Origin of the sequence: Flavobacterium sandaracinum, from assembly GCF_004349135.1 — a bacterium.
Classification (GTDB): domain Bacteria; phylum Bacteroidota; class Bacteroidia; order Flavobacteriales; family Flavobacteriaceae; genus Flavobacterium; species Flavobacterium sandaracinum.
The window spans coordinates 115344-173014 of record NZ_SMFN01000005.1 but is presented as its reverse complement, the minus strand read 5'-3'; the positions used below and the strand labels follow the sequence as shown (position 1 = coordinate 173014).

General features: G+C 34.8%; 52 protein-coding genes (2 of these 52 cut by a window edge). 25 read left to right on the top strand and 27 right to left on the bottom strand.

Features of this window, described 5'->3' with window-relative positions; genetic code table 11:
- The 4 genes from E0F91_RS06255 to E0F91_RS06240 all read right to left on the bottom strand — a co-directional run.
- Nucleotides 1-957, bottom strand: partial view of a DUF5123 domain-containing protein gene (locus tag E0F91_RS06255; RefSeq protein WP_132065463.1) — the 5' portion only. The gene continues 621 nt to the left of window position 1, outside the view; only the first 957 of its 1578 coding nucleotides appear in the window; it begins with the start codon at nucleotides 955-957; its stop codon lies beyond the left edge, outside the window.
- Nucleotides 958-987: 30 nt separating this feature from the next.
- Nucleotides 988-2790: a RagB/SusD family nutrient uptake outer membrane protein gene (locus E0F91_RS06250; protein ID WP_341825468.1), complete on the bottom strand. Its 1803-nt coding sequence runs from the start codon at nucleotides 2788-2790 to the stop codon at nucleotides 988-990.
- A 6-nt stretch (nucleotides 2791-2796) separates the two neighbouring features.
- A complete protein-coding gene (locus E0F91_RS06245; protein WP_243698849.1) occupies nucleotides 2797-5937 on the bottom strand; it encodes a SusC/RagA family TonB-linked outer membrane protein in 3141 nt (1046 codons plus the stop codon).
- Nucleotides 5938-6058: 121 nt separating this feature from the next.
- Nucleotides 6059-7498 (bottom strand): glycoside hydrolase family 28 protein, encoded by a 1440-nt coding sequence (locus tag E0F91_RS06240; RefSeq protein ID WP_132065461.1) that lies wholly within the window; start codon nucleotides 7496-7498, stop codon nucleotides 6059-6061.
- Between the two features lie 320 nt (nucleotides 7499-7818).
- Here E0F91_RS06240 and E0F91_RS06235 point away from each other — a divergent pair, with 320 nt between their 5' ends.
- Nucleotides 7819-8847 (top strand): LacI family DNA-binding transcriptional regulator, encoded by a 1029-nt coding sequence (locus E0F91_RS06235; RefSeq protein ID WP_132065460.1) that lies wholly within the window; start codon nucleotides 7819-7821, stop codon nucleotides 8845-8847.
- A gap of 60 nt (nucleotides 8848-8907) precedes the next feature.
- Here the strand turns inward: E0F91_RS06235 and E0F91_RS06230 are convergent, their stop codons facing one another.
- The 10 genes from E0F91_RS06230 to E0F91_RS06185 all read right to left on the bottom strand — a co-directional run bounded on the left by E0F91_RS06230 (nucleotide 8908) and on the right by E0F91_RS06185 (nucleotide 19715).
- Nucleotides 8908-10524, bottom strand: coding sequence for a UxaA family hydrolase (locus tag E0F91_RS06230; RefSeq protein ID WP_132065459.1), 1617 nt, complete (start codon nucleotides 10522-10524; stop codon nucleotides 8908-8910).
- A 32-nt stretch (nucleotides 10525-10556) separates the two neighbouring features.
- Nucleotides 10557-11996 carry a tagaturonate reductase gene (locus E0F91_RS06225; protein ID WP_132065458.1) on the bottom strand — a complete coding sequence of 480 codons (1440 nt, stop codon included), beginning with the start codon at nucleotides 11994-11996 and terminating at the stop codon, nucleotides 10557-10559.
- Nucleotides 11997-12205: 209 nt separating this feature from the next.
- Nucleotides 12206-13021: an SDR family oxidoreductase gene (locus tag E0F91_RS06220; protein ID WP_132065457.1), complete on the bottom strand. Its 816-nt coding sequence runs from the start codon at nucleotides 13019-13021 to the stop codon at nucleotides 12206-12208.
- Between the two features lie 12 nt (nucleotides 13022-13033).
- The gene (locus tag E0F91_RS06215; protein ID WP_132065456.1) at nucleotides 13034-13702 is read right to left on the bottom strand and encodes a bifunctional 4-hydroxy-2-oxoglutarate aldolase/2-dehydro-3-deoxy-phosphogluconate aldolase; all 669 of its coding nucleotides are present in this window, start codon (nucleotides 13700-13702) and stop codon (nucleotides 13034-13036) included.
- Between the two features lie 10 nt (nucleotides 13703-13712).
- Nucleotides 13713-14735: a sugar kinase gene (locus tag E0F91_RS06210; RefSeq protein WP_132065455.1), complete on the bottom strand. Its 1023-nt coding sequence runs from the start codon at nucleotides 14733-14735 to the stop codon at nucleotides 13713-13715.
- Between the two features lie 23 nt (nucleotides 14736-14758).
- Nucleotides 14759-15106, bottom strand: a complete 348-nt coding sequence (locus E0F91_RS06205; RefSeq protein WP_132065454.1) for a cupin domain-containing protein — start codon at nucleotides 15104-15106, stop codon at nucleotides 14759-14761.
- Between the two features lie 18 nt (nucleotides 15107-15124).
- The gene (gene uxaC, locus E0F91_RS06200) at nucleotides 15125-16525 is read right to left on the bottom strand and encodes a glucuronate isomerase (protein WP_132065453.1); all 1401 of its coding nucleotides are present in this window, start codon (nucleotides 16523-16525) and stop codon (nucleotides 15125-15127) included.
- 17 nt (nucleotides 16526-16542) lie between these two features.
- The gene (locus E0F91_RS06195; RefSeq protein WP_132065452.1) at nucleotides 16543-17328 is read right to left on the bottom strand and encodes a gluconate 5-dehydrogenase; all 786 of its coding nucleotides are present in this window, start codon (nucleotides 17326-17328) and stop codon (nucleotides 16543-16545) included.
- Between the two features lie 5 nt (nucleotides 17329-17333).
- On the bottom strand, nucleotides 17334-18170 hold the full coding sequence (gene kduI / locus E0F91_RS06190) for a 5-dehydro-4-deoxy-D-glucuronate isomerase (protein ID WP_132065451.1): 837 nt from the start codon (nucleotides 18168-18170) through the stop codon (nucleotides 17334-17336).
- Between the two features lie 99 nt (nucleotides 18171-18269).
- The gene (locus E0F91_RS06185) at nucleotides 18270-19715 is read right to left on the bottom strand and encodes an MFS transporter (RefSeq protein ID WP_132065450.1); all 1446 of its coding nucleotides are present in this window, start codon (nucleotides 19713-19715) and stop codon (nucleotides 18270-18272) included.
- 367 nt (nucleotides 19716-20082) lie between these two features.
- On the opposite strand from E0F91_RS06185, the gene E0F91_RS06180 reads away from it, so the two are divergent.
- Nucleotides 20083-21042: an alpha/beta hydrolase gene (locus E0F91_RS06180; RefSeq protein WP_132065449.1), complete on the top strand. Its 960-nt coding sequence runs from the start codon at nucleotides 20083-20085 to the stop codon at nucleotides 21040-21042.
- A 158-nt stretch (nucleotides 21043-21200) separates the two neighbouring features.
- On the top strand, nucleotides 21201-21359 hold the full coding sequence (locus E0F91_RS17695) for a hypothetical protein (protein WP_165930095.1): 159 nt from the start codon (nucleotides 21201-21203) through the stop codon (nucleotides 21357-21359).
- 766 nt (nucleotides 21360-22125) lie between these two features.
- On the opposite strand, the gene E0F91_RS06175 is transcribed toward E0F91_RS17695, so the two are convergent.
- A complete protein-coding gene (locus E0F91_RS06175; RefSeq protein ID WP_132065448.1) occupies nucleotides 22126-22602 on the bottom strand; it encodes a hypothetical protein in 477 nt (158 codons plus the stop codon).
- 261 nt (nucleotides 22603-22863) lie between these two features.
- On the opposite strand from E0F91_RS06175, the gene E0F91_RS06170 reads away from it, so the two are divergent.
- The 18 genes from E0F91_RS06170 to E0F91_RS06085 all read left to right on the top strand — a co-directional run bounded on the left by E0F91_RS06170 (nucleotide 22864) and on the right by E0F91_RS06085 (nucleotide 38845).
- The gene (locus E0F91_RS06170) at nucleotides 22864-23337 is read left to right on the top strand and encodes a rhodanese-like domain-containing protein (RefSeq protein WP_341825467.1); all 474 of its coding nucleotides are present in this window, start codon (nucleotides 22864-22866) and stop codon (nucleotides 23335-23337) included.
- Nucleotides 23327-23947: a TIGR04282 family arsenosugar biosynthesis glycosyltransferase gene (locus E0F91_RS06165; protein WP_132065446.1), complete on the top strand. Its 621-nt coding sequence runs from the start codon at nucleotides 23327-23329 to the stop codon at nucleotides 23945-23947. The genes E0F91_RS06170 and E0F91_RS06165 overlap by 11 nt, the downstream gene beginning before the upstream one ends.
- Before the next feature lie 61 nt (nucleotides 23948-24008).
- Complete coding sequence (locus E0F91_RS06160; RefSeq protein WP_132065445.1) at nucleotides 24009-24881, top strand: sterol desaturase family protein; 873 nt, start codon at nucleotides 24009-24011, stop codon at nucleotides 24879-24881.
- Nucleotides 24882-24944: 63 nt separating this feature from the next.
- Nucleotides 24945-25703 carry a DUF547 domain-containing protein gene (locus tag E0F91_RS06155; protein WP_132065444.1) on the top strand — a complete coding sequence of 253 codons (759 nt, stop codon included), beginning with the start codon at nucleotides 24945-24947 and terminating at the stop codon, nucleotides 25701-25703.
- The gene (locus E0F91_RS06150) at nucleotides 25696-26388 is read left to right on the top strand and encodes a TIGR04283 family arsenosugar biosynthesis glycosyltransferase (protein WP_132065443.1); all 693 of its coding nucleotides are present in this window, start codon (nucleotides 25696-25698) and stop codon (nucleotides 26386-26388) included. The genes E0F91_RS06155 and E0F91_RS06150 overlap by 8 nt, the downstream gene beginning before the upstream one ends.
- 62 nt (nucleotides 26389-26450) lie before the next feature.
- Nucleotides 26451-27206 carry a DUF6503 family protein gene (locus E0F91_RS06145; RefSeq protein ID WP_132065442.1) on the top strand — a complete coding sequence of 252 codons (756 nt, stop codon included), beginning with the start codon at nucleotides 26451-26453 and terminating at the stop codon, nucleotides 27204-27206.
- 90 nt (nucleotides 27207-27296) lie between these two features.
- Complete coding sequence (locus E0F91_RS06140; RefSeq protein WP_132065441.1) at nucleotides 27297-28592, top strand: NAD(P)/FAD-dependent oxidoreductase; 1296 nt, start codon at nucleotides 27297-27299, stop codon at nucleotides 28590-28592.
- Between the two features lies 1 nt (nucleotide 28593).
- On the top strand, nucleotides 28594-30186 hold the full coding sequence (locus E0F91_RS06135; RefSeq protein WP_132065440.1) for a 4Fe-4S binding protein: 1593 nt from the start codon (nucleotides 28594-28596) through the stop codon (nucleotides 30184-30186).
- A gap of 71 nt (nucleotides 30187-30257) precedes the next feature.
- On the top strand, nucleotides 30258-30950 hold the full coding sequence (locus E0F91_RS06130) for a glycosyltransferase family 2 protein (protein WP_132065439.1): 693 nt from the start codon (nucleotides 30258-30260) through the stop codon (nucleotides 30948-30950).
- Nucleotide 30951: 1 nt separating this feature from the next.
- Nucleotides 30952-32433, top strand: coding sequence for a cellulose synthase family protein (locus tag E0F91_RS06125; RefSeq protein ID WP_132065438.1), 1482 nt, complete (start codon nucleotides 30952-30954; stop codon nucleotides 32431-32433).
- Nucleotides 32430-33809 (top strand): MptA/MptB family glycosyltransferase, encoded by a 1380-nt coding sequence (locus E0F91_RS06120; protein WP_132065437.1) that lies wholly within the window; start codon nucleotides 32430-32432, stop codon nucleotides 33807-33809. Before E0F91_RS06125 ends, E0F91_RS06120 begins: the two co-directional genes overlap by 4 nt.
- Complete coding sequence (locus E0F91_RS06115) at nucleotides 33796-34377, top strand: sigma-70 family RNA polymerase sigma factor (protein ID WP_132065436.1); 582 nt, start codon at nucleotides 33796-33798, stop codon at nucleotides 34375-34377. Before E0F91_RS06120 ends, E0F91_RS06115 begins: the two co-directional genes overlap by 14 nt.
- 23 nt (nucleotides 34378-34400) lie before the next feature.
- The gene (locus E0F91_RS06110) at nucleotides 34401-34670 is read left to right on the top strand and encodes a hypothetical protein (protein WP_132065435.1); all 270 of its coding nucleotides are present in this window, start codon (nucleotides 34401-34403) and stop codon (nucleotides 34668-34670) included.
- Between the two features lie 74 nt (nucleotides 34671-34744).
- Nucleotides 34745-35599 carry a helix-turn-helix transcriptional regulator gene (locus tag E0F91_RS06105; protein WP_132065434.1) on the top strand — a complete coding sequence of 285 codons (855 nt, stop codon included), beginning with the start codon at nucleotides 34745-34747 and terminating at the stop codon, nucleotides 35597-35599.
- Nucleotides 35600-35688: 89 nt separating this feature from the next.
- A complete protein-coding gene (locus E0F91_RS06100; protein WP_132065433.1) occupies nucleotides 35689-36237 on the top strand; it encodes a carboxymuconolactone decarboxylase family protein in 549 nt (182 codons plus the stop codon).
- A gap of 127 nt (nucleotides 36238-36364) precedes the next feature.
- Nucleotides 36365-37045, top strand: coding sequence for a hypothetical protein (locus E0F91_RS06095; protein WP_132065432.1), 681 nt, complete (start codon nucleotides 36365-36367; stop codon nucleotides 37043-37045).
- Between the two features lie 67 nt (nucleotides 37046-37112).
- Nucleotides 37113-38141: a glycoside hydrolase family 113 gene (locus tag E0F91_RS06090; protein WP_132065431.1), complete on the top strand. Its 1029-nt coding sequence runs from the start codon at nucleotides 37113-37115 to the stop codon at nucleotides 38139-38141.
- A gap of 14 nt (nucleotides 38142-38155) precedes the next feature.
- Nucleotides 38156-38845 (top strand): haloacid dehalogenase type II, encoded by a 690-nt coding sequence (locus E0F91_RS06085; protein ID WP_132065430.1) that lies wholly within the window; start codon nucleotides 38156-38158, stop codon nucleotides 38843-38845.
- Nucleotides 38846-38925: 80 nt separating this feature from the next.
- Here E0F91_RS06085 and msrB read toward each other — a convergent pair whose 3' ends face one another.
- From msrB to E0F91_RS06045, 8 genes are all read right to left on the bottom strand, one after another.
- On the bottom strand, nucleotides 38926-39468 hold the full coding sequence (gene msrB / locus E0F91_RS06080; RefSeq protein WP_207919036.1) for a peptide-methionine (R)-S-oxide reductase MsrB: 543 nt from the start codon (nucleotides 39466-39468) through the stop codon (nucleotides 38926-38928).
- Nucleotides 39469-39473: 5 nt separating this feature from the next.
- Entirely contained in the window at nucleotides 39474-40106 is a 633-nt protein-coding gene (gene msrA, locus E0F91_RS06075; protein WP_132065429.1) for a peptide-methionine (S)-S-oxide reductase MsrA, read from the bottom strand.
- 137 nt (nucleotides 40107-40243) lie between these two features.
- On the bottom strand, nucleotides 40244-41206 hold the full coding sequence (locus tag E0F91_RS06070; protein WP_132065428.1) for a nucleoside hydrolase: 963 nt from the start codon (nucleotides 41204-41206) through the stop codon (nucleotides 40244-40246).
- A 245-nt stretch (nucleotides 41207-41451) separates the two neighbouring features.
- Complete coding sequence (locus E0F91_RS06065) at nucleotides 41452-42441, bottom strand: phosphotransferase (protein WP_132065427.1); 990 nt, start codon at nucleotides 42439-42441, stop codon at nucleotides 41452-41454.
- Nucleotides 42442-42611: 170 nt separating this feature from the next.
- Nucleotides 42612-45587, bottom strand: a complete 2976-nt coding sequence (locus E0F91_RS06060) for a TonB-dependent receptor domain-containing protein (RefSeq protein WP_132065426.1) — start codon at nucleotides 45585-45587, stop codon at nucleotides 42612-42614.
- A 42-nt stretch (nucleotides 45588-45629) separates the two neighbouring features.
- Complete coding sequence (locus E0F91_RS06055; RefSeq protein WP_132065425.1) at nucleotides 45630-46328, bottom strand: TIGR04282 family arsenosugar biosynthesis glycosyltransferase; 699 nt, start codon at nucleotides 46326-46328, stop codon at nucleotides 45630-45632.
- Nucleotides 46329-46549: 221 nt separating this feature from the next.
- Nucleotides 46550-47239 (bottom strand): SIMPL domain-containing protein, encoded by a 690-nt coding sequence (locus E0F91_RS06050; RefSeq protein ID WP_132065424.1) that lies wholly within the window; start codon nucleotides 47237-47239, stop codon nucleotides 46550-46552.
- 50 nt (nucleotides 47240-47289) lie between these two features.
- Nucleotides 47290-47928, bottom strand: a complete 639-nt coding sequence (locus E0F91_RS06045; RefSeq protein ID WP_132065423.1) for a rhomboid family intramembrane serine protease — start codon at nucleotides 47926-47928, stop codon at nucleotides 47290-47292.
- A gap of 115 nt (nucleotides 47929-48043) precedes the next feature.
- On the opposite strand from E0F91_RS06045, the gene E0F91_RS06040 reads away from it, so the two are divergent.
- Nucleotides 48044-48913, top strand: a complete 870-nt coding sequence (locus E0F91_RS06040) for a lysophospholipid acyltransferase family protein (RefSeq protein ID WP_132065422.1) — start codon at nucleotides 48044-48046, stop codon at nucleotides 48911-48913.
- A 101-nt stretch (nucleotides 48914-49014) separates the two neighbouring features.
- Here E0F91_RS06040 and E0F91_RS06035 read toward each other — a convergent pair whose 3' ends face one another.
- The 3 genes from E0F91_RS06035 to E0F91_RS06025 form a co-directional block, all read right to left on the bottom strand.
- Nucleotides 49015-50502, bottom strand: a complete 1488-nt coding sequence (locus tag E0F91_RS06035; protein ID WP_132065421.1) for an aminotransferase class V-fold PLP-dependent enzyme — start codon at nucleotides 50500-50502, stop codon at nucleotides 49015-49017.
- A gap of 232 nt (nucleotides 50503-50734) precedes the next feature.
- Nucleotides 50735-51511 carry a membrane metalloprotease gene (locus tag E0F91_RS06030; RefSeq protein WP_132065420.1) on the bottom strand — a complete coding sequence of 259 codons (777 nt, stop codon included), beginning with the start codon at nucleotides 51509-51511 and terminating at the stop codon, nucleotides 50735-50737.
- Nucleotides 51512-51598: 87 nt separating this feature from the next.
- Nucleotides 51599-52642: a hypothetical protein gene (locus tag E0F91_RS06025; RefSeq protein WP_132065419.1), complete on the bottom strand. Its 1044-nt coding sequence runs from the start codon at nucleotides 52640-52642 to the stop codon at nucleotides 51599-51601.
- A 258-nt stretch (nucleotides 52643-52900) separates the two neighbouring features.
- On the opposite strand from E0F91_RS06025, the gene E0F91_RS06020 reads away from it, so the two are divergent.
- The 3 genes from E0F91_RS06020 to E0F91_RS06010 all read left to right on the top strand — a co-directional run bounded on the left by E0F91_RS06020 (nucleotide 52901) and on the right by E0F91_RS06010 (nucleotide 56916).
- Nucleotides 52901-53416 carry an RNA polymerase sigma factor gene (locus E0F91_RS06020; protein ID WP_132065418.1) on the top strand — a complete coding sequence of 172 codons (516 nt, stop codon included), beginning with the start codon at nucleotides 52901-52903 and terminating at the stop codon, nucleotides 53414-53416.
- A 61-nt stretch (nucleotides 53417-53477) separates the two neighbouring features.
- The gene (locus E0F91_RS06015) at nucleotides 53478-54392 is read left to right on the top strand and encodes a FecR family protein (protein ID WP_132065417.1); all 915 of its coding nucleotides are present in this window, start codon (nucleotides 53478-53480) and stop codon (nucleotides 54390-54392) included.
- Nucleotides 54379-56916 (top strand): TonB-dependent receptor, encoded by a 2538-nt coding sequence (locus E0F91_RS06010; RefSeq protein WP_132065416.1) that lies wholly within the window; start codon nucleotides 54379-54381, stop codon nucleotides 56914-56916. Before E0F91_RS06015 ends, E0F91_RS06010 begins: the two co-directional genes overlap by 14 nt.
- Before the next feature lie 76 nt (nucleotides 56917-56992).
- Here the strand turns inward: E0F91_RS06010 and glmM are convergent, their stop codons facing one another.
- Nucleotides 56993-57671, bottom strand: the end of a protein-coding gene (glmM, locus tag E0F91_RS06005) for a phosphoglucosamine mutase (protein WP_132065415.1). It continues 710 nt past the right edge of the window; only the last 679 of its 1389 coding nucleotides appear in the window; its start codon lies off the right edge, out of view — the gene reads right to left on this strand; it ends in the stop codon at nucleotides 56993-56995.

Sequence of the window (57671 nt, the reverse complement as noted above, 5' to 3'; positions counted from 1 at the left end):
TAAATTTCCATAGGTTGAACCAGTGTTACCAATAGTCATTACAGCTGAATTAACACCTGTTATAGCTGTATCTCCATTTAAGTCTAAGTCAACTAAAGACACATCACCTGTTCCTGCACCAAGAGTGAATTTCAAATATACCTTTGGTTTGTCATAAGGATACAATCCTCTAATTGTGATTGATTTATTTAAAATTATTTCACCTACATACGCTTTATAATCTCCTGGAGACAAATACAATTCAGCACCTGCACTCGCTTCTGCAATTTTTGCTTTTAGGTCATCAGTTGGACTGATTAAAATACCATTTCCTATATCTACCAAAGTCTTAAAGCTTTTAAACCCTCTTTTTTTGGTCCCGTTAAATAAATCTACATTATAGGATGATTCGCCCACCAAACCTGTTACAGTTGCAACTCCAGCCACTTTTTCAGATGCTGAAATAACCTTGCGTATATTTCCCGGATTAACCACTAATTCAGTAACATTACTATTTGGTGCCCATCTAAAAGTGGCTTGCTTGGCTTGAATATCACCATCTTGAGAGGGTAAAAACAATTGTTCGGACAGTGTTGTAATTGTAACAATTGACCATTTTGAATCATCACGCCCTTCAGCGCTGATTGCTTTCACTCTTATTGAATAAACTGTTTCTCCCTCCAAGGCTACTTGAATAGGCAATTCAGTAGGTGCTACTTTAATTGTTTTAAATAGGGTTGCGAATGTAGCATCATCAGCACTAATTTCAACTTCATAAGAATCAATATTTTCCTTCACAGTCCAATTTAGCTCGACAGTAGTTTGATTTCTTACTCTAGCTGTAAGACTAATTGGCGCAAAAGCTCTACTCACTTCAAGTCCATCTATTAACTCCTCACCATATCCTGTGCAGCCTATCACTAGAGAAGATAACAGGAGCAAAGCAACTAAACCTTTTATTTTAAATGTATTTTTCATAATCACAATTGAGTTAAATTATTTAAATTTTTAGTAGCCATAGTCGTTAACTAATTTTCCATTACTACCATCGATAAAGACCTGCCAAATAGGCCAAAACTGTCTGTTATCTGGATTAACTCCTGCTTTATATAAAGAATTAACCTTTGTGTCCACCAGAGACTGCCATGCAAATGAAGAATAGTCAGGACCTGGATTTATATTTTCGCCTCTATTCAAACCATAAATACTAAGAGATATATTATCTGCTTTAAATTTGAAATAAAGAGTAGTTGGGACGTCAGCATACTCACCAGTTCTGTTTTGTAAATTAGACATTTTAGCTTTGGCCTTTTCTAAATTAGTTTTCAGTAAATTCCAACGAATTAGTGCTTGTTTTCGCTCCATTTCACCGGTAAATTCAAACTTATGTTCCTCTACGATAGCATCAAACATTGCCTGCTTACTAGTCAATGCATTTACATAAGCATCAACTTTAATAGCTTGAACTGCAGGTGCAAAAGCTCTTCTGCGAATTTCTTTTAAATAAGGAGCGGCAGCAGCTGGTCCTTCTAATTCATTTGAGGCCTCTGCAGCAATAAAAAGAACTTCTGCAAAGCGCATATACATTTTATTAATTCCATCATCATTTGTTGATGTGATAAAACGTTTTGTCCACTCATAACGGTATTTACCAAAGTACCAAGTATCGGATCTACCCAATTCTTGCTTAGCGATACCATTTACGGCTGTACCATATCTGTAGGGCACACAGCTCACATCTCTGCGTGTATCTAATTCATCAAAATCATAAAAAACAGTTGGAAGTGGACCAGCTACACCACCACGATTATTGCCATTTGCATGAAATTGATTGCTAGTAGCATGACGCACAGCAAAAGTGAAAAGCATACGTCCTCTTCCATCTGCAAATGGAAGTTCCCATAGGGACTCGCCACCAGCTATGATATTTTCTTCATTGTATTTTTTCCATAAGGTCTCGAATGAGGATTCTAAACGAGCGGTTCCACTTTGTATAACATCAAGGCTTTCATCTAAGGCTAGCTTATACATTTTTGCAACAGAAAGGTCACTATCATTACTCCTACGCACACCGTCAGGATATTGTTGAAAACCACTTGCAGCCATAGCTAAACGAGCACGAAATCCTTTTACAAAGGCTTTGTTAATTCGCTCGACTGTTACAGTTGCAGGACTCTGTCCGGGCCATGATACTAAAGTTGCTGCTTCTTCCATATCTTGAATAAGTTGCTTGTAAATAACATCCCGACTTGACTTCGGTAAGTACAAAGTTTCTGAATTAATTGGCTCAAAACGTGCTGGCACATCTCCCCACGCCTTTATTAAATCGGCATAATAAATAGCGCGTAATGTTAGTGCTTCTCCTAGCAATTGACCTAGTTCTGTTCCAGGAGTTGGATTGCCGAACGTACGTAGTCCACGAATACAAATATTGGCACGTTCAATCCCTGAATACATCATGGCCCAGGCATTGTTCGTTGTATTCATATTTGTATTATTAGGTTTCGTGTCATAAACACACAAATCTGAATTATCCCCAGCCGTTTGAGAAGTATTGAACCACTCCGTATCAGTATTAAGTCCATAATATGGAAGAAATCTTCCTCGGTAAGAATTTGTTTCTGCAAAAGGTACTTTGATTCCGTCTATTGCCCCTTTGGCTAAGCCTGGAGTCGAAAAAATAATTGATTCATCCAATGTTGATATTGCAGGTGCCTCTAAAAAATCCTCGGTCAAATCGTCACAACCAGCAAATAAACCGGATGTAATTAATAGTATAATTAATATTTTATTTTTCATCTTTTGATACATTTTAAATTAAAAATTGAGGTTTAAACCAAAAACCAATTGTCTACTTCTTGGGAAAGGTGAATAATCAACACCGGGTGTCAGAGGTGTATTTCTTCTTGTAGACACTTCAGGATCAAGACCAGAATATTTAGTGATAATAAAAACATTATTAGCCGTAGAATATAATCTGAATTTAGAAATTCCATATTTAGAAATCCATTTATTTGGTAAAGTATACCCTAAGCTCAGCGTATTCAATCGGATAAAAGAGCCATCTTCAACAGCCCAATCACTAAAAACAAAGCGAGACATATAAGGGGACCACATTGTTGTATTCGCATTTAAAGCTGTCAATGATTCAGGGTCAGTTACTAATTGACCTGAAACAGGATCAAGATTTGTCCATCTATTACCATCGCCCATGATCGTGCTCAGGTTACGGTATTGTCCATTTGGATTGGAAGTCGTAAACTCAATTTTATTTGCATTATAAACATCATTTCCTACACTCCAGTTAAAAGCTGCTGAAAAGTCAAACCCATATGCATTAGCATTAATTATCATTCCCCCAGTATGCTTTGGATTTGCATTACCAATTATCGCGAGATCATTTGCATTCACAATACCATCCCCATCAATGTCTTTTAGTTTCATAGTCCCTGGCCTAACTGTCCCTAACACACTAGAACTATTTGCAACTCCTGATTTTAAAATATAGTTCCCTCCTATATAATCAAAATCAGATACTTCGTATCGACCATCACTTTTGTAACCAGACATCAGACCTATGGGCTGTCCTACATTTACAACAAAGTCGTTGCCAATTTGAGTTGAAGCCCAATTTGTATTTTGACCAAAATCATTTAATAAACCTAATGAATTGATTCTGTTTTTATTAATACCAATATTAAAAGAGAAATTTAAGCCATAATCCCCTCTATCTATTGCTACAATATTTGTAGAGGCTTCCAATCCTGTATTTTGAGTCTCACCCATATTTCTGTATTGAAAATCATACCCTGTACCAGGAACTGGGAAGCGAATCAAAAGATCCTTAGTAAGATTTTTATACAATTCAAATGTTCCACTTACTCGCCCTTTAAATAATTCATAGTCGATTCCTAAATTTTGTGTAACTGTGGTTTCCCATTTTAAATCAGGATTAGCTAAAGTCTTAGAGGCAGACCAATAATTAGTTACACCATTAATCCATGCTGATGTTGATGATTGGAAATTTTGAACAGTTTGTCCCGTTGGAATATTATTGTTTCCCGCCTCACCATAACTTAATCGAACTTTAAGTGAGTTCAGCCAAGAAATATCTTTCATGAATTCCTCTTCATTAATTTTCCATGCAGCAGCGGCAGCAGGAAAATAGCCCCAGCGATTATCTCCCAAAAATTTACTGGATCCATCAGCGCGATAAGTCGCCGTAAATAAATAACGATTTTTAATATCATAATTTACTCGACCAAAAAATGACAGTAATTTATCGTCTGGACTGTAATTATTATCAACTCCTTGAGGTATTCCTTGTGTAGTGAGATTCTTTGCTGTATTAAAATCAAAAAACTTGGGAAAGCCATGAATTGTACTTTCTATTTCATTTGATTTATAAGTGATCATTTCTTGCCCTAAGAGAACTTTTATTCTATGGTTTGCCCCTATAATGTTTTTAAAATCATAGTTAACAGTATTCGCATTTCTGAAGCGAAGATTATCACGGTTACTAATTATAAGCGCTGGATTTCCTTGATTAACTGCCGCAGGTATATTACTTACATAATAAGTTGAGCGACCTAAAAAGCGATAATCTTTATAGTTATAATTGTCTAGACCAAAATCAGATTTAAAAGTAAGATCTTCTAATACATCCCAAGAAAAACCACCTAACATATTAAAATTCTTTCTGGTCTGTAAGCGATCATTATCTGCAACCGAAACAAAAGGATTAACAAGATAACCTGCAACGGATTCATCAGTGTCATCAGTTGTAAGGCCAGGTAAAGGTATAGGTGAATACCCTACACTATGACGCAGTCTAGCATCTGCTGAGGAAATCTCATTTTGCTCGTTTACTCCTCCTCCATTAATTTCTGTATCTGAGTAACGCATAGTAAAAGATAAATTAATTTTATCACTTGCTTTATTTTTCAAACTCAACGATAAATTATTTCTCTTAAACTCAGAACCTACCATAATCGCTTTTTCGTCATAATTAGCATAATTAAAATTAAAGCTTAACTTTTCACTACCCCCACGGATTCCTAAATCACGGCTATTTACTTCTCCTAAGCGACCATAAATTTGCTTTTGCCAATTATTACCTTTAAGACCCTTGAACTGGTCAGAATCTTGCCACTGACCAAAATATCTTTCGTAAGAACTAACTTCATTATTCAATAAAGCATATTCATATTGCCATTTAACAAAGTCTTCCGGCTGTAAAACGTCAATTGTTTTTGCAATTTTCTTTACACCATAAAATGTATTAAAACTAACAGAGATCTTACCATCTGTACCTGTTTTCGTTGTCACTATTATAACTCCATTTGCTCCTCTAGAGCCATATATTGCAGTAGATGAAGCATCCTTTAACACTGTAACATTAGCAATATCAGATGAAGATATATCATTCAAACTATTTACTGGAAAACCATCAACAATAACCAATGGCGAACTATCTTGCGTCAAGGATCCACCACCTCTAATTCTAATTTTAATTTCGGAGTCTGGTGAACCTTCAGATGAAGTTACCTGTACACCAGCTAGTCTACCTGTTAAAGCCTCTGCTACATTTGAAATCGGATTTTTTTTCAAATCCTCTCCTGAAATAGAAGCAACTGACCCTGTTAAATCAGACTTGCGCGATGTCCCATAACCAATTACAACTACTTCATCGAGTTTATCCGTGGAATCTTGCAAAACGACACTTAAGGAGCCGTTTTGTCCAGCCGTTTTAGTTAATGTCTCATATCCTAAATAGGAAAAAAGCAGAACGCTATTTGAACTGGATACACGTATCGTGAATTTCCCATCAAAATCAGTAGTTACGACATTTTTAGTGCCTTTCTCCATAATATTAACCCCTGGAATTGGCATTTTGGATGCATCTGTGACCACACCTCCAACAGTAATCCCATTTTGGGCCCTCATTTCATTGCTCATAAATAAGCTAAGCAATAAAATAAAGGAAAAACAGATGTTTTTACCCTCTTTAAATAAATATTTTACAATCATGATTAATGGTTTATTGGTTTATTGGTTTAAAAATTAGTTAATAGTTGTATTAATTTGGGCTTTTCATCAGCGAACCGTTGATATAGGTATCAATAAATTTAAGTCCCTCAAGGTTTTCAATAGAATATGCTTCCTTAACCTTTGCAATTTTTACATTTTTTAAAGTAACATTTTTGATGGGTGATTCTTTGTAGCCTTTAGCCAATATTCCGAACCTTCCACCGTCTTTAACGGTTATATTTTCTAGAAAAATATTTTGTATTTGAGGGATAAATGTACCTGGTTTTGCGCCATAGACTTCATAAAACATATTCAATTTCAAAACAGCCTCTTTAACTTGACCTATTTCTAAATTCCTTACGTATACATTCTCTATAAGTCCCCCTCGATTTGAATTTGTTTTAATTCTAATCGCTCTGTCAAGGTTTGGACTGTCCATTATACAATTCTCAACAAAAACATTTCTTACTCCTCCCGAAATTTCACTTCCAATTACAACTCCGCCATGGCCGTCAATCATTTTGCAGTTTTGCACTACAATATTTTCACTTTTCATAGCAACACGTCTACCATCAGCATCTCTGCCTGATTTTATAGCGATGCAGTCATCTCCAGTATTAAAAATGCAGTTTTTTATGATTACATTTTTAGAATACTCCGGATCACATCCGTCATTGTTAGGACCGTGGCTCTCCACCGTTATTCCGTCAATTATGACATTCGATGATTTTATAGGATGAACAACCCAAAATGGCGCATTCACAATTTTCACATCCTTTAAGAGAACATTTTTACAATCAAAAAACTCTACAAAATTTGGTCTTAAATAATGTCCCTCTCCAAAAACACGTTCCGCAACAGGCACTCCTTCTTCAGCCATGGCAATAAGACGCAATCGATTGAGAGGATCATTCTGATTAGGCTTTCCTTCTTTCCAACCGTATTCCTTTTTAGAACACCACCACCACCAATTTTCATTATTGGCTTGGCCGTTTAATATTCCTTTTCCGGTTACCGCTACATTCGTTTTTTGGTAAGCATAAATTAAAGGAGAGTAATTCATTAATTCCGTTCCTTCCCATGAAGTATGCACGATTGGATAATCCGCTGAATTTGTACTAAACAAAATTTCAGCTCCTTCTTCTAAATGAAGGTTGACATTATCTTCTAAATGTATCGGCCCTGTTAAATATTTGCCTGCAGGAACCAAAACCTTACCGCCACCGTTTTTACTACAATCTTGAATTGCTTTTTTAAATGCTACAGTATTATCGAAAACACCTCCAGACTGCGCACCAAAATCGGAAACTAAATATGTAGTACCAATAAAAGAAGGGGTCTTTACATTATCCGTTATATTTTTCATCATTTTCCAAGGATTAGCAACCACAGTGGTTTTTGCCTGCTTTACTCCACAGGCCACAAAAAGCAATGAAAAAAGAAGAATAGGCAAAAGTCTGTTAGTTCTAAAAAATATTTTTTTTCTCATTTGATCGTATTTCAATTCCTTAAAATTTAGTTTGTTTTTCTCTACGCTTAGATTTAAAATTCAAATCATGCAATCGATTACACAAACGTAAATATTAATTTTCAATTTACCAAAATTAAATCTATAAAAATATTAGTAATATAAAAAATACCTTATATTTCTACACTTATTATAAAAAAATTGCACAATAAATAAATTATAATGATTGAATTTGTTGTTAAAACCCTGAAAAAACAGATTTAATACAATCGATAACATTAAATAAGATCTTAAGAAAAAAAGTATTAATTTTACAAAATAATAACAATTATTGATTTAAAATGAGTGAAAAAACAACCATTTACGATATTGCAAAAGAACTCAATATATCCGCCGCTACAGTCTCACGAGCTTTGAATAATAATCCCAAAATAAGTGAAAGTACTATTAAACTTGTAATGGATACGGCAGCTAAAATGAATTACAAACAAAATAGGCTAGCCGCAGCGCTACGAAGTGGAAAAAGTGGAAATATTGGCGTTATTGTTCCCCGCATCAACACCAATTTTTTTGGATCTGTCATCCGAGGGATTGAAGAGGAATTGCATCCAAACAAATACAATGTAATTATATGCCAAACACACGAAGATGAAAATAGGGAAATTGAGAATATCAACACGCTACTTGACGCACAAGTAGATGGTATCATGATCTCTATTACCAATGAATCTAAGAAGAATGAAAAAATCATTCATCGTGTTCTCGAAAAAAATGTTCCTTTAATCTTTTTTGATAGAAAAAAGAACATTGATGGTGTGAGTTCTATTACAATTGATGATTTTAAAGCGGGTTATATCGCCACAAAGCATCTGATTGATCAAGGTTGTAAAAAAATTGCCCATTTGTGCGGAGATCAATCCTTAGAAATATATGAAAACCGATTCAAAGGTTACCAAAAAGCTTTGCTTGATAGCGCAATACCATTTGATAACAAATATGTTATCCATTCTAAAAGTAATATTGAAGACGGTATAGCAGCAACTAACAAATTACTGCAATTAACCCCGCCACCCGACGCAATTTTTTCTGCAAGTGATTTTGCGGCATTGGGCGCCATACAAGAACTTAAAGCTCATGGAATTCAAATTCCGGAAGACTTTTGTGTGGTGGGATTTGGTAACGAACCCTTTACAAAATTTATGGAACTTTCCATTTCTACAATTGATCAATCTCCTCTCGAAATGGGAAAAATGACCGCTAAAGTATTTTTGGAACAAATGAACAATACGGAAGATTTTAAAATGGAAAAAAAGATTGTTCTGAATCCTATTCTGCACATTCGGAAATCATCATCTAGAAACGATCTCTAAAATAAAAAAGGGTGCAGTTTAAAAACTACACCCTTTTTTGTATTACAAAAACTTATTTTTCTATAACGAAACACCTCTTTTCCAAGGAATAAAATCGTTCTGATTCAAAATTGCAGCTTTGGTTTTAATTTCACCACTGGCTACATTGATAATAAATTCCAGCATTTCATCCGCCATTTCATCAATTGTTTTTTCACCTGTAATAATTCCACCAGTATCAATATCAATGATATCCGACATTTTTCTAGCTAATTCAGAGTTAGAGGAAACTTTCACTACTGGAGCAATTGGGTTTCCTGTTGGAGTTCCTAAACCGGTGGTAAACAAAACCATGTTGGCTCCAGAACCCACCATTGCAGTCGTACATTCGACATCATTTCCTGGCGTACAAAGCAAATTCAAACCCGGTTTTGAAATGTATTCTCCATAATCCGAAACGCCTACTATTGGAGATGTTCCTCCTTTTTTAGCCGCTCCTGCTGATTTCATGGCATCCGTAATTAATCCATCTTTGATGTTTCCTGGTGAAGGATTCATGTCAAATCCTGAACCTGCATCCACCACCGTTTTTTCATACCATTTCATCAATTCTAGAAAGCGTACTCCAGCTTCATCCTCAACACAGCGGTTTACTAATTCCTGCTCCACTCCACATAATTCCGGAAACTCCGAAAGAATGGTTGTTGCTCCAAGGGCTGTAAGCAAATCCGACGTTACACCTAAGGTTGGATTAGCCGAGATTCCAGAGAACCCATCTGAACCGCCACACTCCAAACCAATCGTCAATTTAGACAATGGTGCCGGGGTTCTTTCTATTTTATTTGCTTCTTTAATGGCTTCAAAAGTATCTTTTACCACACTGCTCAACATTGCCTCAATAGTACCAATTTGCTGCTGATCATAAATCAAAACGGGCTTAGTACTTGTTGGATTAATTTCATGCAAAGCATCTTTGAAGATTTGGATTTGCAAGTTTTGACATCCCAAACTCAAAACCGTTGCTCCAGCCACATTTGGATTATTCACATAACCAGCCAAAAGTTTAGCCAAACTGTGTGAATCCTGACGAATTCCGCCACATCCTCCTTGATGCGTGATAAACTTCACGTCAATATTGCTGAATAAATCTGCTTCCGCCGATTTTCCTGCCGCTTCTGTGGAACCGTTTTCAGAACTTACTAACGAACGAAGTAACAATTGATAATCGTTTTCTTTCGGTTTCATTAATTCTTTTTCGAAAATATCCTTTAAAATTTCAATATTTCTGTTTTCACAAAAAACCAACGGAAAAAACAACCAAACATTCTCCGTCCCTACCTGTCCATCTTCTCTGTGATATCCATTGAAAGTTCTATCTTTCCATTTATCAATATTTGGAATATCCCAACCAATAGTTTCCGTTTTTCCAGTCACTTTATCACTTTCATGCTTCACATTTAAAGTAGAAAGAAGCCCTCCTTTTTCGATTTTAGCACTTGCTTTACCCACCAAAACACCATACATTATAATTCGATCACCGGTATTCAAATCTTTTAAAGCGATTTTATGTTTCATTTTTACATCAGCGGTGATCGTGATATTTTCACCTTCAAAGTGGATAATATCACCAGCTGCTAGATTAACCAATGCTACTGCGACATTATCTGAAGGATTTACTTTTATTAATTTCTTTTGCATTTTGATAAATGTGATAGGTTTATAAAATAATATTATTGTTTGCTGAAATTGGCAAAACCTTTTTCAATACCATTCGCTTCAATTTCGTTCAAAGCCAACACCAAAGCTTCTGATAATCCGCTTATTTTAGTTAAATCTTCACCCCAGAATTCGTCATTAGATAAAATTTTTGCTACAACTAAATCCAAAGATCCTAATTGCCAAGCATTTGTAAATGCTTCAACTATCTCTGGTGAATCCTTTACAGGTAATGCTTCGTTATTCCAAATTCCTTTGTAGAATTGAATTAAACAGGCTAATGAAAAAGTCAGATTAGTTGGTAATTTTTTATTCGAATTATAATATCCTACTAAACTAGGCAAAACTCTTACTTTGAATTTTGAGATTGAATTTAAAGCAATATCAGCCAATGCGTGTTTGATAAATGGGTTTTTAAATCGATCCATCACCTCTTCGGTATAGGCATGAATTTCATTTTTGTCCATATCAAGGGTTTCACTAATTTCACCAATAACACCGTTTACGAATTTCCCAGTAAAATCTCCGTTAACAGTTTCCATAACTAATGTGTTACCGTACAAAAGTGAAAAAGGAACCATTGCTGTATGTGCACCGTTTAAAATACGAACTTTTATCATTTTAAAAGGTCGTATATCATCAACAATCTTCACGTTCAAATTCGTTTTATGAAAAGGCAGCTTTGCTCTTAAATCAGCACCACCTTCGATAGCCCAAAGAAAAAATGGTTCGGCAGCAACAATTAAATTGTCTTGATAGTCTAATTTATTATTGTATTCTTCAATCTCAGCTCTTGGATATCCAGGAACAATTCTGTCCACCAAAGTACTGTGATACGTACAAGCATCTGATACCCAATTTTTAAAATCAACTCCTAATTCCCATAAATCGCAATATTGCAAAATATATTTCTTTAAAGTTTCCGAGTTATAATCAATCAATTCACAAGGAATAATAGTCAATCCTTTAGCTGCATCTCCATTGAAATATGTGAATCTTTCATATAATAAAACAGTCAACTTTGCAGGAAAAGCAACTGGTGGTTGCATATCCTGAGTATCACTTTCGATGAATTCAATTCCAGCTTCAGTAGTATTTGAAACGATAAATTGAAGTTCCTCCTCTTTGGCTAACGCTAGATAATCTGCAAAATTAGCATACGGATTTATAGCTTTTACAATAGTAGTAATTAACTCAATGTCCTGAATTTTTTCGCCTTTTTTGATTCCGTTCATAAACAACGTGTAAAGGCCATCTTGATCATTAATCATATTGATCATACCTTCTTTCAATGGCTGCACTATTGCGATACCAGCATTGAAATCAACTTCTTTATTGAGTCTTTGAAAAGCATAATCTACAAATGCCCTCAAGAAATTACCTTCTCCAAATTGCACCACTTTTATGGGTTGTAATTTTTCTAATCCAGTATTTATTCTGTTTAATTTTTTCATTTTTTATATCTTTAATACCGCAAAATCTTATTTTTAAGCAGTAAAATGTTTTTTTATTTAAGCTGGAAATACGCTTAATTAAGGGTACAATAAACGACTTAATTGCTTTGCGATTTAACCTTTCAGTCCATTAGAGGAATAAGGAACAATCCTTTAAAACGCATTTCTTTAAGTCGCTTATTGTATTCTTCTTTTATAATTTGCAATTCTTAAACGCCACTGAAAATCGTAAATCCGCCATCAACAGTAATTTTTGAACCTGTAACAAATTTTGAGGCATCACTTAACAACCAGACCAAGGCTCCTGAAAGTTCCTCTGGATTTCCAAAACGTTTAAATGGTGTATTTTGAAGTACTAAATTCCCTCTATCCGTCAAGCTACCATCTGCGTTCGTCAATAACGTTCTGTTTTGTTCCGTAAGAAAAAATCCCGGTGCAATTGAATTCATTCGTATCGCATCACCATATCGCTTGGCGAGCTCCACTGCAAACCATTGCGTATAAGAATCTATGGAAGATTTGGCTAGGCTGTAGCCCAATACTTTGGTAACCGCCAATTGTGACACAACCGATGAAATATTTACGATACTTCCTGAGCCCCCATTTTTTATAGCTTCACCAAAAACTTGTGTTGGTAATAAAGTACCTGTTAGATTCAGTTTCATCACCTCTTCCAATGCAGTAATATTCAACTTGAAAATATCTTGTTCCGGCTGTATAACTGCTCCCGGAAGGTTTCCGCCGGCCGCATTAACCAAACCATCAATTTTTCCAAATTCGGCAAGCATTTTTTCTCGTGCGGCTAAGAGTTGTGATTCATCAGTTACATCGGCAATCAGAGCAATTGCTCGTCCTCCTTTGGCAATTATATTTTGAACTCTTTCATTTGCTATTTTCTCATTTCTGCCCAAAATCCCAACTGCTCCTCCTGCATGAATAATACCATTTATAAAGGCTTCACCGAGTATTCCGGTTCCGCCAGTTACCACTATTATTTTCCCTTTTAATGAAAAATTATTTTCCATTTATTTTATTTTTTAGCTTCTAATATATTTAATTGTAGCTAATGTTTCTCTGACAGTTGCTTCTAGACTAACAAAATCCTGACTTTTCAAAACTTCATTTGAAATAAGTTGCGAACCAATACCTACACAAGTCACACCGGCGTCAAACCAACTTTTTAGATTGTCTCTATCGGTTGAAACGCCTCCGGTTGGCATAATACTCGTCCAAGGACAAGGGCCTTTGATTCCTTTCACAAATTGTGGTCCGTAAACATCGCCCGGGAATAATTTTACTATTTCACAACCCAATTCTTCGGCTCGTGCAATTTCGGTAAGCGAGGCGCAACCTGGTGACCACAATACTTTGCGGCGGTTGCAAACCAATGCGATATCTTCTCTCAAAACCGGAGTGACTATGAAATTTGCTCCTAATTGCATATACAAGGAAGCAGCAGCGGCATCAGTAATCGAACCAACTCCTAGTATCATTCCCGGCAATTCAGCTAATGCGTATTTGTTTAATGCACCAAAAACTTCAAAAGCAAAATCGCCTCTACTAGTGAATTCCATCAATCGAGCTCCACCATCATAGCAGGCTTTGATTACTTTTTTTCCCAATTCAACATCGGTATGGAAAAACAATGGAACCATTCCCGTTTCTGCCATTACAGTTGCTACTTCTACTCTTGAATATTTTGCCATATTGCTGTTTTTATCTAGAAACTAATCCGGCGCCATCACCGTCTAGCATATTTTCAACTTCTTTTAAGGTCACTAAATTATAATCACCTGCAATGGTATGTTTTAAACAACAGGCCGCAACTGCAAAATCTAACGCTCTTTGATTATTATTTTGAAATTCCAACAAGCCATAAATCAATCCGCCCATAAAAGCATCACCACTGCCTACACGATCTACCACAGGAGTTACTTCTTTTACGGCAGCATCATAGATGCTTTTTCCGTCAAATAAAATGCCTCCAATTCGTTGGTGCGAAGCACTCACAGAATAGCGTAATGTAGTAGCTGCTATTTTTAGATTTGGACATAATTCAAATAACTGACCATACAAAGCAGGTAGGGATTTTGTATCCTGATAATTAGGATTCACTTTAGGGATTCCTAACATAAAATAAGCGGTATCAATATCTCCCAGAATTACATTGCTATAGTGTAATATTTCAGGCATAACCTCGCTAGGACTTTTGCCATATTGCCACAATTTTGATCTGTAATTCAGGTCGCAAGAAATGGTTAAACCCAAATTATGCGCCACTTTTACGGCTTCTAAACAGGCTTCGGCAGCGCTTTCAGAAATCGCTGGCGTAATCCCGCTCCAATGAAACCAGGTAGCGCCTTCCAGTACTTTTTCCCAATCAATTGCTCCTTTTTCAATAGTTGCCATCGAACTATGGGCTCGGTCATACACTACGTTGCTGCCGCGTGTTCCAGCGCCCGTCTCCAGATAATAAATTCCTAAACGATCGCCTCCAAAAATGATATTTTTGGATTCAACATTCATCTTTCGCATTTCTTTTAGCGCACAAGCACCTATTTCATTCTCTGGAATTCTGGTTACAAATGCTGCATTTACACCATAATTGGCTAAAGAAACGGCCACATTAAATTCACCTCCACCATAGGAAGCAGTAAATGCCTTTGCTTGCTCAAAACGCAAATGCCTTTCTGTTGAAAGTCGCAACATTATTTCGCCAAAAGTGACTACTTTATTCATTTTATACTTGAATTAAATGTTTTCTATTTTATAAAATCTTCTCTCATAGGGCTAAAAACGTCGATCAGAATTCCTTCTTCCAAACAAACAACCCCATGTATTTTATTGGAAGGAATATAAAAGGAATCTCCTTTTTTTAGTATTCTTGTTTCCTCTTCAATAGTCACTTCAAATATACCAGCGGCAATATGCGTAACTTGTGTGTGATGGTGATTATGCAAAGGCCCAATTGCTCCTTTCTCAAACTTCACATTGACCATCATAATGCGATTCTCAAATCCCACAATTTGACGTTGCACGCCTTCCCCCACAACTTCCCATTGGGTTTCTTCTTCTTTAAAAAAGCGCGTACTATTTGCCAATACCGTCATACTATCCGAATCTGATTATTAGAATTTAAAATATTCTTTGGCATTATTGTAACTAATATCAGAAACCATTTTACCAATCCATTCTATATCATTTGGCAGTTCCCCTCTTTTAATTTCATCTCCTAAAAGATTACAAAGAATACGTCGGAAATATTCATGCCTTGGAAACGATAAAAAGCTTCTAGAATCAGTCAACATTCCTATAAAACAACTAATCAATCCCATATTAGAAAGGGCATTCAATTGTTTGGTCATTCCGTCTTTCTGATCCAAAAACCACCATCCGGATCCAAATTGTACTTTACCCTTTACGCTTCCATCATTAAAATTACCAATCATTGTAGCCATCACTTCGTTATCGGCAGGATTTAGATTGTAAATAATGGTTTTTGTCAATTTATCTTTACGGTCTAAAGCATTTAAAAAACGAGATAATTTTTGAGCCTGCGGATAATCGCCAATGGAATCCCATCCGGTATCAGGGCCTAAAATACGGTGCATGCGTTCATTATTATTTCGCAGTGCTCCCAAGTGAAACTGCTGTACCCAACCGTATTGGTGGTAGGTTTCAGATAAAAACAATAAAATAGCGGTTTGGAATTTTAATGCTTCTTCAGTACTGATTTCCTTGCGCTCTCTTTTCTTTTTGAAAATGGCACTCACTTCACTTTCGGTGAAATTTTCAAAATAAATTTGGTCTAAACCATGATCGCAAAGTTTGCACCCATTTTTATCAAAATAGTCAATTCTGTTACTAAGTGCAGTACACAAATCAGAATAAGAACTAATCGAAATTCCTGCAACTTCACCCAAAGTATCTATATAGGAATTGTATCCATCGTTCGAAATTAAAATCGCTTTATCCGGTCTAAAGGCAGTACTAACCTTTGTTCCAAAAGGATTTTTGGCTAATTGTTGATGGTATTCTAAAGTATCAATTGGATCTTCGGTAGTACATACAAATTCGGCATTTACTTTTCGAAGTAAATTTTGAGTGCTGTATTCTGCCGAATTTATTTTGGCGGAAGCCTCCAAATATATTTTTTCAGCTGATTTTTCATTTAACAAATCATGAATATCAAAATAACGGGCTAATTCCAGATGTGTCCAATGGTACAAAGGGTTTCGCATAGTATACGGAACAGTTTTTGCCCAATTCATAAACTTATCTTTATCTGAACCGTTTCCTGTTATAAACTGTTCGTTGATCCCCAACGTACGCATGGCTCGCCACTTGTAATGATCGCCATTGATCCAAACCTGGGTGATGTTATCGAAAATTTTATCTTCAGCAATAGATTGTGGTGACAAGTGATTGTGATAATCTATAATAGGTTGATTTTTAGAATAATTGTGATATAATTCTTCCGCAAATTTATTTTCTAATAAAAAATTGTCGTTTATAAATGGTGTACTCATTACAAATTTCTTAAATATTAATTTTCATTTGATGGTTTTCCAATGGTAGCCAATATTCCACCATCGACGTAAACAATTTGTCCGTTTACAAAATCACTCGCTCTTGAAGCCAAAAAGACAGCTGTTCCCGCTAAATCTTCCGGATTTCCCCAACGTGCAGCTGGCGTTCTGTTGATTATAAATTCATTAAACGGATGTCCGTCTACTCGAATAGGTTCTGTTTGTGTAGTTGCAAAATAACCCGGACCAATTCCGTTGACTTGAATATTGTATTTGGCCCATTCAGTAGCTAAATTGCGAGTCAGCATTTTCAGACCACCTTTTGCAGCAGCATAAGCCGAAACACTATTTCGTCCCAATTCGCTCATCATAGAACAAATGTTGATTATTTTGCCTTCCTGTCTTTCAATCATTTGCTTTGCAACCAATTGTGACATGATAAAAGGGCCTACTAAATCCACATCAATCACTTTTCTAAAATCGGAAACTGGCATTGTGATGGCCAATTCTCTTTTTATAATTCCTGCATTGTTCACTAAAATGTGAATATCTCCCAATTCTTTGGTGATTAATGCTATGTTTTCTGCAGCCGTTTTTTCATCGGTAACATCAAATAAATAGCCAGAAACTTTGTATCCTTTGCTCGAATAATACGCCAGCGCTTCCTCCATTTTAGAAGGCGTTGTACCGGTTATTACAAGTTCAGCACCTGCAATAGCCAATCCTTCTGCCATTGCCAATCCTAAACCGTGCGTTCCTCCGGTTATCAGTGCTCTTTTTCCTTTTAAATCAAATAAATGCATAGTTGTTATCTTAATTCATTTGGGGCAACAATATCCATATCGCCATAATCTAAATTCTCTCCGGCCATTCCCCATATAAAGGAATAGTTTGACGTTCCTGCACCAGAATGGATAGACCATTCCGGAGACAAAACGGCTTGGTGGTTTTGCATGAAAATATGTCTGGTGTTTTGTGGTTCTCCCATAAAATGACAAATTGTCTGTGGTGCTTCAATATCAAAATAAAAATAGGCTTCCATTCGACGGTTGTGCGTGTGGGCAGGCATCGTGTTCCATACATTCCCTGGCAACAATTCCGTAAGTCCCATTTGCAATTGACAGGTTTCCACAATACTATTGACAATCAGTTTGTTTAAAATTCGCTTGTTGGCTGTTTTTTCTTCTCCTAATTGAATGATTTCTGCATCTTCTTTTCCAATTTTTTTATTTGGAAATTTCGTATGCGCTGGAGCCGAATTAATATAAAATAATGCTTGCTCTCCATTGGAACTGGAAAAAAGAACTTCCTTACACCCTTGGCCTACATAAAGTGCTTCTTTTTTTTGCAATTCATACACCACACCATCAACTGTAACGGTTCCGCTACCACCAACGTTGATAATTCCCAATTCGCGTCGGTCTAGAAAGTTTTCTGATTTCAAGTACGGAATAGTTTCTAGTTTTAATGCTTTATCAACCGGCATTATTCCTCCCACAATATATCTATCATACATTGAATAGGTCAGTTGTATTTCATTTTCAACGAAAAGATTTTCAATTAAAAACTGCTCTCTTAATTGGTCAGTTCCATAATTCTGGACGTCTGTAGGGTTAGAAGCATATCTGAAAGAAAAATTTGTCATGTTATATTATTTTAATGTAATCGATTACACAAAGATACTTTATATTTTTTTATCTATTATATTTAATCTCTAAAAAGCGGTTAATTTTAAAAAACCGACTTATAAATCAGTAATCGGACTGTATTTTGGTACCAACGCTTTCATCACCAACCAACCGGTCAAATAACAAATGGCACAAATAGAAAAAATGATAAAATATCCAGCTTCAATTCCTTGAAAACCCATAAAAGCCATAGTGGTTTCTTTAGTATAATCAAACAACAATCCTGAACCTTTGTTGATCATCGTGGAACCAATACCACCAGCTAAACCGCCGATACCAGTAATCGTTGCAATTGCTTTTTTAGGAAACATATCGCCCACTGTTGTGAAAATATTTGCCGACCACGATTGATGAGCTGCTCCTGAAATACCAATAATTATTACCGGCAACCAATAGCTAATGTGACCCAAAGGCTGCGCAATCAAAGCTAATAATGGGAAGAAAGCAAAAATCAGCATAGCTCTCATTCTTCCTTCATAAGGATTCATTCCTTTCTTTTCAACAAAATACGTAGGCAACCAACCTCCAATAATTGAAAGCAACGTAATCATGTACAATACAAATAATGGCAAAGCTGCTTCGGTTGAATCCATGCCGTAAACGGAGCTTAAATACGCAGGAGTCCAGAACAAAAAGAACCACCACACCCCATCGGTCATGAACTTACCAAAAGCAAAAGCCCATGTTTGTTTGTATCTAAAACAATCCATTAAAGTTACTTTGGTATTCGTTTCAGGTACATATCCTTCTAATTTACTGGCCGCAATATCATCTTGCTGGATGTATTCTAATTCTGCGCTACTAACCTTTGGATGCTTCTCCGGTTTATCATACATGAAAACCCAAAATCCCATCCAAACAAAACCTAATGCACCAATAATAATAAAAGCCATTTCCCAACCAAACGCTTTAGCAATAAAAGGAATAGATATTGGGGCAGCTAATGCTCCAACAGTCGCACCTGCATTAAAAATACTTGTAGAAAATGCTCTGTCTTTTTTAGGAAAATATTCGGCTGTTGTTTTAATAGCTGCAGGGAAATTTCCTGCCTCACCAACGGCCAAAACAAAACGAGCAAAAATAAATAAAGTCACACTTACATTGATAATCAGTCCCGTATCTTTCACCGTACTAAGTGCCTCTTTAGCACCTTCAAAACCAACAAACCAATCCCCTGTAATTATCCCTGCGGTTGCAATACCGCAAAACGCATGCAAACAAGCTCCTAAAGACCATATCCCAATAGCCCAAAGAAATCCTTTTTTGGTGTCTAACCAATCCACAAATCTTCCTGCGAACAATAATGATACTGCATAAAAAATGGAAAACAACGCCGTAATATTTCCATAATCATTGTTGGTCCAATGAAATTCTGGAGCAATAAAATCACTCCATGTCAATGAAAGCACTTGTCTATCCAAGTAATTTATAGTAGTTGCAAAAAAGAGTAAACCACAAATTGACCAGCGGTAGTTTCCAATTGACTTAGTTTTTTGGGTCATAGTAATTAATTATAGAAGTTAAATAATAGAGTATGTTTTAATTGTTAATACATTAATGGACTGAATGAAACCGCAGTCACTAATAAAATGATATCCATTATATAAATTTAAATTCAACAAAATGTAATCGATTGCACAAATATACTTTTTAATATTCATTATTCAAATAATTTAAATATTATTTTAAATTAGCCACTTAAATAAATACATAAAATAAAAAATACAATATTAAATTACACATTTAGGAATATAGATGTTAAAGCTAGGAAACAGTTAACTCCAACTTAATGATTCCTAAAAAAAGCTGCTAAATTTTATTATTCAAAAAAAGAAATCTTTTTACATTCAAAAAAAAATGACATATACAATGAAAAATAAAATTATTCTGAAAACAAGCAGCTATGCTATACTTGTACTCTTAATTCTTGGCATACATTTACCAATACACGCTCAAGATCAAGTTATACCGCTTTGGGAGGAGGCAATACCTGATGCTATTTATGATTCAAATTATCAGGAAAAAGAAACATCCCAAGAAGGGGTTGTCCAAAACAGTACTAAAGTTGTCACTCCTACCCTATCCATTTTTCTTCCCAATAAATCCTCTTCTAATGGATCATCAGTTCTGATTTTCCCGGGGGGCGGATATTCTCATTTAGCTATTGATAAGGAAGGAACAAAAGTAGCACGATGGTTAAGTACCATAGGAATAACAGCCTTTGTATTAAAATATAGACTGCCAAACGACCACATAATGAAAAATAAAACGATTGGTCCTTTACAAGATGCCCAAGAAGCAATGCGGTACATCAGACGCAACGCTAAAAAATGGAATTTAAACAAAGACAAAATTGGAGTAATAGGATTTTCTGCTGGAGGACATTTAGCAGCCACTTTATGTACGCATTATAATGACATATTATATCAAGCTTCTGATACGTTCAGCTCCCGCCCGGATTTTTCAATTTTAATTTATCCAGTTATTTCTATGAATAATGAAATAACACACAAAGGATCTCAAAATAATTTATTAGGAGTTTCTCCGTCCGTTTCGTTAATTGATAAATTTTCAAATGAACAACATGTAAACTCTGAGACACCACCAACATTCATCATTCATGCTACTGATGATCTAGTTGTTCCAGTAGAAAATAGCATTAACTACTATTTAGCTTTAAAGAAAAATAAGGTTCCAGCAGAGTTGCATTTGTATGAAAAAGGCGGACATGGCTTTGGTTTAGGAGTCAAAGACACCAGCCAATATTGGACTAAAGATTGTGAGAATTGGCTTCGTAGTCAATTTTATCTTAAAGATCTGGTTGAATAATTCAGTCAACAGTGCAATTGATTGGTTCAAGCAGCTACTTGTTGTGATTTCAAATCATAACTTTTTCTAAATTATTGATTTTAGAATCCAGACAAGGAACTTCCAAACACACATTTAGAATTGAACGCTTATAATTCAACAAAGCTTAAATTTATAAGGTGTTAGCAGATTTATACTCCGCTTTTGTTGCATTTCTGTTAATCAATGAGGCTGTTAAATTTCCAGCTAATGAATACAATACCAATTCCGGAAGCTTAAATAAATACGAAAATTTAAAAGGATTAAAACCTACCGTTGCAGTACCATCTGATGAATAATAAAACTCGGCGAGCCGTCTACATATCGAATTTGGCTGCTTCTAATTCTACTTCAGCCTGCTAAATATCAGGGAAATTGGAGAGCAATTGCGCAGGAATTCCAATTTATGATGAAAATATCTTCAACAGCATGAGTTTCGGATGTTACTTATATTCCTATACAATAAAGGCTTGTATACCTGACAACTAGTAAGAATTTATAGAACAGGAAGGTTATAGGTTGGACTTTGAGCAATCCGATGAATACATAAGAAACCACGCTTGAAAAATGGAAAAAAGCAATTCTCAACCGAAATATAAAGTAAGATTTAATTCGTCATTCCTACAAAGGGGTTTAATATGCCCGCAAAAAGCTTGTAAATGTTCTAGATACCCATAAAAAACAACTCGAAGTAGGAGTCGCAAAGGGAATTCTTAGCACAACGCTATAGCAGAAAGTTTTTTCAAATCCTTGAAAACCGTATAAATTTATGGAAACAAACAAGTTCCTAAAGAAAAATTGAAACTGGAAATAATTAAACCGAGTGAAAGCGAAAGCGAATAGACGAAGCAATACATTGAAGTTTAGCACAATAGAATTAGAAGGAATTCTGATTTGAATTATGCAACTATTGAAGAATTTAACAATCAAATTAATTATAAAAATGAAGCTTAGCTTGATGTGCCGCTTTTATTTGCACATCCAAACTTTAAAATTACTTATACTTAACAAATGCGTAAATTAGTATTATAAAAAAAAGGGAGCTTGCGCTCCCTTAGTAATTCATTATTTTTTAATACAATCCACTTCAGCGAATTTATATTTCACTCGATCAAAATCAATTGGCTCCCCTTTTACAAAGTGAGAAGCTCCCAACGTGATTTGTATTTGTCCATTCCCTAAAATAAGTTCATTCCCTCGCTTCAAGAAAGCCATTGGATTTTTAAATGTTTTTTCTTTATTACTACCTTGGATAAAAGTATAGCTTGCAAATAAGGTATCCCCTCGAAATTCTCCTGCGATTTCACCTACCTTTTTCGGCATATCAGCAATTGCCATCACCATATCACCTGTTATTTCTCCATCTTTGAACGTGTTAATTTTCAAATCAAGCGTGTCTTTTTCATAAACCGCTTTATAGCACTGTTCGCTTACTAGCTCTTTGGCTTCCTTAGCTTTGATGATTTTTTCACTTTGATTATTTTTACAGCTTCCGAGTCCAATACAGGTCAATAGCAAACAAAAAAGGCGTAGATTTTTCATAATAGTTTTTATTAGTTAATAATTTTGGCAATTGCCAATGCTAATTTACAGAATAATAACGTGTTTTACGATAGATCTGATATAAAAATTCAGGGTAATTTCCTTAAAGATAACATTCACCAAGATGCTAGAAAAACTTTTATGGTCCGCAAAATTTCTCTTTTATTGTGTTCAAAACTTACACTGTCAGGAAATAAGTTTTTAGACGTCTAATAAATTGGATACCTTTATAAAAAAAACATGCGCTTTTACATCTACATTATGAGTTTTATTTTTTCAGTCGCTTTGTCTGCACAAAACAGCATTCCGCAGGTATTGAAAAAACTTAATAAAGAGACGATTCCGTATATTAAAGTCGGTGAACTAAAAAATAAAAAAAGCCTAGTATACTTAGACGCCAGAGAACCTAAAGAATTCAACGTTAGTCATATCAAAAATGCTATTCCGGTAGGATTTGATCATTTCGATGCTAAAAAAGTGTCCGCAACTGTTAAAGATAAAAGTGCCACTATTGTTGTTTATTGTTCCATTGGCGTGCGCAGTGAACAAATAGGTGAAAAACTGCAAAAATTAGGTTACAAAAATGTCTACAATTTATACGGAGGGATCTTTGAATATAAAAATTTTGGAGGAAAGGTGGTAAACAATCAAAATAAAGTGACCGACAGCATCCATACTTTTAATCAAACTTGGAGTGCGTATTTAACCAAAGGTATTAAGGTTTATGAAAACTGATGCCTTACTTATTTTTACCCGTAATCCTGAATTAGGAAAAGTAAAAACTAGACTAGCGAAGACCATCGGTGACGAAAAAGCATTGATTGTTTACAACGATTTGCTCTTGCATACCAGAAATGAGACAAGCGCTTTAGAATGCGATAAATTTGTGTTTTATGACACGATGATTACCGACAATGATATTTGGTCTGAAGCAATTTATCAAAAAAAGTTACAAGCTGGCGGTGATTTAGGAAAACGGATGCAACATGCATTTGAAACCCTTTTTGAAATGGGATACCAAAACTGTATTATTATAGGTAGCGATTTGTTTGATTTAAAAGCGGCAATTATTGAAAATGCTTTTAAAAAAATTGGAGATCATGATGTAGTAATTGGTCCCGCTGAAGATGGTGGTTATTATTTATTAGGATTAAAAGCTTCTAATACTCTTATTTTCCAGAATAAAGAATGGGGAACTAGCACGGTTTTTGAAGCAACTGTAAGGGATTTAGAAAGTTATAAAATTTGCCTTTTGGATCGCTTAAATGATATTGATACCTTTGATGATCTAAAACGAAGTAGTTACGATTGGGCAAAGTTAAACCGAGACCGATCGGTAAAATAATTAAAAAAAGTTTGTTAAACAGTGCAACATATAGCACCACAAAAACAATTATATACCACAAATGGAAAAATACATTGACATAGTACTAAATTCCTATGGAGGTTATTTCAATTACCTGAAAAATGAAATTTTATACTGGAACTGGGATAACTATTTTTATGGACTAATTGCCATTTCATTGGTAGTTTGGCTACTTGAAATTGCATTTCCGTGGAGAAAACAACAAGCTATCTTTCGGAAAGATTTTTGGCTAGATCTCTTTTATCTGTTTTTTAATTTTTTCTTGCTCAATTTAATTCTTCTTATTGCATTATCTAATGTGATGGAACAGTTTATTAATGACATCTTACAGCAATTTGGACTTGAATTAACTTCTATTCAACTTTTTTCTATCTCTGAGTTACCCAAACCACTGGCTTTATTAGTGTTTTTCATCATTAGCGATTTTATTCAATGGAATGTACATCGCTTGTTGCATTTTGTTCCGTTCCTATGGAAAATTCACAAAACCCACCACAGTGTAAAAGAAATGGGGTTTGCAGCACATTTTAGATACAATTGGATGGAACCACTTGTTTACAAAGCGATACTATACATTCCCATTATTCTTATTGGCGGTGTAAATCTTCAGGATGTGTTTATCGTCCATTTCATTTCAATTGCCATAGGACATTTAAACCATGCAAATTTAGGCTGGGACTACGGTTTTTTAAAGTACATATTTAACAATCCCAAAATGCATATTTGGCACCACAGTAAAAAAATGCCGAACAAATACGGCGTCAACTTTGGAATTTCACTAAGTATTTGGGACTATATATTTCAAACCAACTACATTCCCAAAGATGGAAGAGACATTGAACTAGGTTTTGCCGACGAAAATGAGTTCCCAAAAGATTTTCTCAAACAAGAATTTTATCCCCTAAAAAAATAATATCATTTTGTCAGGAAGGAGTTTAATGCTCGACTATACTGATCTAATTTAAAAATAGCTCCAATGAAAAAATATCTTTTAACTTTACTTTTATTGCCACTTCTTTCTTGTGCAAAAAATAAGGATAACACTGAAATTCCAGCTGCTGCATACCAAACTACAGTTATAGCAGATGCTGTCAGTATGAATCATGCTAAATGGGATGCACTACTGCAAAAAAATGTTTCTAAAAACGGAAATGTAAATTACAAAGCCTTTAAAAAAGACAGTACTAAATTGCAAGCTTATCTCAATGAATTAGCAGCAAATGTCCCTACTAAATCGTGGTCTAAAAACGCTACTCTTGCCTATTGGATCAATGCCTACAATGCCTACACCGTGAAATTAATTTTAGATAATTATCCAACCAAAAGCATCAAGGATATAAATGATCCTTGGGGTAAAAAATTCTTTTCCTTGGGAAACAAAAAGTACAGCCTAGAAGAAATTGAACATGAAATACTTCGCAAAATGGACGAACCTAGAATTCATTTTGCTATCAATTGTGCTTCCTTTTCCTGTCCTAATTTACTAACTGAAGCTTACACTGAAGCAAAATTAGAACAACAATTAAAAGCCGTTGCAAAAAGTTTTATTAATGACAAAACGAAAAACACATTAACCGAAAATAAAATAGAAATTTCAAAAATATTCGATTGGTTTTCCGGTGATTTTAAAAGCAAAGGTTCTATTATTGATTTTCTAAACCAATACAGCACGGTAAAAATCAGTAGTAAAGCAAAAATAAATTATAAAGAGTACAACTGGAGTTTGAATGAATAAAATTTCGATTATCATCCCTATTTTTAATGAAGTCAATAGTATTAGTAAATTACTAGTACAACTTGAAAACAAAGCTTTCCAGAAAGAGGCAATCGAAATAATCGTTGTTGATGGAGGCAGCACTGATGGCTCGCAAGATAGTTTATATACAAATTTTAATATACGATTAATTGAAGTAGGGAAAGGAAGAGCGAAACAAATGAATGCAGGAGCTAAAGCAGCAACTGGTAACATTCTCTATTTTTTGCATTGCGATGGTTTACCACCAAAGCATTTTGATCAGATTATCACTAATGCGGTTCAAAAAGGGAATCTGGCAGGCTGTTTCCGACTAAAATTTGATTATAATCACCCTCTTTTAATGGTTTCACAGTGGTTCACTCGATTCAATCATATTTCCTGTCGCGGCGGAGACCAATCCTTATTTATAACTAAAAATTTGTTTGAGGAAATAAAAGGGTTTGATGAAAAATATATTATTTATGAAGACAACGAAATCATTTCTAGGCTTTACGCCAAAAAACAATTTGTAGTACTTCCGGATTATATTAGTGCTTCAGCCAGAAGATACCGCGAAAATGGGGTTTGGCGTTTGCAATTCCATTTTGGGATCATTCATCTTAAACGCAGATTAGGTCATTCTGCTGAAAGTATGCTTCAGTATTATAAAAAACACATCCTATAAGTTTGCCTAATAAAATATTACACCGCATAAAAACAACAATTACACTAATTAAATAATTCATAATGAAAAAAATTGCCCTCACTTTATCCTTTGCCATTCTTATGCTTGTTGGATGTAAATCAAAAGAAGAAAACATAAAATTCACAGACAAAGTGGAGAAAGCACACCAGAAAAAAGAATTTTTAGCTCAAGAAGCGGTGCAGTTTGATCTAAAATTATTCTTTGGCGGTAAAGAAAAAATAACTGCTAAATTTACTGTCCTTACTAACTCCACAAAAGGAGTCATTGAGTATAAAAATGGAGCGAAAATCATTTTCGATAACGATAAAGTATTCTATTCTTCAACAGTACCAAATGAAGAGTCCGTCCGATTTGATGCTTTTACTTGGGCCTATTTTTTCCTACTTCCCACTAAATTAAGTGATCCAGGAACCATCTGGAATTCTTACGAAAATAAAGAAAAAGACCAGGAAAAGTACCTCGCCGAAAAGCTCACATTCAAATCAGGAACCGGTGATGCACCAGACGATTGGTATGTCGTCTATGCAAATAAAAAGACAAACTTACTCGAAAAAGCAGCGTATATTGTTACATTAACAGCGGGTAAAGAAGCCGCAGAGAAAAACCCGCATGCGATTCAATATTTAGACTACAAAGAGGTGGATGGTATTCCTATAGCTAATAAATGGATTTTCTGGGGATGGGAAGAGGGAAAAGGACTTACCGATGAATTAGGACAAGCCACTCTCGAAAATATTAAATTTATCAAAACAACTGAGGATTATTTTACGCCTGCAACAGATTTTAAAACCATATAAACCATTTATGCTTTCAAGCTAAATTACAAACGCTAAGGACAGTAACCGACTCTTTTTCTTGAAAAACTAACGACGAAATTCATTTTTACTATGGAACATATAGTTATTATCGGTAATGGGATTGCGGGAGTTACTCTTGCACGGCACATTCGAAAAAAATCAGATTCAAAAATTACTATTGTCTCCTCTGAAACTGAATTTTTCTTTTCGCGTACCGCATTGATGTACGTATTCATGGGACATATGAAGTTTGAACACACGCAATCCTATGAAAATAATTTCTGGAAGAAAAATAAGATCGACCTCGTTCAAGGAGTAGTAATTGCCGTAGTTCCTGATTCAAAAGAAATTATCTTAGCCAACAACAACAGACTCAAATATGATAAATTAGTACTAGCGACAGGATCCAAACCCAATAAATATGGCTGGCCAGGTCAAGATTTACAAGGCGTAACGGGACTATATCACAAGCAAGATTTAGAAGCTCTAGAAAAATGGGCGCCCAGCACGAAGCGTGCGGTGATTGTCGGTGGCGGTTTAATAGGCATCGAATTAGCTGAAATGCTTCGGTCTCGCAATATCGCTGTTACTTTCTTGGTTCGAGAAAAAAGTTTTTGGGATGGTGTTTTGCCTTTCGGCGAAAGCCAAATGATCAACCGTCATATACTAGAACATCATATCGATTTAAGACTAGAAACTAATCTCGTCGAAATTCTTTCCGATAAAAATGGACATGCTAGAGCGATCGTGACCGATAAAGGAGAAACTATTGAATGCGAAATTGTGGGCCTGACGGCAGGTGTTTCCCCTAATATTGATTTTTTAAAAGATTCTGGGATTGAAATAGGAAAAGGAGTCAAAGTAAACCGTTTCTTAGAAACCAATATCAAAGATATTTATGCCATTGGTGATTGTGCAGAACAGCATGAGGCCATTGCTTTACGTAGACCAATAGAAGCCGTTTGGTACACAGGCCGTATGATGGGAGAAGTATTGGCGCAAACAGTAACAGGAACGCGCACTGCTTATAAACCGGGACATTGGTTCAATTCGGCTAAATTTTTAGACATTGAGTACCAAACCTACGGCTGGGTTTGGGCGATAGCCAAAGAAGATGAAGAACAGTTTTACTGGGAACATCCTTCGGGTAAAAAAGCAATCCGAATTTCATTTGATAAAAAAGACCGCACGTTTTTAGGTATCAATACTTTTGGGATCCGCATGCGCCACGAGTTCTTTGATAAAGTCTTGACTAACAAAGAAACGGTAGATTATGTTATAAAGCATTTGGCGAAAGCTAATTTTGATCCCGAGTTTTTTGCTTCATACGAAAAAGAAATCCAAAAGCAATTTACTAGTCCATCCATTGGTTTAAAAACAAAATAACATGAGCAAATCAGTTAAAAATATATCCATCGCCTCTCATGAGAACATTCGGATGGACGGAATTCAAAAATTAGGTGTTGCGATTGGATTATTAGGCCTCTTCATCATGACATTAGCTCTATTTAATGTTTCTTTCCCAAACAAAGGATTGTGGTTAACGGGATCTATTGTTGCGATTTTTACAGGAATTATAATTTATTCTAATCGCAGCTACCTCAACAAGCCTGCAGGAATAAAAAATAATGGAGTGTGGCATCAAGACTTCACTAATAGAGGAAGTTGGGCTTGGATGACGGGTATTATACTGACCTCTTTTTACATTGTTTTGTATTGGTTTCCCCAATACTTGGGACTAAATCAAGATGGTGGAACAAACACAGGAATCGTTGGCTTTTTCGATCCGCTAAGTTATATTTTGAATGGAAAAGTGGCCAGCCAATGGTTTGTATATGGCACATTGTACACTGTTGCTATTTTGGGTTTAGGGTATAAATTTATCTTGAAATACCGGCACAATAAGTACCAATTAGTGCGAACAATATCAGTGATGTTTTTTCAGTTGGGTTTTGCCTTTTTAATCCCTGAAATACTGGAAAAATTAAATCCAGACAAAGCTTATTTCGCCAAGGATTTGAAAAACATGTGGCCATTGAATTACTATTTCTTTAATGATTGGCATTTAAAAGGGATGCTTGAAGGAGGTAATCTTGGACTCTTTATGTTGTTTTTTGGCATCGCTATGATTTTCATAATCTCCCCTATCCTAACCTATTTTTATGGAAAACGATGGTATTGCTCTTGGGTTTGTGGTTGTGGTGGACTCGCCGAAACGGCCGGAGATGGCTTTAGACATTTATCGAGTAAAACCGAAACATCCTGGAAAATTGAACGGTGGATGATTCACTTGGTACTCGTATTTTCATTTGTAATGACTATCGCAGTCATCTTTACTTTTTTATCTAATAATCCTGAGATGAGCTTTATCACCAAAGACCATTTTATTTGGGGAATCATCACTTTCTTAGTCGTTTTTACAGGAGCTCTATATCTTTTTAAACGCAAAGAATTAGATACTGATGCGGTTTATACCATGCTTTCCTTAGTGGCCATTATTATCATTTCGTTGTTAATTAATTATTTTTCAGGGAATCAAAACATCCTTTTCATAGACAGTAATTCGTTAAGGGAGTGGTATGGTTTTGCTATTGGTGCTGCTTTTAGTGGTGTTGTAGGTGTTGGTTTTTATCCCATTATGGGAAATCGCGTTTGGTGTCGGTTTGGTTGTCCTATGGCAGCAATCTTAGGATTACAACAACGATTATTTTCAAAATTCAGAATAACTACTAATGGCGGTCAATGCATTTCCTGCGGAAACTGTTCTACGTATTGCGAAATGGGTATTGATGTGCGTAGTTATGCGGAAAAAGGAGAAAACATTGTTCGTTCGTCTTGTGTAGGTTGTGGTATTTGTGCTGCGGTGTGCCCACGCGGTGTGCTGAAACTAGAAAATGATACTCCTGCAGGCCGCATCAATTCGAACGAAATCTTATTGGGGAATGATGTTGATTTGATGGATTTAATAAACCAAAAATAACCAATTCCTTTTTACATAAATCCTTATTTTCGCAGAGGAAATCAGTCTTTTTAAAAGAGACTCAAAAAAATATGAAAAATATTAAAGTAATTATTCCTGCTTACAATGAGGAAAAAGCCATAGGATATGTCATCCAAGATATTCCATCTAGTGTCTCGGAAGTTATTGTGATTAGCAATAATTCCACAGACGACACGATTCAGGTCGCCAAAAATGCGGGTGCCACGGTACTATCCGAAAGCAGAAAAGGATATGGCTATGCTTGTCTTAAAGGAATGGAATACGTTGCTCAACTAGAAACGAAGCCCGATATTATTGTTTTTTTGGATGGAGATTACTCTGATTATCCAGAGGAATTAACCCAACTAATTGCTCCTATACTGAACGATAACATTGATTTTGTTATAGGCGCAAGAGTAGCCCGTTTAAGAGAAAAACATTCGATGACACCGCAGCAGGTTTTTGGAAACTGGCTGGCAACAACCTTAATGAAAACCTTTTTTAATGCTACATTTACAGACTTGGGTCCTTTTAGAGCCATCAAATATGAAAAGTTAGTGGCGCTTCAAATGGAGGATAAAACCTATGGATGGACGGTCGAAATGCAACTGAAGGTTTTAAAACAAAAAATGTCCTACGTCGAAATTCCGGTTCGTTATAAAAACAGAATAGGAGTTTCAAAAGTATCAGGAACTGTAAAAGGAAGCGTTATGGCAGGAATAAAAATAATAGGATGGATCATCAAATACACTTTTAAAAAATAACATGTTACTACTTTCATATATCATCGTAATTCTCTACAGCATTTCGATTTTGCTTTTGTTTTTCTATAGTCTAGCCCACTTTAACTTGTTGCTAAATTATCTACGAAGTAAAAATAATACGGATCAATCTGTCCAATATGATTTATCAAAGCCTGATGAAATTCCCTTTGTGACGATACAGCTTCCTATTTATAATGAAAAATATGTAGTGGAACGCCTGTTGACTACAATAGCTAAAATGGACTATCCAAAGGACCGATTAGAAATTCAGGTTCTAGATGATAGTACTGATGAAAGCGTAGCGAGTACAGCACTCTTAATCCATAAAATCGCGCAGTCAGGACTAGATATAAAGCATATCAAGCGAACCAATAGAACAGGTTACAAAGCAGGCGCTTTGAAGCAAGGTTTGCTTAGCGCCAAAGGAGAATTCATCGCTATTTTTGATGCTGATTTTGTTCCTCAAAAAGACTGGCTCTACAAAACAATTCCTTATTTTAAAGATCAAAAAATTGGCGTAGTGCAAACTCGTTGGGGACACCTGAACCGCGATTATTCGATATTGACAAAAATTCAAGCTTTTGCACTAGATGCCCACTTTACTCTAGAACAAGTAGGACGGAATTCCAAATTGCATTTTATCAATTTTAATGGAACTGCGGGTGTGTGGAGAAAGCAATGCATCCTTGACGCAGGAAACTGGGAAAGTGATACGCTAACAGAGGATTTGGATTTAAGTTATCGGGCTCAGTTAAAAAACTGGAAATTCAAATATCTGGAAAATGTGGTTACGCCGGCTGAACTGCCAGCTATTATTAGTGCTGCACGCTCTCAGCAATTCAGATGGAATAAAGGTGGAGCTGAAAATTTTAGCAAAAATGCAATTCGTGTACTACAATCAAAATCCATCGGATTCAAGACCAAAGCGCATGGCATGTTGCATTTATTAAATAGCAGCATGTTCTTAGCAATCTTTACCATGGCAATCTTAAGTGTGCCCATGTTGTATATAAGAAATGAGTTTGCACAGTTTGAAAAAGTTTTTGACTTGCTACTCTTTTTCATCATTACCTCTATCCTCTTTTTCATCAGTTATTGGGCTACCTATAAAAGTATTCACGGTGGAGGTTTCAAGAATTTTTTGAAATACAGCAGTTTGTTTATTACCTTTTATACCATTGCCATGGGATTTTCATTCCACAACTCGATAGCGGTCTTGGAAGGTTTATGGGGCAAAAAAAGTGAATTTGTACGTACTCCAAAACTCAATATTGAAGGACTTAAAGATAAATGGAAACAGAATAGTTATCTTTCCAAAAGCATTTCTAAAAATATAATCATAGAGGGACTATTAATACTCTACTTTATTTTTGCAATGTATAGTGCTTTTCGATTAAATGACTACAGCTTGATTGCTCTGCATGTAATGCTTGTCATCGGCTTTAGTTTTGTATTTATAAAATCAATACAAGTAAATAAATGAGTTGGAGCGCTTCAAATAATGCGAAGTCTTATTGCTTTCTTGCATTAAGCATCTTTATTTATGCGTATATCGCTTACGTTTTAAATCGATCTGAATTCCTCTATTTGTTGGTTTCGTATAGCTTATTATTTGTTTCTTTTTATCAAATTATCAAACTTCAAAAAGACAATTTTCTTTTTCTAATTGGAGCGGCGCTGCTATTTCGATTGGTTTTTCTAGTGGCACTGCCTAATTTATCTCAAGATTATTTTCGGTTTATATGGGACGGAAACCTAATTCTTGAAAATATAAATCCCTACTTACAGCTACCAAAAGACCTTATCAATCAAAGTAACTTTGCTATTCCAAATGCAAGCGATTTGTATAATGGAATGGGTAGTTTAAGCGCCGGACATTATTCAAATTATCCTCCTGTGAACCAATTTTTATTTGCTGTGGCGGCCTTTTTCAGTAATCAATCGATACTAGGAGCAGCAATAGGAATGCGATTACTAATTATCGCAGCCGATTTTGGAACTTTATATTTCGGCAGTAAATTATTAGTCCGTTTAGGGATGGAGAAACACCGCATTTTCTGGTATATTCTTAATCCCTTAGTACTGATTGAACTTACTGGGAATTTACATTTTGAAGGAGTCATGTTGTTCTTTTTTGTTTGGGCAATTTATCTATTGGAACAAAACAAATGGCAATTAGCCGCCGTAATTTTGGCCTTGTCGATTTCAGTGAAATTATTACCATTATTGCTATTGCCTCTTTTTTTTAGAAAATTAGGATGGAAAAAAGCAATCCTTTTTTATACTCTTGTTATGGGTATAAATATGTTGCTTTTCCTTCCCTTTCTTTCAAAGGAACTAATTCAGAATTATAGCGAAACCATAGGCCTTTGGTTTACTAATTTTGAATTCAACGCCAGTATTTATTACATCATTCGTCAGATTGGATTTTGGATCACCGGATATAACATTATTCACATTACCGGAAAAATAATCCCTGTTTTTATTATTATTTACATCACTTTTCAAAGTTTAAAAGAGAAAAATAAAAATACCATTCCATTATTAAACAGTATGCTAATAGCATTGACCGTTTATTTTTTTACTGCCACAACAGTACATCCTTGGTATGTAATAAACCTAATTTTGATTGCTGTTTTTACCTCCTACAAGTATCCTTTTTTGTGGAGTTACACCATCATTTTAAGCTACAGCGCCTATTCAAAAATAATGTTTTCAGAAAATTATTGGCTTATTGCTATCGAATACTGCACGGTGATCCTATACCTTTTTTATGAAAAGAGTAAGATTCCAAGGTTAGAAAAAGGAGTATATTTGGATTTTTTAAATAATAAAGGTAAAATTAATGGACCAAATTAAAGAAAATCCAAAATCAATTCTAGAACAATGGGTCAATCAATTTAGTGATGAACTCTATTCTTGGGCCTTTTTCAAAACATCTTCCAAGGAAGTTGCTGAGGATTTAGTACAAGATACTTTCATGGCTGCATTTCATAAAATAGATACTTTTCAAGGCAAAAGCCACCCTAAAACTTGGTTGTTCTCCATACTCAACAATAAAGTAATTGACTATTATCGATTGAGTGCTCGAACCACTAGGAAAAACTTCAGTTTAACCGAAAATAGTGGTAATGAACTTTCGGATGGACTTTTTAATACCCACGGATGCTGGAAATCAAATGATATCAATGCCGCTTGGGATCAAGACCAAGAATTACTAGACAATCCTGAATTCAATTCAATCATGGAAAATTGCATGGAAGAACTGCCACAGAAATGGAAATTAGCTGTAACATCCAAATATTTAAGTGATAAAAAAACAGAAACTATTTGTCAGGAATTAGAAATTACTACGTCTAATTATTGGCAGATTGTGCATCGATCCAAGCTGTTGCTAAAAAAATGTCTGGAATTGAAATGGGTTTAACCAAACTTTAATATTCGAAGAATATGAATGAAGTAATGAGAACATTGTTGAGACCCTGTAAAAAGACAACAGAGCTAATCGACAAACAAATGTTCACTCCTTTAACGTTGAAAGAAAAGTTGCAATTACAAGCGCACAAAGCCCTGTGCAGGACCTGTAATGAATACGAAAAACAATCCAAATTACTCGATGCCCTCATAGGCAAATGGTTTGCAATCGATTCCAATAAAAAAATGGCTACATTAGACGAAGAGAAAAAAATTAAAATAATTGAATCCATTAACAAAATCTAATTTGTTTTAATTGGTTAGGAATTCTATTCAATAAGCCATGACTCTTTAAAAAAAAACAAAACAGAATATTTAAGATGATAGTAGAACGAAAACGATACGAGCTCTTTGGCAAAAAAATATTTGAAAAACTACTCATTCAATCGCCTTTTAAGATTCCAAATCCAATGCCGGATGAAGCCTGCTTTCTCTATTTGTTGCAAGGACAAATCAATTATAGCACTCCAAATCAAAACGTTATTATCCCACAAAATGATGCTGTTTTATTAAAATGTGGTTCTTATTTCAGTCAAATAAAAAGTACGGTTAAAGCACAAAAACATGAAATTGTTGTGATTCATTTTCATCCTGAAATATTAAAAAAGATTTACGATACAGAGTTACCTAAAGTTTTTCAACAGCCTGCTATTCTGGATACAAATAGTGACTTGAGTATAATTAACAATGATTTTCTAATAGAAAAATACATTGAGAGTTTGTTGTTCTATTTTGACAATCCAAGCCTTATTAATGAGGATTTATTGATTATTAAATTAAAAGAAATCATTCTGCTATTATGCCAAACAAAAAATGCGCCTCTTATTCAACAAATATTATCGCAGCTGTTTTCTCCTAGCAGTTATAGTTTCAAGCAAATTATTGAAAGCAACCTTTATTACCATTTCACCACCGAAGAATTGGCCGAAATGACTCATTTGAGCTTATCTTCCTTTAAAAGAGAATTTAAAAAAAATTATAATGCCACACCAGCCAGTTACATTCGTAATAAAAGATTAGAAAAAGCGGCCGAGCTATTGCTTATTTCTGAGGAACGAATTACTGACATTGCTTTTGATTGTGGCTTTAATGATCTGGCTAATTTTTCTAAGCTTTTCCATGAAAAATTCAATAATTCTCCCTCAAACTACCGTTTGGACCAAATAAGCAAATAGTTGAACCTTCTGCCAAAGTTTTAATTAAGCATTCATCGGACCTTTGTATAGTTAATAAAAACTATTCTATTAATTAAAAAACAAATACAATGGCACATTTAAAATTGGAAAATAATTCCATTTCTCCTATAACACAAGAGATTTTCGACAAAACACAAAAAGCCTTTGGTTTTGTTCCCAACATGTATAAAACCATGGGCGCTAATCCCGCTTTGTTAGATGCTTACATCTACTCTTACACTAGCTTTAGAGCCAATGCGGGATTCAATGCAACAGAGCAAGAAGTGGTATTCCTTACTGCAGCTTATGAAAACAATTGCGAATATTGTGTTGCTGCGCATAGCACCCTTGCAGATATGGCTAAGGTTCCAACAGAAATTACAGATGCTATTCGAAACGGTGCAGAAATTGCAGATCCTAAATTAAAGCAATTGTCACAATTAACGCGTTCCCTTTCTTTAAACAGAGGAATTGTACCGCAAGAAGAAGTGGATGCTTTCTTAGCTGTTGGATACACAGAGCAACATGTTCTGGGAATCTTAGCAGGTATTGCTGTGAAATTAATCAGCAATTATTCAAACCATATTACCAATCCGGAATTAGAAGCTCCTTTTACTTCAAGAGCTTGGAAAAAATAATTTGAAAATTATCTAGATTTGAAAACCAATAAGCCTCAAAAACACTTATTGGTTTTTTTTATCTACTGTCGTCAGGAATTAGCAATGTGCATGTCTATACTTGTATTAGAACCAAGCCTACATAAATATGAAATTGATTGCTGTTTTACATTCTAAAAAAAAACCAATTCTTTTAGGGTTTTCGATCAGTTTACTTGGCGCTTTACCAATAGGTTATACCAACGTAATTAGTTTGCAAATTTTATTGGAACAAGGGAATTGGGCATCACTCTCCTTTATTTTAGGAATTATTTTTGTTCAATATTTTGTTTTGAAAATGGTTTATAAAATAGCGCGCTGGCTCGTCAACCAAAGGAAATTACTACTGTTTATCGACCTGTTTACCATACTCTTTCTTTTAGTCATTGGCTTATATTTCATGACTAGTAGTGCTAATCATCAAAATGTCAGTCTTTCTAATCTAATACTGATTCAATATCCTTTTCTATTGGCTGTATTTCTAAATCTTTTAAATTTTATCCAATGGCCCTATTGGTCTGGAATTTATATCTATCTTTTTAGAACAGCTAAACTAGACGATCAAATAAAAACTACGAATAAATTTATACTTGGTGCTTTATTAGGAACTGGTTTAGGAATGTTTCTCTTTGCTCATGTTGGACAATTTTTAATTGAAGCAAATCAATTAAAAATAAGTTCTTACATCAATACCATTTTTATGATTTTATTCTTGTTTTTAGCCACAGTTCAAACGGTAAAATTTATTTACAAAAATTCGTTTTTTAACAAGGAAATCAAGCGATTGTAAAACCTAAAAAATATTAATTTTCACATAGAAGTTAGTATCCTCTTTTTTAATAAGTAACTTTACGATTATGAAGAAAACCTTTTTTATCCTCGCCGCATTTTTACTGATCGTCGCCAGCGGATTTTCTTTCTATCATTCCTCTATGGTTGACTCAACCTCTTTTAAAACGAAATTAGAGTACAAAGGAATGAATTTGGTCGCCCCCATCAAAGAGTTAAAAAACACCACATTTGACGAATTGAAAGCACATCATATTAATTCGATTTCATTAATTCCGTATGCTTTTGTTGACGTCGAAAATGCTTCTGTTCATTACAATAATAAAAGACAATGGTGGGGCGAAAGAACGGAAGGCATTATAGCCAGTAATCAACTGGCGCATGAGTATAAAATGACGGTTATGCTAAAACCACATCTTTGGGTAAATCATAATTTTTATACAGGAAATTTAGATTTTGCCACGGATTCCGAATGGAAAAAATGGGAAGCCGATTATGAAAAATACATTCTTGATTTTGCTCAATTAGCCCAGCAAGAAAAAATAGAACTATTTTGTTTTGGTACCGAACTAGGAAATTCAGTGGCCAAAAGACCCGAATATTGGTCGCAATTAATCCAGAAAATTAAAAAAATCTACACTGGGAAATTAACTTACGCCGCAAACTGGGATGATTTTGATAAAGTCCCTTTCTGGAATGAGTTGGATTACATCGGGATCGATGCATATTTTCCTTTATCTGATGCCACAACACCCGCAGTTGCTGATCTTAATGAAGCTTGGCAGCAACACATCCTAAAAATGGAAAAGCTACAAGCTAAAACCAACAAGAAAATACTCTTTACAGAATTTGGTTATCGCAATTCCGACCAAGCAGCCAAAGAACCTTGGAAAGAAAATCAAAGTGGAATTAATAATTTGGCGCAAGCCAATGCCTACGAATCCTTGTTTCAAACCTTAACGCAAAAGAACTGGTTTGCGGGCGGATTTGCCTGGAAATGGTATGCTGATGCGTATCATAAAGAGCCAAAAAATAGTATTGATTACACACCACAGGAAAAACCTGCACTTGAAACCATTAAAAAATGGTACCAATAATTTAAAATAATAAAATGAATTCACACAAAAATAAACCGGTCCTCGTCTTCGATGTAAACGAAACTTTACTCGACATGACTCCGTTAAAAAAATCGGTAAATGCGCTCCTTGATAATGAGCAGGGATTTAGAATCTGGTTCGGTATGTTATTGCATTACTCCATTGTTTCTAATAGCATTGATGCGTATCACGATTTTGGCACAATTGCTAGTGCAACCTTGTCTATGGCGGCCACGTCCCTGCATATAAAAGTTAGTGAAGATGAAATTAAAGCGACCCTTTCAAAAATTCAAACCTTGCAAGCCTACCCTGATGTAGAGAAAGGTCTGAAGCTCTTAAAAGATCATGGTTTTAGATTAATTACCTTGACGAATTCGCCACCGCATGCACTAAAACAGCAATTAATCAATTCAAATTTGACTGATTACTTTGAGCAGGCATTGAGTATTGATAGTCTTAAAAAATACAAACCAGAAGCAATAACTTATTTATGGGCAGCAAAAGAACTAGCCGTACAACCTAAAGATATGCTGATGATTGCGGCACATGGTTGGGATTTAGCCGGTGCTTCGCATGCTGGTTTAAAGACATGTTTTATAGCTCGTGAAGGACAATCTGTATATACTTTGTCCAACAAACCTGATTTTGAAGCGAAAGATATTTTAGCAATGGCAGAACAATTAGTTGCTGTTTATAACAAATAGTATCCATCGTAAAACTCAAAAGGGCGTTTGTTTCAGTTGAAACAAACGCCCTTTTTTTGAACTAAATAATTAACCACAATTTATTTTGATTCTTGAAATAACATGGCTCCAGAATTCATGCAATAACGCAATCCCGTAGGATTAGGTCCATCATCAAAAAGATGTCCTATATGACCATCACAACGCGCACAAACTATTTCCCCACGAACCATTCCCAAGCTTTTGTCTACTACTTCTTTAACTCTATTATTATTTATTGGAGCATAAAAACTAGGCCATCCTGTTCCTGAATTAAATTTTGTTTTGGACGAAAACAACGGTAATTTACAAGCAGCACAGAAATAATTTCCTTTTTTATGATTGTCATTAAACTCATTCTGGAAAGGTCGTTCTGTTCCTTGCTTACGAAGGATATAATATTGATTGTCTGAAAGTACCTTTTTCCATTGAGCATCCGTTTTAGCCACTTTTTTCAATGACGTATCAGTCAAAGATAGTACGGGCTGTTGTTGTTTTGTGGTTGTAGTCTCAGTATTTGCTTTATCCGTTTTAGTGGACTGCATGCACGCCATAAAGCTAAAAGCTATAGCTGGTAGTATTAAAAGTTGTTGGTATCGCTTCATGATTATTAAGATTTAGGTTTTAATTTTCCTTTATATGTTTTTTTAAACTTGTTGTATCTCGGTATTGAAACACCTTTCACATAAGGCTGATTGGGATTGTTTTTTACATAATCTTGGTGATAGGATTCTGCTTCATAAAAATCCACCACTGGCTTCACCTCTGTTACAATAGGAGCCGCAAATACTTTATTTGCCGTAAGCTCTTTAATCTTATCTTCTATTATTTTTTTCTCAGCAGGATTTTTATAAAAAGCAATAGAACGATAGGACGAACCCTTGTCTGGTCCTTGTTGATTAGGAGTTGTAGGATCTTGCGATGCAAAAAATACCGCTACTAATTCCTTATACGAAACCACTTTTGGGTCATAAAAAACAGCCACTGCCTCTGCGTGTCCAGTTCTGTTTGAACCTACATATTCATAAGTAGGGTTTTTAACTTTCCCACCTGTATATCCTGACACGGCATCATCTACTCCTACGACTGCTTCAAAAACATGTTCCGTGCACCAGAAACAACCAGAAGCAAAAACAGCTACCGCCTTTCCTTTTTTAGGCACTAAAGACAATTTTTCGGTTTGTGCGCTACAACTTATAATTGTAAAAAACACAAGGGCATAACTTAGTAATTTCATTTTCATCTTTTATTATTTTTATTTTACAGAATCTATTCTATTGATTTTGAATGATTTATTTGCTGTCCGTGTTTCGCAATTGAATCTAAAGTAATATACGTCTGATTTCTAGATTTGGTTTTAAAACAATTCCTAAAGTTTTGTTAGTTTTTTACACTCAATGTCTCTAAAATCTTTTCTTCGAAACCTTGCAACGCTCTGATGGCGTAATCTACTTTCTTTTTGGTTTTATATTTATAAGACACTTCTAGAAAATTTTTAAACGGTACTTTAGGTTGTACTTCAAGCGCATCGTTTTTTTTATAATTTACTTTAATAGGAATGTCTTTGTAATACGTAAAATATTCAGGATGGGTAATCACACCTAAAGTGGAGCAGTCAAAAGGTATAAATCCTCTAACACCAAAATACTTCTCGTTTTTTTCCATCCAAGGTTGTACAATATCAAACAACCATTTATCAGCTTCTTCGTTTTGATCTAAACTAGCCAAATCTATGTTTCCTATATGCGTATACGAACTCGGTTCATAGCCTGCAAATACAAGTGGTATAGGCGAATTCAAAACCACATCCATTGATTTAGTATCAAATTCATAGTTGTAATCAAACACATTCAATTTTCCGTTTCCGGGATTGAAAGGCAAGCCCGGTGTTCTCGCTGCACAAACAGAAATTTTCTCGATTTGCGGAATAATATCGGGATGATTCTGAATCAAAGTAGCAATATTAGTCATGGGTCCTAAAGCTAATATGGTTAGTTTTTCTTTCTTCAACGCTTCATACAACGCTCGTGTTCCGTCATTTTCAACCCCTAAATCAGCTGCTTTTGGCGAACCTTTATACACTGGAATTGCCGCCCCTTTGTGGTGCCATTTTAGTATTTTGTTGATAATATCATAGCTGTAATCCACATAGGTAATCGAACTAATACCTACAATCTCGATTTGAGGTTGTTTCAAAGCCATAATCAATGTGATGCCATCATCCACTTCTCGTGGTGTTTTATCGGGCATTCCAATCATAAGATCCGTATCAAACCATACTTTGGTTTGTGCTTGCAATTGTGCCGCAAGTAAAAGTGTAAATACTATTATTTTGATTTTCATACTGTTTTTTTTTAACGTTTTTATACCGCGAATTTGCGAATTTTTATTTTTTCTAATTTCTTTTCATCATTTCCTTTGTCATCGTATTTGCTTAATCATAAATCTAAAATAAATTTTTACCATGGATTAAGGTATCTAATTGATTTTTATTGTCCATAAATCTCTAGTGCTATTTCCTAGCTTTTGGATTGTATCATGTAGATATTTATCCGTCATAATTTTGGACTTTAGATCCAAAAAATTAATTATTCTAAAATTAATTCTCGAGCAAACAAAAGTAAATCGGCTTTGGTTTTTAAATCCATTTTTAATGGCAGTTGCGCTAATCCTATGATTCTACGCAAAATTTCTATTCCAATAAAACCATTCAAAATAGCAGTATTTAAATCGTCAAAAGAAGAGTAGTTTTCCTTTACAAAAACAATTGTTGACTCCTGTTGTTGCGTCATATACAAATGGGCGAGCAATACACCCAAATCAAATTCCCGCAAGCCATAAAAGCAAAATTCTGGATCGATAACCTTAATTCCATCAGATGTTTTTAACCAACTTCCAGGATAAAAATCTCCGTGCAATAAATATTTCCCTTTTGAAAGGTACAACGAACCCAATCGCTCCATCTTTTCTTTTAATTCAGCGTCTTTTTTATAAGGCATCGCTACCATTTGCAAACCCAATTGAACCAAATCCAAATCAAATCCATTGTCTTCTTTAAAAGGATATTCAAAAAGATGTTCGTAGTTTAATGCTTTCATTGCTGTATTTGCCAGCTCCTCATCAACAACCGTTTTTTCAAAACTTTGGTGCAAACTATTTATATAATGCACTAACTGCAGCAACTCTTCTTCTGGTATTTTTTCTTTTAAATCATACAAAACGGTATAATCATTGGACTTCCCTAAATCCTCCAAAGCGATCAAATTATTAACTGCATCAATACCCAAAAGTGTTGGCATAATATCCTGCACTTCTTTAGCGCTTGCTATCTTTTGATAAAAAGCAGCTTCAGTTAATACGCGGTTTTCAGGTGCTAAAACCTGAGGATATTTCTCCACATAACCTCTAGATTGCTTGAGAATAAAAGAGCGCGTGGCTGTTTCTATTCGCAACACACAATTCATATTTCCCTCACCTGGTTTGGATACAGAAACAATCGTTTCACTGTCCTTTAACCATTTTTGTTGGTATAAATAAGCAGCCAATTCTTTTGGCTCGTTTGCATTTAGTATAAACATATTTTCTATTTTTTAATGGGGCGTTCCCGCCAAAAAAAGGCGGGCAGGCTATCCGCTACAATCTTTTTTGGCCTAAAAAGCCCAAAAAAGGATTTTCACTCCTATCCTTAACGCAGTATAGTATTAAATTCAAAACCAGTCAATCTCACACTCCTCGCAGAATAGCCGTTTTAAAATAAATAACGTACTCCAAACTGAAACTGTCTTGGAGGCGAAGCATTTCTTTGGGTAAACAATCCGCTTGCACTAGAGCCACCTTGAATTTGGTTACTTTGTGTCGCATTATTACTGTATCCGCTTAAATTTTCAGCATTAAATATATTAAAGACATCCGCACGTAATTCCAACTTATTATTTCCTGTAATTTTGAACTGGTGTTGTACTCCTAAATCAAAAGTCGTACTCCATGGTAATCGATCATTATTCCTGCCTTCTCCTGGAAAACGATCACTATTTCCTTGATACGCATCAGAGAAACTAGCTCCATCTCCATTCAAATCTGTTGTTCCAAAACCAAGCGGAATTCTATTTATTGGTTGCCCACTTTGCAATAAACCAGCTAGAGTTACCGCTGTTCCTTTAAAAGGATAATAACTGTAAATTCCATTAATATTATGAGTTCTATCATTTACTGATGGCCCCCATTCATTCGCATAATTATTCGCATCCGAAGGTCTAAAGTTAATTCCATCCGTATCATTTTTACTGGATGACAACGTATAATTCAATCGATAGGAATAATTATCTGTACCTCTTGTTTTTTGATAATTTAAACTCATGGCGTAATATCTCGATTTTCCTTCGTTTTCACTAACAATTACATTTCTAGCAATACCAGTAACCGTTTGTCCATTGAGGATCGCACTTCCGTTCGTAATAGGAATTGGTCGGCTCGCATCGGCTTCAGCCTGAGTTCTAATGACTACATTATTAGGGTCAATGGGATATTCAGCAGCTGCATTAAGATTGCGCAGACGGGTAAGGTTCTCGCCTCTATTGTGTACCACATCAACAAAAAACAATCTTTCATCCGTTAACTGCAATTGGTATCCCATCATAAATTCATGAGAATAGGCATTTTTATAGCCATTAGGATTTAAAATTCTGCGCTCATTAGAAAAGATATTCTCTCTTTGTCCTTGTAAATCGGTTGCAGAAGGCCCTTGTAAATAACTTACCCCTGAAACCGTTGCCCCTAAGTTTCCGTTGTAGGTAATTCGATCAATATTAGTGTCGGCTGGTAAAATTCCTAATCTTTTTAACTCTTCTAATTGTAATTTATAGCTTTGTGAAGTCGTGTTTTGTTGCAAAGCATCGCTGTAAAGTGCATAGTTTACTTTATCATACGAAATTCCGTAACCACCGCGTAAACTGCTGGAATTATCTAATTTATAATTAAAATTAAAACGGGGTGCTAAGTTGTTGTAATCGCCTTTGTCGCTTCCTCCTTTTGATAAATTATCATAGTCATAACGCAATCCTAAAGTAAGATTCAATCGATCCGTAACCGACCATAAATCTTCTATGTAAGCGGAATAAATATCTTGATTGGTACCAAAAGAAGTAGGACGCAATTCTACATTATAATTGATAACCTGTACCTCTTGCGGAATATCATTTACATTCAAACTTCCGCCCACACCACTATTTCTTATTGCATCAATTTGGCTTTGATTCAGTTTTACTCGATAATTTCCTACTGGATTTCCACCTCCAAACAATTGATGATCCCCTCTGATAAAATTTACTCCTGCTTTTAAAGTATGTTTTTCAGTATAATATTTTACTTTTTGTTGCAATTGTATTGTATTTTCAATCGCATCAAACACATAACCTGGGTTACCAATCACCCCTAATGTTTCATCATTAACGCCTAAAATCGTTACTTGAGAACTATTCGGATTAAATGGTTTGGCATAGTTCCATCTAAAACGACTGTATTGCACATTTGTTTCTCCAGAAAAATTTCCAAATTTATAACTGTTTTTTAAAGCCAATAAAACACTATTCCGTTCTTGCGTGTTTCCAGCAGATTTAAAAGTCGAACCACCATCGAGTCCGCCACCTTGGCGCTCCACATCTACTCTACCAATGTTGGCACGAAAGGACGAGTTGAAATTAGCATTCCAAATTTGGTCTATTTTGGACGAAAAATAATCAAATGTATTGGTTCCTCTTACTGTTTCTGTAATCCCAAACTGAGGAACATTTAACAAGTTGTCTTTGATATCAGTGGTATGTTCAAAATTAAAATAATAGAAGGTTTTGTCTTTGGCAAAAGCCCCTCCTATTCCTGCTCCAGTTTGATATCTTGAAAAACCATTTTTAACTTGGTTTCCTGACAAATCTCTTTGAGCAAAGCTTGATTTTCCATCTATGGAAGGTCCAGGTCTTGTAATAAAGAACACCTCTCCCATAGTTTCATTTGAACCCGAACGTGGCGTGATATTTATGATTCCGCTTCCTGTTAAACCATATTCAGCAGAGAAATTATTAGTCAAAACCGTCACATCTTTTACAAACCCGGAAGGAATTGCAAATTTTTGTCCTCCTAAAAAACGTTCGTTATTATCCATTCCATCAATTAAATAGGACGTATATTGAGAACTCGCTCCGTTGATACTCACATTTGCTGCTTCTGGAAAGAAACCTGTTGCTTGCGAAACATTAGGCAAACGGAATAAAACTCTGGTAATATCGCGACCTTCTACGGGGATTTCCTGAATTTCAGTTGCTTTCATTTCAAAGGAAACTTCGGCATCCCGGCGATTTATTTTTGAATTCGACCCAGACGAGATCACAACCTCATCTAATTCTTGTGTACCACTTTTTCTTAGCAGTAGCGTCACATTCGGATTTTGATTGGAACGAATGTCAATAAAATTAGAACTTTCAGCGGTATAATCCTGCGTTGCCGCAACACTAACTTGATACCCATCAAGCGCTTCTAGGTTCCTAAAAATCACTTTTCCTTGCATATTTGAAATTTGTCGTACTTGTAAATTTCTACTTCTGTTTTCTAAAGTTATAGCTAAATTAGAAACTGGTTTTTGTGTGACTGCATCAATTACAGAAACGGTTAAATCTTGTTGAGCCATAGCTATTGTTGAGATACACAGCAATGCCCAAATATAAAATTGCTTCATTTGGTTTGAAAAATTAATTTAAAAAAGGATTAAACAGAAATTTTACACGTAAAACGGTGATCCTTTATTAAAATTAAAAGCGTGATAATCCAAAGAATATAATCTTGTTTCAAAATCATTTTGAACTAAATAATTGGATAAAAACGAAAGCAGTATTTTTCTAAAACTATCAGAGAATGATAATTTTTGAGTCGCTTTTTTGAAATCGGAAGCGTTATTGCAATCATGTAAATACGCGAGATATGCGATTGATTGCGTTCTGTAAAGCGTTTGTAAAGCAGTAAAAACGCTTTTAGTCTGCCATGGAATAGATTTGAATCGCTCAGCCTTAAATTTCAACTTTGAAACACCTATTAAATAAGCGCCACCGGAATAATCAGACCCTATAACTAAATCATTACGTCTTAAATCTCGTTCGGCTTGAAGCAAATGATGGGCTTTCAATTCAATGCAATCATTTCCTATGACAATAATTTTATCGAAACCTTTAGCAAAAATAGTTTCAATTGAATGCGTTATTCTCTCTCCGAAAGTGGCACCCACCTGATCATTTTCATTTGAAATAAAATAGGGTAATTTGGTTTGTTGACTAATTTTAATACTATGATCATTCATTTTCTTCCACAACAAAACATTTTGCTTCGAGGAAGAAGCAATTGGTTTTAAGGCGCTTACCTTCTTTTCGCTTTGCGCAAAAAGCAGAATGGCTGTGGTGTTAGAATAATCCATTATTAAATTCATAAATCTATAGACGAAAGTCTTTGTTATTACTGACAAAAAACGAGCAAAATAATCAAATACCAGTACAATAATTATCCTTTGAATAAATATTGGATGATAAAAATAAGCTTTAAGTCATCTATTTCGTTTAAAAGGAATAAAAAAAACGGAACAAGATTAATCCTGTTCCGTTTTCAACAAATATTATCTAAACTAGCTCATTTTAAAAGCTGTACTTTCCTTTATTCTAAAATAAAACTAACTGTAACATTAGCCGTAATATTTATTTCTCCCACTGCAAGTGTTTCTCTAGAAGCACTAGTATCACTCATTTCCATGGTTTTCATAGATGCATACATAGGTTGTGGGAAATAGGTTTGTGAATTATCAGAGATAGTCATGGCACGTCCTATTTTTTGTCCTAAAACAGAAACATAATCCTCTGCTTTCAATTTCGCTTCTTTCATTGCTAATTTTCTAGCCTCAGATTGATATTGAGCTAATTTTGAAGATTGGAACGTGACATTATCAATTCTGTTAATTCCTTCGTCTACCAAACCTTCCATCAATTCGTCATACTTTGATAAATCTTTCAATAAAATCTCTATAGTTTGAGTTGCATTATAACTGTGTTTCTTTTTCTCGTAATCGTATTGTGGATTTAATGAAACGCGTTGTGTTTTATAATCTGCTGGTGCCAAGTTCATTTTTTTGATGAATTTTAAAACAGCCTCAATCTTTTCATCATTTTGCTTTTTAACATCTTTAGCATTATTCCCTTTTGTTTCAACAGTAACTGCTATATTGGCCTGATCCGGAATCACTTTTACTTTTCCTTCTCCACTTACATTAACTTGAGGAACTTGCTTCACTTCTTGCCCGTAAGACATGGAAATAAATAGAACAGACAGAATCAATAGTGCTTTTTTCATTTTTGTGTAATTTAATTGTTTGTACTAAATTCTTTTCAAAAGTTATGCCACTATAATTTTCCCATTTTTTCCATCACAAAAAGAATAACTATTGGAATAGCTAATAGTATCACCATTAAAGTATGATCTACTAACAAAGTAGGCTCTTTTAGTAATGTGATTAAATAACCACCTACTGCACCTCCAAAATGTGCCGTATGACCTATATTATCATTCTTAGCTTTCATCCCATAAATAGAATACAATAAATAAAGGATTCCAAAAACATACGCAGGCATTGGAATAATAAAAAAGATACCCAACATCATATCTGGCTGCAGCAATATCGCCGAATATAAAACACCCGTAACGGCACCTGATGCACCTACAGCTCTATACCCATAATCATCTTTATGAAAAGCCATTGTTAATAAACTCCCAAAAATTAAACTCCCAAAATAAACTAACACAAACGAAAAGCTCCCTAGATGACTAATAACAACTGGAGCGAAAAACCAAAGCGTCAACATATTAAAAATCAAATGCGTCATGTCAGCATGAAGAAAACCAGAGGATAACATTCGGATTTGCTCTCCTGAACGAATACTGCCAACATGAAATTCGTACTTTCTAAAAAAAGAGAGATCATTAAAACCTTTGTAACTAATCAAAACATTTACAATAATTATTGCTAATAAAATGGTATTCATAAAGTATGTTTATTGTGAAATGTAAAGATAGTCATTCTCTGATACACCTGTAGTAAGCGCTCAAATTTTATCTCGACAATCATTTTTACCTTATATTTGCAAGAAAAATAACGGCATGCAATTTCTTGTTTTTATCCTAACCTTTCCTTTTTTATGGATTATTTCCATTCTTCCTTTCAGAGTTTTCTACTGGTTTTCTGACTTCATTTATTTAATAGTTTATTACATCATTGGCTACCGAAAAAAAACAGTTAAATATAATTTGGCGCTAGCATTACCTCATCTTAGTGCTGAAGAGCGTTTAATAATCGAAAAAAAATCATACCACCATTTGTGTGATATGTTTTTAGAAATGATAAAAACGATGACCATTTCATCCGAAGAAATGAATAAAAGATTTGTTGTTACTAATATCGAATTGGTAAAAGAGTATGAAAACAAAGGCAATAGCACTATTTTATTAGCTTCTCATTATGCGAGTTGGGAATGGCTATTGTCAATAAATGCTAAAACAAAATTTAAAGGAATTGGCGTTTATAAAAAAATTGCAAATAAATATTTTGATAAATTAATACGAGACATTCGATCCAAATACAATGCTGAATTAGTAGAAACTAAAAAAGCGATTCCGTTGATGGCAGAAAACCAAAAAAATGGGATCCTCAGCATGTACGGACTTGCAAGTGATCAGTCTCCAAAATTAAACAGAGCCTTTCATTGGGATAAATTCATGGACATAGAAGTCCCTGTTCATACCGGTGCAGAAATGCTTGCCAAAAAATACGATTTATCTGTTCTTTTTGTAAAAGTAAAAAAAGTAAAAAGAGGATTTTACGAGGCTACTTTTGTACCCATTACAGACAATCCGAGATCGATTCCTGATTTTGAAATCACCAGCACCTTTTTACGTGAAGTAGAACAACAAATTCTTGAAGCTCCTGAATATTATTTTTGGACGCACAAAAGATGGAAACATAAAAGGTAATGTTCAGTTTGCACTGATCAGTAACAGTATTCAATAAAATCACGTAGTATAGAAGATTGTTTATACTAAGTGATTTTTTTAGTTTTTTTAAACGACATCTCTTATAAAGAAAACCAGTTTTTTACTAATTCATCTTCTAGTGGTTGTGCGTTCTTATTTATAAACTCATTGGTAACCGTATTATACTTATAATCCAATGCCCAAGTTTTATGATTTTCGGCCAATGCTTTTATCCCGTTACATACAAATTCAATTTCGGCATTTGTAGTTGTTGGATGAATTGACATTCTGATCCAACCTGGTTTTCTGATTAAATCTCCAAGTGTAATTTCGTCAATTAGTTTATGAGATGTTTCCTGGTCTACATGCAATAAAAAGTGTCCATAGGTTCCTGCGCAACTACAACCACCACGAGTTTGAATTCCGAATTTATCATTCAATAATTTCACGCCCAAATTAAAATGTAAATCTTCCACAAAGAAAGAAATAACTCCTAACCGATCCTGATGTTGTCCTGCAAGGATTTTTATATTGGAAATATTTCCTAGTGCTGCGAAAATATAATCTACTATTTCGTGCTCTCTTTTTAAGATGTTTTCGATTCCCATTTGTTCTTTCAACTGAACAGCCAATGCCGTTTTTATCACCTGAAGAAAACCGGGGGTACCACCATCTTCCCTATCTTCAATATTATCGATGTATTTATGTTCGCCCCAAGGATTCGTCCAACTTACGGTTCCGCCGCCTGGATTATCAGGAACTAAATTTTGATATAACTTTTTATTAAAAACCAAAACTCCACAAGTTCCGGGTCCGCCAAGGAATTTATGAGGTGAGAAAAAAATGGCGTCCAAATAACTTTCAGCGTCTTCAGGATGCATATCAATTTTCACATAAGGTCCCGAACAAGCAAAATCCACAAAGCAAAGTCCGTGATGTTGATGCATGATTTTGGACACTTCATGATAGGGAGTTCTAATTCCCGTAACATTTGAGCAAGAAGTGATTGACGCTATTTTAAAAGGCCTTTCTTTATATTTCTCTAATAGAAGTTCTAAATTTTCTATACTGAATAATCCATCTTCAGTGGAAGGAATAACTTCAACATCAGCAATCGTTTCTAGCCAAGAGGTTTGATTGGAATGGTGTTCCATGTGCGAAATAAAAACAATTGGTTTTTTTTCAGCTGGAATAGTGATAAAATTTTTTAAGTTTTCAGGTACTTTTAAACCCAAAATGCGTTGAAATTTATTCACAACACCTGTCATTCCGGTTCCATCTGTAATCAAAACATCATCAGCACTAGCATTTACATGATGTTTGATAATATGACGCGCTTGGTGATACGCTTTGGTCATGGCAGTTCCAGAAACAGTGGTTTCAGTATGCGTATTGGCTACAAAAGGACCAAATTGATTCATTAATTTCTCTTCAATCGGACGATACAATCGACCGCTAGCAGTCCAATCTGTATAAACAATTTGTTTTTGTCCATAAGGAGATTCAAACTTTTGGTTTATTCCAATTATGTTGTCGCGATACTGTTGAAAATAGTGCTCTAATTGTGTTGGCGCTTCTTTGGTAATCATTTGCGTTTAATTTGAGTTCAAAGATATTGATTTTTAGTAAATAGTCTTTTTCAAATTGATTAAAAACTGATTTATTAAACAAAATAAAGATCTGCACTAACTGCTTACGCTGAAATTCACCGTGGGTATTATTTTCATAGTAGCAGTCTAGTTGTGGGTATAAAAATAAAAATGCTTAAGAAAATTTCTTAAGCATTTTTATTCTGTAATAAGTATTGATTCTAATGCACTTTTATTTTCCGCCATTTGCTCGAAGATCAGCAATACATTGACTATCGAGTTGCGGTGCTGAACCTGACGAAACCATATTTCCAATACCTCCACCTAATTCCGAAGACCAATACATTAAACAGGTTTTTTCGATACAATGCTTTGGATGTTCTGCATCTTCATGATTGCTTTGTAAGGCGGTACCAAGGTTTGTTAATCCTAATATATGTCCAAATTCATGGGTAATGACTGTTGTTTCTAATAGACTTCTACTTGGCTTAAAGGGACTGTCGCTTAAACCTTGAATAGTTTGTTCAAAAATTACAAAAGAAGTATTTCTGTAAGCCGTTCCTAGAATAACTGATGTACTCGTATCCTTAGACGATTTTCCATCTGCAAAAAAAACCCAAACTGCTATTTCATCAGAATTGTTGTACTTCGTTCTATTCTTATCCTCAATACTTACAATCTCCTCATTAGTATAGGGCGTATTCCCCGGTGATGGTATGGATCGTTTAATAACATTAATGCCGCCCGGCTTAAATGTTCTTGCGGTAAGAAAAGCTACAAAATTGGTAATTGCTTGAGGAGTAGGCTCAAAACCGTTTACGTACACTACTTCAACAACCATACTTTTGAACTTTTTATCTGATAATAAATCGTTTGCCGAACTTCCTGTTTGCTGCTTATTTGTATTGGGATTTACTACAACTGCATTATCCAAAGGGTCCTCTTCTTTTGAACAAGATGCTACCGAGAGGAACAAACCAATAGCAAGTAGCGAAATTAATTTTTTCATTATTGTATTTATTATTAAGTTTATTTGTAAAAAACAGCTACACTATTTTAGGTAGCTGTTTTTCACAATCTGCCAACTTAAATCGAGCTATATTTGTTTCAAGACTAATGTTACGGCAGCATTAGTAGAGCTTTGTAATGTAATTGTTGACGCCGTAAAACTCGTTACTTTCCATGTATTATTTAATAACGTAAATGTGGCATTACCTGAAAAATTCAGTTTTAGAAAAACACTTAATTCTGAACTCACAGCATACGTACCGTTTACCGTTGTACTTAATAGGTTTACTGCAGTAACTGATAAATTATTTGCAAAATCTATTGTAAAATCTTTATAATTACTTGCGGAATTTATACCAGCACTTACAAACGAATCAACTTTAAACTTTCCATTCACTAAAATTGTTTCTAATTTTTTTGAATTTTGCGTTGCTTCTGCCATTGTTGCTTCCGTTTTTAGAGAGGCATTAATTGCTGCTTGCAATTCAGCATCACTAGAAATCGTCATTTTTGTTCCATCAGCAATTGTAGCTGAAATGGGATATTTAACGGAATACAGTTCTAAAGCACTTACATTAGACATATACGTATATAATTGCTGTTCGGATGTGACAACAACACTTCCTGTTTGTTGTAAACTTAAATTATAGGTTAAAATTGTAATAGGGAAGCTTATATTTACTGAAGAAATTGCATCTTGACCAGAAGATTCCGCTGATGTACATGCATTAAGAATCGCATTATACTCGGTTTGATTAGCAACAGTAACCTCTGTATAATTGCTCAATTTAACTTTTAAAGGAAATTGCAATACAACTGTATCTTGATCATTATTGAACTGTCCAAAAATAGAAAGTACTTGCTGGTAATCGAATTGACTAAAAATAGAAACTTGAACTCCATTTACTTTGGCAGAAACGGGCAAGAGAATAGAAGAGCAAGAGGCTCCATCCAAGAAATCATCAAACGAACCATCGTACATCGACGTACGTTTCAGATTAGTTGTTGTCGTTGAATTTGCTGAATTTGTATTTGGATTTTCTCCTTGTACATCATCAACTTCATTTTGGCATGATGTAAAACCTAAGATAGCCATCAATGCAATTCCGGTAACAATTTTTAATTTTTTCATAATTTTCAAATTTAATGTATTTTTATATTTACAAGCGATGTTTTATGCGCCTTTCTAATAGTAAGACAACTACGCTTATTTTTACCCTACCAAAAATTTAAAAAAAATATAAAATTTTATTTAAATTTTTATAAAACACTACCAATCAATTAATTAAAATATAAAATATTTTTCATAAAAAAGCAATTACAATTAACGCAATTGCTTTTTGAAAAAATAATTTACATTTACAACCTACAAAAAATGAATTAATAGGCAATGAGCGACGAAAAAAGTACACTTTGCGAAGAAAATCACTTTAGAGACTTTTACTTAAAGCACGTGCAATCAGCAAATAATTTTGCATATTACAAATGTGGTAATGATGAAGCAGCATTAGATTTAGTACAAGATGCGTTTACTAAAATTTGGGAGAATTGTTCCAAAATCGACTTCTACAAAGCCAAAACGTATTTGTTTACCAGTATTACTAATTTATTTCTAAATACGATAAAACATCAAAAAGTGGTATTGAAGTATGCTAAAGATGCCCCGAATTTAGACACAAACAATCAAAGTCCCGACTATTTATTGGAAGAAGAAGAATTCAAGCTAAAACTCAACAAAGCTATCGCATCATTGAGCGAAGTACAGCGCGAAGTATTTTTATTGAATCGTATAGATGGTAAAAAGTATAGAGAAATAGCCGAGTTGCTCGATGTTTCTCAAAAAACAGTAGAGAAGAGAATGTCTGGAGCCTTGCAAATTTTAAAAGCCCAAATAGAAAATATATAATTAGTCATTTATTCATAGGGTAATTTAAAAGTTAGTTGTCTTATAAACATAGCCATATAAAATGAAAAACGAGAAAGAGATATTAAAATGGTTCAATAATGAGCTTTCAAGCAAAGAAATCGAAGATTTGAAACAATCTGAAGATTTTGATACACTTGAAAAGATTGCTCATTATGCATCACAATTGGAAACTCCAAAAGTAGATGCGCAAGTTGCTTTCGAGGCTTTTAATGCTAAAAACTTTTCAAAAAAGAAAACAAAAGAAAGGACTTTAAACTTTACTGCATTTTACAAAATAGCTGCTGTCTTAGTGGTAGGGCTAACCTCAGCGTATTTCTTGTTTTTTAACAACATTACTTCTTTTGAAACCCAAATAGCACAAACAAAATCAGTAATTCTGCCTGATCTTTCTGAAGTAATATTAAACTCCACTTCAAAATTAAGTTTTGATGAAAAAAAATGGGCGGATGATAGAACTTTAACTTTAGAAGGAGAAGCCTATTTTAAAGTTCAAAAAGGACAAACCTTTAGTGTAAAAACAACTGTTGGAATTGTACAAGTGCTAGGAACACAATTTAATGTAAAAGAACGTAAAAACTATTTTGAAGTGCACTGTTACGAAGGTTTGGTGCGTGTTACCTATAACAAGGAAACTATTAAATTACCTCCCGGAAAAACGTTCCGAGTTATCAATGGTACAATCGAAAAGATTGCAGATTTTAGTACAAAAAATCCTTCGTGGCTGGAGCAGGAATCAAGTTTTATTAAAATTCCATTAAATCAGGTTATTGCAGAACTAGAACGCCAATACGATGTAAAAATTAAAGCGGAAGGTGTGAATACTTCCAAACTTTTTACAGGAAGTTTCACCCACACTGATAAAGATATCGCGCTGCAAGCAATTACAATTCCGCTTAAATTGAGCTATAAAATAAAGGGCAAAACCATTTTATTATACAACTATGGCGATCAATAAATGGCTGGTATATTTGCTAATTTGTATGAGCTGTTTTTGTAATGGACAAAATACAACCAAGAAAACACCATTAAGTGAAGTCATAATTACTATCGAAAAGCAATTTAATGTCAAGTTTTCCTATGCTGTTGAAGATGTAGCTGGAATTACAATTGACAAACCAAGTAATTCATTGAACTTGCAAGAAGCAATCGATTATCTCAACTCCAAAACACTTTTAAACTTTAAGGCTTTAAACGATCGATACGTTACGGTTTCTATACTTAACAAAACGATTTCTGTGTGTGGGATTGTGTTGTCAAGTGAGAATAAATCCCGTTTAATAGGTGCTTCAATAGTTGTAAACAATATACAAAAAAGTACTATCACTAATGAAAATGGAACATTCAGTTTACAAAATATTCCAATTAATGCAACCGTAAACATTTCTTATTTAGGCTTTGAGTCCAAATCATTTTCTGCTAACGAATTATTTTCGACACAAAACAATTGTAAAGAAATTGTTCTTTCTACGAAAAATGAAGAACTAAATCAGGTTTTGGTTCCTGTATATCTAACGACTGGATTGCAAAAATACTTGGATGGAAGTACTGTTTTGAACACTAAAAAATTTGGGATACTTCCGGGTTTAATAGCGCCTGACATTTTGCAATCAGTACAAGCACTTCCGGGTGTAGAAAGTACAAATGAAAGCATTGCCAATATAAATGTTCGAGGAGGTACGAATGATCAAAATTTAGTACTTTGGGACAATATCAAAATGTATCATTCCGGTCATTTTTTCGGATTGATATCCGCTTATAACCCCAATCTCACGAACAAAGTCATCGTAAGTAAAAACGGAACAAGTGCTGCTTACAGTGATGGCGTTTCCAGTACAATTAACATGTACACCAAAGATGTGGTGACCAATACCTTTTCTGGTGGTGCAGGGATTAACTCCATTAGCTCTGATGTTTTTTTAGAAATTCCGATAACTAACAAATTAGAATTACATGTTTCAGGTCGACGATCGATTACAGATTTGTTTACCACTCCTACCTACACTAAATATTTTGATCGCAGTTTTCAGGATACCGAAATCAATACCGATAACGATCAACGCGATACGTCTTCTGATTTTTATTTTTATGATTATACCGCTAAAATCCTTTTTGATTTGAACGAAAAACATCAATTCAGAGCGAATATTATTGGTATCAACAACGCTTTGGATTATTCCGAGCGTGTGACTGCAAATACAAACGAAACCCAATCTAAAAGCAGTACTTTATCCCAGAAAAACAGTGGCTACGGAGGCAACTGGAAAGCACAATGGAATCCAAAATTGAGTTCAAACTTCATTACTTACTTTTCCAAATACAATATTGATGCTGTAGATTACAGAGTAGAAACAGATCAGCGCTTAACCGAAGCCAATGAAGTACTAGAAACAGGCGTTAAATTAAATGTCAATTACAAAACAAGCGATCATTTAAATTTCTTGTTCGGGTACCAATTCAATGAAACGGGAATGTTAAATCAAACCACCGTTAGTGCTCCGTTATATTCCAGTACTAAAAAAGAGGTTTTATTGAACCACGCTTTATTCACTGAGTTGGAATACAACAAACACAACACCTATTTGAGAGTTGGCATACGAGCGAATTATTTTCAAAAATTTGAAAAACTTTTGCTCGAACCCAGAATAAACATTCGACAGCAAGTATCGGATCAATTTGCATTAAAGTTAGAAGGAGAGTTTAAAAATCAATCTACAACTCAAATTGTAGACTTTGAAGATGATTTTTTAGGAGTTGAAAAAAGACGCTGGGTATTGGTAAACAATCAAGACATTCCTATTGCAACGAGTAAGCAAGGTTCTTTTGGTTTAGAATTCAATAAAAATAAATTAAATATTGAAGCTACAGGTTTTTATAAAATTGTTGATGGTATTACGGCTTACAATCAAGGTTTTTACAACAATTTTCAATACAAAAATGCCCATGGAAGTTACACTGCAAAAGGGATTGAATTTTTAGCTAATAAGACGGCAAGTCAATACAGCGTTTGGCTGAGTTATACTTTCAGCAAAAACAACTACAAGTTCGATACTTTTACTCCAACCACATTTCCCAATAATGCAGATATCAGACATTCTACATCAATTGGTTTTCAGTATAACGTTCTTAAAAATTTAAAAATTGCTATTGGTGGTACTTGGAGAAATGGAGTCCCATACACGAGGCCACTAGCGGGTCAAGAAACGGTTCGATCTGGAAATAATACGATGGTGAATTACGGTCTCCCAAACAGTGAAAACTTAGATGATTTCATGCGCTTAGATGCTTCTTTAAATTATAATTTCAATTTATCTGAATCAATTAAAGCTTCCTTTGCTGCTGGAGTGATAAATGTTACCAATCAAGATAATGTAATCAATCGCTATTACAAAGTGAATCCGAATGACCAGAATGATGCCATTCAAGTAGATAATAAAGCACTTGGCTTAACACCAAATGTAAGTTTCAGAGTGAGTTTTTAATTTCGTACCTATCGTAAAAAACAAAAACCCTTTCAAATCTAATTTTGAAAGGGTTTGATTTGTATCAAATACGGTTTTATATCCCAGCAATTGCCTTTATTTCATCAATAATTCTTAGTGCTAAAGCATCTGCTTTTTCTTGTGAAGCCGCTTCCGTATAAATACGAATAATTGGTTCAGTATTCGATTTTCTTAGATGCACCCAATTTTCAGCAAAGTCAATTTTCACACCATCAATGGTTGTAATATCTTCGTTCTTGTATTTCTCTGTCATGGCAACAAGAATTGCATCGACATCAATTTGTGGCGTCAATTCGATTTTATTTTTACTCATATAATATTCAGGATACGAAGCACGCAACTCAGAAACCTTCATTTTTTTGTTAGCCAAATGCGTTAAAAACAACGCAACTCCTACCAAACTATCACGACCGTAATGCAACTCAGGATAAATAATTCCACCGTTTCCTTCACCACCTATTACAGCATTGTTCTTCTTCATCAATTCCACAACATTCACCTCGCCTACTGCACTGGCTTCGTAATTTCCGTTATGCGAATTCGTCACATCACGCAACGCACGAGAAGAGGACATATTAGAAACTGTATTTCCTGGTGTTTTACTCAATACATAATCGGCGCAAGCCACCAATGTATATTCTTCACCAAACATTTCACCGTCTTCGCAAATGAAAGCCAAGCGGTCCACATCAGGATCCACAACAATTCCTAAGTCGGCTTTTTCCTTTACAACT

Excerpts from the sequence above, each read along its gene's own strand:
- E0F91_RS06235 (WP_132065460.1), top strand. The coding sequence starts at position 7,819 with ATGAGTGAAAAAACAACCATTTACGATATTGCAAAAGAACTCAATATA.
- E0F91_RS06090 (WP_132065431.1), top strand. The coding sequence starts at position 37,113 with ATGAAGAAAACCTTTTTTATCCTCGCCGCATTTTTACTGATCGTCGCC.
- uxaC (WP_132065453.1), bottom strand. The coding sequence starts at position 16,525 with ATGAGTACACCATTTATAAACGACAATTTTTTATTAGAAAATAAATTT.
- E0F91_RS06100 (WP_132065433.1), top strand. The coding sequence starts at position 35,689 with ATGGCACATTTAAAATTGGAAAATAATTCCATTTCTCCTATAACACAA.
- msrA (WP_132065429.1), bottom strand. The coding sequence starts at position 40,106 with ATGAAAATGAAATTACTAAGTTATGCCCTTGTGTTTTTTACAATTATA.
- E0F91_RS06185 (WP_132065450.1), bottom strand. The coding sequence starts at position 19,715 with ATGACCCAAAAAACTAAGTCAATTGGAAACTACCGCTGGTCAATTTGT.
- E0F91_RS06015 (WP_132065417.1), top strand. The coding sequence starts at position 53,478 with ATGAAAAACGAGAAAGAGATATTAAAATGGTTCAATAATGAGCTTTCA.
- E0F91_RS06225 (WP_132065458.1), bottom strand. The coding sequence starts at position 11,996 with ATGAAAAAATTAAACAGAATAAATACTGGATTAGAAAAATTACAACCC.
- E0F91_RS06030 (WP_132065420.1), bottom strand. The coding sequence starts at position 51,511 with ATGAAAAAATTAATTTCGCTACTTGCTATTGGTTTGTTCCTCTCGGTA.
- E0F91_RS06160 (WP_132065445.1), top strand. The coding sequence starts at position 24,009 with ATGGAAAAATACATTGACATAGTACTAAATTCCTATGGAGGTTATTTC.
- E0F91_RS06070 (WP_132065428.1), bottom strand. The coding sequence starts at position 41,206 with ATGAAAATCAAAATAATAGTATTTACACTTTTACTTGCGGCACAATTG.
- E0F91_RS06050 (WP_132065424.1), bottom strand. The coding sequence starts at position 47,239 with ATGAAAAAAGCACTATTGATTCTGTCTGTTCTATTTATTTCCATGTCT.
- E0F91_RS06210 (WP_132065455.1), bottom strand. The coding sequence starts at position 14,735 with ATGAATAAAGTAGTCACTTTTGGCGAAATAATGTTGCGACTTTCAACA.
- E0F91_RS06240 (WP_132065461.1), bottom strand. The coding sequence starts at position 7,498 with ATGAGAAAAAAAATATTTTTTAGAACTAACAGACTTTTGCCTATTCTT.
- E0F91_RS06130 (WP_132065439.1), top strand. The coding sequence starts at position 30,258 with ATGAAAAATATTAAAGTAATTATTCCTGCTTACAATGAGGAAAAAGCC.
- E0F91_RS06025 (WP_132065419.1), bottom strand. The coding sequence starts at position 52,642 with ATGAAAAAATTAAAAATTGTTACCGGAATTGCATTGATGGCTATCTTA.
- E0F91_RS06125 (WP_132065438.1), top strand. The coding sequence starts at position 30,952 with ATGTTACTACTTTCATATATCATCGTAATTCTCTACAGCATTTCGATT.
- E0F91_RS06045 (WP_132065423.1), bottom strand. The coding sequence starts at position 47,928 with ATGAATACCATTTTATTAGCAATAATTATTGTAAATGTTTTGATTAGT.
- E0F91_RS06115 (WP_132065436.1), top strand. The coding sequence starts at position 33,796 with ATGGACCAAATTAAAGAAAATCCAAAATCAATTCTAGAACAATGGGTC.
- E0F91_RS06040 (WP_132065422.1), top strand. The coding sequence starts at position 48,044 with ATGCAATTTCTTGTTTTTATCCTAACCTTTCCTTTTTTATGGATTATT.
- E0F91_RS06010 (WP_132065416.1), top strand. The coding sequence starts at position 54,379 with ATGGCGATCAATAAATGGCTGGTATATTTGCTAATTTGTATGAGCTGT.
- E0F91_RS06170 (WP_341825467.1), top strand. The coding sequence starts at position 22,864 with ATGAGTTTTATTTTTTCAGTCGCTTTGTCTGCACAAAACAGCATTCCG.
- E0F91_RS06230 (WP_132065459.1), bottom strand. The coding sequence starts at position 10,524 with ATGCAAAAGAAATTAATAAAAGTAAATCCTTCAGATAATGTCGCAGTA.
- E0F91_RS06085 (WP_132065430.1), top strand. The coding sequence starts at position 38,156 with ATGAATTCACACAAAAATAAACCGGTCCTCGTCTTCGATGTAAACGAA.
- E0F91_RS06155 (WP_132065444.1), top strand. The coding sequence starts at position 24,945 with ATGAAAAAATATCTTTTAACTTTACTTTTATTGCCACTTCTTTCTTGT.
- msrB (WP_207919036.1), bottom strand. The coding sequence starts at position 39,468 with ATGAAGCGATACCAACAACTTTTAATACTACCAGCTATAGCTTTTAGC.
- E0F91_RS06095 (WP_132065432.1), top strand. The coding sequence starts at position 36,365 with ATGAAATTGATTGCTGTTTTACATTCTAAAAAAAAACCAATTCTTTTA.
- E0F91_RS06220 (WP_132065457.1), bottom strand. The coding sequence starts at position 13,021 with ATGGAAAATAATTTTTCATTAAAAGGGAAAATAATAGTGGTAACTGGC.
- E0F91_RS06140 (WP_132065441.1), top strand. The coding sequence starts at position 27,297 with ATGGAACATATAGTTATTATCGGTAATGGGATTGCGGGAGTTACTCTT.
- E0F91_RS06065 (WP_132065427.1), bottom strand. The coding sequence starts at position 42,441 with ATGTTTATACTAAATGCAAACGAGCCAAAAGAATTGGCTGCTTATTTA.
- E0F91_RS06035 (WP_132065421.1), bottom strand. The coding sequence starts at position 50,502 with ATGATTACCAAAGAAGCGCCAACACAATTAGAGCACTATTTTCAACAG.
- E0F91_RS06150 (WP_132065443.1), top strand. The coding sequence starts at position 25,696 with ATGAATAAAATTTCGATTATCATCCCTATTTTTAATGAAGTCAATAGT.
- E0F91_RS06245 (WP_243698849.1), bottom strand. The coding sequence starts at position 5,937 with ATGAGCAATGAAATGAGGGCCCAAAATGGGATTACTGTTGGAGGTGTG.
- E0F91_RS06180 (WP_132065449.1), top strand. The coding sequence starts at position 20,083 with ATGAAAAATAAAATTATTCTGAAAACAAGCAGCTATGCTATACTTGTA.
- E0F91_RS06105 (WP_132065434.1), top strand. The coding sequence starts at position 34,745 with ATGATAGTAGAACGAAAACGATACGAGCTCTTTGGCAAAAAAATATTT.
- E0F91_RS06215 (WP_132065456.1), bottom strand. The coding sequence starts at position 13,702 with ATGGCAAAATATTCAAGAGTAGAAGTAGCAACTGTAATGGCAGAAACG.
- E0F91_RS06055 (WP_132065425.1), bottom strand. The coding sequence starts at position 46,328 with ATGAATTTAATAATGGATTATTCTAACACCACAGCCATTCTGCTTTTT.
- E0F91_RS06205 (WP_132065454.1), bottom strand. The coding sequence starts at position 15,106 with ATGACGGTATTGGCAAATAGTACGCGCTTTTTTAAAGAAGAAGAAACC.
- kduI (WP_132065451.1), bottom strand. The coding sequence starts at position 18,170 with ATGACAAATTTTTCTTTCAGATATGCTTCTAACCCTACAGACGTCCAG.
- E0F91_RS06060 (WP_132065426.1), bottom strand. The coding sequence starts at position 45,587 with ATGAAGCAATTTTATATTTGGGCATTGCTGTGTATCTCAACAATAGCT.
- E0F91_RS06120 (WP_132065437.1), top strand. The coding sequence starts at position 32,430 with ATGAGTTGGAGCGCTTCAAATAATGCGAAGTCTTATTGCTTTCTTGCA.
- E0F91_RS06145 (WP_132065442.1), top strand. The coding sequence starts at position 26,451 with ATGAAAAAAATTGCCCTCACTTTATCCTTTGCCATTCTTATGCTTGTT.
- E0F91_RS06195 (WP_132065452.1), bottom strand. The coding sequence starts at position 17,328 with ATGCATTTATTTGATTTAAAAGGAAAAAGAGCACTGATAACCGGAGGA.
- E0F91_RS06250 (WP_341825468.1), bottom strand. The coding sequence starts at position 2,790 with ATGTATCAAAAGATGAAAAATAAAATATTAATTATACTATTAATTACA.
- E0F91_RS06135 (WP_132065440.1), top strand. The coding sequence starts at position 28,594 with ATGAGCAAATCAGTTAAAAATATATCCATCGCCTCTCATGAGAACATT.
- E0F91_RS06110 (WP_132065435.1), top strand. The coding sequence starts at position 34,401 with ATGAATGAAGTAATGAGAACATTGTTGAGACCCTGTAAAAAGACAACA.
- E0F91_RS06020 (WP_132065418.1), top strand. The coding sequence starts at position 52,901 with ATGAGCGACGAAAAAAGTACACTTTGCGAAGAAAATCACTTTAGAGAC.
- E0F91_RS06175 (WP_132065448.1), bottom strand. The coding sequence starts at position 22,602 with ATGAAAAATCTACGCCTTTTTTGTTTGCTATTGACCTGTATTGGACTC.
- E0F91_RS06165 (WP_132065446.1), top strand. The coding sequence starts at position 23,327 with ATGAAAACTGATGCCTTACTTATTTTTACCCGTAATCCTGAATTAGGA.